39 protein-coding genes, 1 tRNA gene and 1 riboswitch (2 of these 41 cut by a window edge) are annotated in these 57,671 nt (G+C 59.0%); of the genes, 25 read left to right on the forward strand and 15 right to left on the reverse strand.

The features are described from left to right. The 3 genes from TERRO_RS05480 to TERRO_RS05490 all read left to right on the forward strand — a co-directional run. Positions 1–1,911: the 3' portion of a glycosyl hydrolase gene (locus tag TERRO_RS05480; RefSeq protein ID WP_014785007.1), read on the forward strand. 783 nt of this gene lie to the left of the window's left edge; the window shows 1,911 of its 2,694 coding nt (coding positions 784–2,694); the start codon falls outside the window, past its left edge; its stop codon occupies positions 1,909–1,911. A 79-nt stretch (positions 1,912–1,990) separates the two neighbouring features. Next, entirely contained in the window at positions 1,991–3,205 is a 1,215-nt protein-coding gene (locus TERRO_RS05485) for a hypothetical protein (protein ID WP_014785008.1), read from the forward strand. Next, positions 3,202–4,677, forward strand: coding sequence for a hypothetical protein (locus TERRO_RS05490; RefSeq protein ID WP_014785009.1), 1,476 nt, complete (start codon positions 3,202–3,204; stop codon positions 4,675–4,677). Before TERRO_RS05485 ends, TERRO_RS05490 begins: the two co-directional genes overlap by 4 nt. A gap of 13 nt (positions 4,678–4,690) precedes the next feature. On the opposite strand, the gene TERRO_RS05495 is transcribed toward TERRO_RS05490, so the two are convergent. Further along, positions 4,691–5,932 carry a nucleotidyltransferase domain-containing protein gene (locus TERRO_RS05495; protein WP_014785010.1) on the reverse strand — a complete coding sequence of 414 codons (1,242 nt, stop codon included), beginning with the start codon at positions 5,930–5,932 and terminating at the stop codon, positions 4,691–4,693. A 108-nt stretch (positions 5,933–6,040) separates the two neighbouring features. Next, a riboswitch (Fluoride riboswitch) is annotated at positions 6,041–6,111 on the forward strand. A 10-nt stretch (positions 6,112–6,121) separates the two neighbouring features. Here TERRO_RS05495 and TERRO_RS05500 point away from each other — a divergent pair. Beyond that, complete coding sequence (locus TERRO_RS05500; RefSeq protein ID WP_014785011.1) at positions 6,122–7,432, forward strand: voltage-gated chloride channel family protein; 1,311 nt, start codon at positions 6,122–6,124, stop codon at positions 7,430–7,432. A gap of 5 nt (positions 7,433–7,437) precedes the next feature. On the opposite strand, the gene TERRO_RS05505 is transcribed toward TERRO_RS05500, so the two are convergent. From TERRO_RS05505 to TERRO_RS05525, 5 genes are all read right to left on the reverse strand, one after another. Further along, a complete protein-coding gene (locus TERRO_RS05505) occupies positions 7,438–9,867 on the reverse strand; it encodes a heavy metal translocating P-type ATPase (protein WP_014785012.1) in 2,430 nt (809 codons plus the stop codon). Continuing rightward, positions 9,864–11,378 (reverse strand): TolC family protein, encoded by a 1,515-nt coding sequence (locus TERRO_RS05510; RefSeq protein ID WP_014785013.1) that lies wholly within the window; start codon positions 11,376–11,378, stop codon positions 9,864–9,866. The genes TERRO_RS05505 and TERRO_RS05510 overlap by 4 nt, the downstream gene beginning before the upstream one ends. After that, on the reverse strand, positions 11,375–12,760 hold the full coding sequence (locus TERRO_RS05515; RefSeq protein WP_014785014.1) for a multicopper oxidase family protein: 1,386 nt from the start codon (positions 12,758–12,760) through the stop codon (positions 11,375–11,377). The genes TERRO_RS05510 and TERRO_RS05515 overlap by 4 nt, the downstream gene beginning before the upstream one ends. A gap of 82 nt (positions 12,761–12,842) precedes the next feature. Beyond that, a complete protein-coding gene (locus tag TERRO_RS05520; RefSeq protein WP_157178260.1) occupies positions 12,843–13,229 on the reverse strand; it encodes a hypothetical protein in 387 nt (128 codons plus the stop codon). Between the two features lie 396 nt (positions 13,230–13,625). Next, positions 13,626–13,958: a MarR family winged helix-turn-helix transcriptional regulator gene (locus tag TERRO_RS05525; protein WP_157178261.1), complete on the reverse strand. Its 333-nt coding sequence runs from the start codon at positions 13,956–13,958 to the stop codon at positions 13,626–13,628. 333 nt (positions 13,959–14,291) lie between these two features. Here TERRO_RS05525 and TERRO_RS05530 point away from each other — a divergent pair, with 333 nt between their 5' ends. Further along, positions 14,292–14,750, forward strand: coding sequence for a flavin reductase family protein (locus TERRO_RS05530; protein WP_052313277.1), 459 nt, complete (start codon positions 14,292–14,294; stop codon positions 14,748–14,750). 436 nt (positions 14,751–15,186) lie between these two features. Here TERRO_RS05530 and TERRO_RS21860 read toward each other — a convergent pair whose 3' ends face one another. From TERRO_RS21860 to TERRO_RS21870, 4 genes are all read right to left on the reverse strand, one after another. Next, positions 15,187–16,470, reverse strand: coding sequence for a TlpA disulfide reductase family protein (locus TERRO_RS21860; protein WP_014785018.1), 1,284 nt, complete (start codon positions 16,468–16,470; stop codon positions 15,187–15,189). Positions 16,471–16,781: 311 nt separating this feature from the next. Continuing rightward, on the reverse strand, positions 16,782–17,696 hold the full coding sequence (locus TERRO_RS21865) for a DUF3106 domain-containing protein (RefSeq protein WP_014785019.1): 915 nt from the start codon (positions 17,694–17,696) through the stop codon (positions 16,782–16,784). A 65-nt stretch (positions 17,697–17,761) separates the two neighbouring features. After that, entirely contained in the window at positions 17,762–18,166 is a 405-nt protein-coding gene (locus TERRO_RS05545) for a hypothetical protein (RefSeq protein ID WP_014785020.1), read from the reverse strand. A 29-nt stretch (positions 18,167–18,195) separates the two neighbouring features. Further along, positions 18,196–19,287 carry an RNA polymerase sigma factor gene (locus TERRO_RS21870; protein WP_245536220.1) on the reverse strand — a complete coding sequence of 364 codons (1,092 nt, stop codon included), beginning with the start codon at positions 19,285–19,287 and terminating at the stop codon, positions 18,196–18,198. 44 nt (positions 19,288–19,331) lie between these two features. Between TERRO_RS21870 and TERRO_RS05555 the strand changes: the two genes are divergently transcribed. From TERRO_RS05555 to TERRO_RS22605, 11 genes are all read left to right on the forward strand, one after another. Next, positions 19,332–19,406 (forward strand) — tRNA-Val (locus TERRO_RS05555). A gap of 1,355 nt (positions 19,407–20,761) precedes the next feature. Then, on the forward strand, positions 20,762–21,067 hold the full coding sequence (locus tag TERRO_RS05570; RefSeq protein ID WP_014785023.1) for a hypothetical protein: 306 nt from the start codon (positions 20,762–20,764) through the stop codon (positions 21,065–21,067). After that, positions 21,064–21,264 carry a hypothetical protein gene (locus TERRO_RS05575; RefSeq protein ID WP_014785024.1) on the forward strand — a complete coding sequence of 67 codons (201 nt, stop codon included), beginning with the start codon at positions 21,064–21,066 and terminating at the stop codon, positions 21,262–21,264. The genes TERRO_RS05570 and TERRO_RS05575 overlap by 4 nt, the downstream gene beginning before the upstream one ends. Positions 21,265–21,439: 175 nt before the next feature. Continuing rightward, a complete protein-coding gene (locus TERRO_RS05580) occupies positions 21,440–22,441 on the forward strand; it encodes a major capsid protein (protein ID WP_014785025.1) in 1,002 nt (333 codons plus the stop codon). A gap of 73 nt (positions 22,442–22,514) precedes the next feature. Then, complete coding sequence (locus tag TERRO_RS21875) at positions 22,515–22,928, forward strand: hypothetical protein (RefSeq protein ID WP_014785026.1); 414 nt, start codon at positions 22,515–22,517, stop codon at positions 22,926–22,928. Continuing rightward, a complete protein-coding gene (locus TERRO_RS05590; RefSeq protein WP_081490595.1) occupies positions 22,912–24,294 on the forward strand; it encodes a phage terminase large subunit in 1,383 nt (460 codons plus the stop codon). Before TERRO_RS21875 ends, TERRO_RS05590 begins: the two co-directional genes overlap by 17 nt. Before the next feature lie 180 nt (positions 24,295–24,474). Beyond that, positions 24,475–24,921 carry a hypothetical protein gene (locus TERRO_RS05595; protein WP_014785028.1) on the forward strand — a complete coding sequence of 149 codons (447 nt, stop codon included), beginning with the start codon at positions 24,475–24,477 and terminating at the stop codon, positions 24,919–24,921. Continuing rightward, a complete protein-coding gene (locus TERRO_RS05600; RefSeq protein WP_014785029.1) occupies positions 24,918–25,427 on the forward strand; it encodes a nucleotide exchange factor GrpE in 510 nt (169 codons plus the stop codon). The genes TERRO_RS05595 and TERRO_RS05600 overlap by 4 nt, the downstream gene beginning before the upstream one ends. Before the next feature lie 3 nt (positions 25,428–25,430). Further along, entirely contained in the window at positions 25,431–25,640 is a 210-nt protein-coding gene (locus tag TERRO_RS23905) for a helix-turn-helix domain-containing protein (protein WP_014785030.1), read from the forward strand. Continuing rightward, on the forward strand, positions 25,637–26,068 hold the full coding sequence (locus TERRO_RS05610; RefSeq protein ID WP_014785031.1) for a hypothetical protein: 432 nt from the start codon (positions 25,637–25,639) through the stop codon (positions 26,066–26,068). Before TERRO_RS23905 ends, TERRO_RS05610 begins: the two co-directional genes overlap by 4 nt. A gap of 10 nt (positions 26,069–26,078) precedes the next feature. Next, complete coding sequence (locus tag TERRO_RS22605) at positions 26,079–28,103, forward strand: AAA family ATPase (RefSeq protein ID WP_014785032.1); 2,025 nt, start codon at positions 26,079–26,081, stop codon at positions 28,101–28,103. A gap of 259 nt (positions 28,104–28,362) precedes the next feature. Here the strand turns inward: TERRO_RS22605 and TERRO_RS05620 are convergent, their stop codons facing one another. Then, positions 28,363–29,649 (reverse strand): tyrosine-type recombinase/integrase, encoded by a 1,287-nt coding sequence (locus TERRO_RS05620; RefSeq protein WP_014785033.1) that lies wholly within the window; start codon positions 29,647–29,649, stop codon positions 28,363–28,365. 322 nt (positions 29,650–29,971) lie between these two features. After that, complete coding sequence (locus tag TERRO_RS05625; protein WP_041592465.1) at positions 29,972–30,151, reverse strand: hypothetical protein; 180 nt, start codon at positions 30,149–30,151, stop codon at positions 29,972–29,974. A 287-nt stretch (positions 30,152–30,438) separates the two neighbouring features. Here TERRO_RS05625 and TERRO_RS05630 point away from each other — a divergent pair, with 287 nt between their 5' ends. Further along, on the forward strand, positions 30,439–32,064 hold the full coding sequence (locus TERRO_RS05630; RefSeq protein ID WP_342612582.1) for an FtsX-like permease family protein: 1,626 nt from the start codon (positions 30,439–30,441) through the stop codon (positions 32,062–32,064). 279 nt (positions 32,065–32,343) lie between these two features. Further along, positions 32,344–33,132 (forward strand): hypothetical protein, encoded by a 789-nt coding sequence (locus TERRO_RS05635; RefSeq protein WP_157178262.1) that lies wholly within the window; start codon positions 32,344–32,346, stop codon positions 33,130–33,132. Positions 33,133–33,513: 381 nt separating this feature from the next. Here the strand turns inward: TERRO_RS05635 and TERRO_RS05640 are convergent, their stop codons facing one another. Continuing rightward, on the reverse strand, positions 33,514–35,904 hold the full coding sequence (locus TERRO_RS05640; RefSeq protein WP_014785035.1) for a hypothetical protein: 2,391 nt from the start codon (positions 35,902–35,904) through the stop codon (positions 33,514–33,516). Between the two features lie 193 nt (positions 35,905–36,097). On the opposite strand from TERRO_RS05640, the gene TERRO_RS05645 reads away from it, so the two are divergent. The 4 genes from TERRO_RS05645 to TERRO_RS05660 all read left to right on the forward strand — a co-directional run bounded on the left by TERRO_RS05645 (position 36,098) and on the right by TERRO_RS05660 (position 44,300). Beyond that, a complete protein-coding gene (locus tag TERRO_RS05645) occupies positions 36,098–37,045 on the forward strand; it encodes a dihydrodipicolinate synthase family protein (protein ID WP_014785036.1) in 948 nt (315 codons plus the stop codon). Positions 37,046–37,050: 5 nt separating this feature from the next. Beyond that, positions 37,051–37,845 (forward strand): GntR family transcriptional regulator, encoded by a 795-nt coding sequence (locus TERRO_RS05650; protein ID WP_014785037.1) that lies wholly within the window; start codon positions 37,051–37,053, stop codon positions 37,843–37,845. A gap of 355 nt (positions 37,846–38,200) precedes the next feature. Next, positions 38,201–41,617 (forward strand): TonB-dependent receptor, encoded by a 3,417-nt coding sequence (locus tag TERRO_RS05655; RefSeq protein ID WP_041592467.1) that lies wholly within the window; start codon positions 38,201–38,203, stop codon positions 41,615–41,617. Positions 41,618–41,690: 73 nt separating this feature from the next. Continuing rightward, complete coding sequence (locus tag TERRO_RS05660) at positions 41,691–44,300, forward strand: SUMF1/EgtB/PvdO family nonheme iron enzyme (RefSeq protein ID WP_014785039.1); 2,610 nt, start codon at positions 41,691–41,693, stop codon at positions 44,298–44,300. A 746-nt stretch (positions 44,301–45,046) separates the two neighbouring features. Here TERRO_RS05660 and TERRO_RS05665 read toward each other — a convergent pair. Both TERRO_RS05665 and TERRO_RS05670 read right to left on the reverse strand, forming a co-directional pair. Further along, a complete protein-coding gene (locus TERRO_RS05665) occupies positions 45,047–45,988 on the reverse strand; it encodes a hypothetical protein (protein WP_041593038.1) in 942 nt (313 codons plus the stop codon). Positions 45,989–46,112: 124 nt separating this feature from the next. Further along, entirely contained in the window at positions 46,113–49,349 is a 3,237-nt protein-coding gene (locus TERRO_RS05670; protein WP_014785041.1) for a TonB-dependent receptor, read from the reverse strand. Between the two features lie 310 nt (positions 49,350–49,659). On the opposite strand from TERRO_RS05670, the gene TERRO_RS05675 reads away from it, so the two are divergent. The 3 genes from TERRO_RS05675 to TERRO_RS05685 all read left to right on the forward strand — a co-directional run. Beyond that, on the forward strand, positions 49,660–51,819 hold the full coding sequence (locus TERRO_RS05675) for a PD40 domain-containing protein (protein WP_014785042.1): 2,160 nt from the start codon (positions 49,660–49,662) through the stop codon (positions 51,817–51,819). Positions 51,820–52,423: 604 nt separating this feature from the next. Continuing rightward, complete coding sequence (locus TERRO_RS21880; RefSeq protein ID WP_052313280.1) at positions 52,424–57,016, forward strand: glycerophosphodiester phosphodiesterase family protein; 4,593 nt, start codon at positions 52,424–52,426, stop codon at positions 57,014–57,016. A 293-nt stretch (positions 57,017–57,309) separates the two neighbouring features. Then, a protein-coding gene (locus tag TERRO_RS05685) for a tyrosine-type recombinase/integrase (protein WP_245536221.1) crosses the window boundary here: on the forward strand, positions 57,310–57,671 show its 5' portion. Its footprint extends 331 nt past the window's final position; only the first 362 of its 693 coding nucleotides appear in the window; the start codon lies at positions 57,310–57,312; its stop codon lies off the right edge, out of view.

The raw sequence follows: 57,671 nt of genomic DNA on the forward strand, positions 1-57,671 counted from the left end.
TCGCTGGAGGTCTACGGCAGCGACTGGACACCGACACTACCGCAGGAGTTCCAGCGCAGACGTGGCTACGATCTGCTCGACCATCTGCCGGAACTGGCGCAGGGAGGCACGCCACAGGCTGAAGCAATCCGGCACGACTGGGCCGTGACACTCTCTGACCTGGTGCGCGAGAACTACCTGCAGCCCATGACCACTTTCGCCGCCGAGCATGGCACAAAGTTCCGCTCGCAGACCTACGGCGAACCCGCAGCAACGCTGGCAGACGAACGCATCCCGCAACTCCCCGAAGGCGAAGGGCCGCAATGGAATGCCTTCTCGTACACGCGTTGGACCTCCTCTGCGAACCACATCTTCGGCAATAATGTCACCTCCGCAGAGACGTGGACGTGGCTACACTCGCCCGCCTTCCGCGCAACGCCTTTAGACATGAAGGCCGAAGCCGACCGCATGTTCCTCGAAGGCGTCAATCAGATCGTCGGACATGGTTGGCCTTACTCCGCACCCGGTGTGCAGGAACCCGGCTGGTCCCTCTATGCAGCGGCTGTCTTCAACGCGCACAACCCCTGGTGGCCCGTGATGCCCCAGGTGACGAACTACCTCCAGCGCATGAGCTGGCTGCTCCGTCAGGGCGAACCGGCAAACGACATCGCCGTGCTGCTTCCGGAGGATGATGCCCAGGCAGAGTTCCGTCCCGGCCACGTCTCGGTCACCGCCGAGATGCCGCACCACATCACGCCGCAGTTGATGAAGTCCATGCTCTCCGCGGGCTACAACGTGGACTACACCGATGCGAAGGCGATCGAACTCAAAGGCATCGCCCATCCCGTCGTCGTCATACCCGCGACCCGCCGTATGCCGCTCGCGCTGGTACAGCGGCTGCAGACCTATGCAAAGGGTGGCGGCAAGATCATCTTCGTCGGCGAGACACCGTCGACCTCACCGGGCCTGAAGGACGCCGGTGACAGTGCACGAGTCGCCGCCGCCGTTGCAGCGTTGCTACCAATGGCGCAACACGTAGCATCCGACGCCGATCTGCCTGCAGCCCTGCACCGTGCGCTGCCGCCGGACATGGACGTAAGCGCCAGTCATGGTGAGATAGGCTTTCTTCATCGCAGGCTGAAGGGCTCTGACGTCTACTTCATCGCGAACACCTCAAACACGGCCCAGGTGCTGAAGGTCTCACCCCGCACCACACGCCACACCGCGGAGTGGTGGGATACCGAGAAGGGCAGCGCAAGTGCCGCAACACTCGGCGCGCAGATCACACTGCCGCCCTACGCCTCGCGTGTCCTCGTGCTACACGACGGTACCGGCGTTAACACCAGGACGCCTTCGCTCGCGGCCGACAGCCGCACCCCCATCACGCTCACCGATTGGCACGCCGCATTCCCCGGCAGCGCGGGATCACCTGCCATGCCCGAGCGTGCAGTCAAGAGCACGGTGTGGACCGACGACGCTGCGACGAAGTTCTACTCCGGCGAAGTTCGCTACACGACGACCTTCGCAGCACATGCACTCGGCAAGGGCCAGCACCTGGTGCTGGGCTTCCCGGATGGCAAGCCATTGGAGAACACCCGGCCCGCCAACCTGCCCGGCATGCGCGCATGGTTCGATGCTCCCGTGCGTGACGCTGCGGTCGTACTCGTAAATGGCAAGCCTGCTGGAACCCTCTGGCATCCGCCGTATGAACTCGATCTCTCCTCGCTTGTAAAGGATGGCGACAACACCATCGAAGTCCGCGTCTTCAACACCGCAACGAACGAGATGGCTGGTCACCCGCCCGTCGACTACACGGCACTGAAAGCAACCTACGGCGATCGTTTCCAGATGCAGGACATGGACAAGATCGACGCCGCAACCTCGGGCATGGTCGGGCCCGTCACGCTGGACTATCGAACGGAGTCCAAGTAGGAATGCACGGTGTCTGACGTAGTCGATTTCTCGTGATTCCGGGCGCTCTTCGTCGTAGCCTGATCGCAGGAGTCTCCTCATGTCCAGCGCCGCGCATCCTGCAGGGCTCGCCTCGTTACCCTCCACTTCCTCATCCAGCCGCACCGTCTCAAGAGACGTCGCTGCGGCTGGCGTCCCTTGGTACATCTGGACCGGCGTTGCAGGCATTACGTCAGCCTCCGTCGGTGCCGCATGGGACGTCGCGTGGCATCGCTCCATCGGACGTGACACCTTCTGGACGCCCGCCCACCTCATGATCCAGCTCTGCGGTGTGCTGGCTGCGGTCGTCGGTCTGTGGCTCGTCCACCAGTGCACCTTCAACACCGATTCAAAGCTCCGCGCGGCCTCGGTCAATGTCTTCGGTCTGCGCGCACCACTCGGCGTCTTCCTCGCAGGCTGGGGCGGCATCGCCATGATCACCTCGGCGCCCTTCGACAACTGGTGGCATGACGCCTACGGCCTCGACGTCAAGATCGTCAGCCCGCCACACACGCTTCTCATCCTCGGTATCCGCGCCGTCTCGCTGGGCGTCTTCTTCCTCATCCTCGCGACCATGAACCGCGCCGCAGCCGAAGGCTCCAGGAGCTTTTCCACGCTGCAGAAACTGCTGCTCTACCTCGGCGGCCTCACCGTCGGTGGCCAGATGTTCTTCCTGCAGGAGTACACCTGGGACGTCGGCCTGCATCAGTCACGCGCTTACATCGCCATGGCCATCGCCGTGCCCGTCGTCTTCGCCATGATCTCGCAGGCCTCCCGCTTCAAATGGGCCGCAACCACCGCCGCCGCCATCTACATGGCCTTCCTCATCGGCGAGATCCTCATCTTCCCGCTGGCACACGCAGAACCGAAGCTCGGCCCCGTCTTCTTCCCCGTCACCCACCTCGTCCCGGCAAAGTTCCCCATCCTTCTCATCGCCCCGGCCTTCGCCCTCGACCTGATCTGGCAAAGGATGAAGAACTGGAAGACCTGGCAGATCGCCGCCGTCTCCGGTGTCGTCTTCCTTGCAGTCCTCACGGCAGTCGAGTGGCCCTTCGCCAACTTCCTCCTCTCCAAGGCGAGCGAGAACCGCTTCTTCGGTACGGCCTACTTCCAATACAGCGCACGCCCCGACAGTGAAGACCGCCTCCGCATCTTCTTCCACCCGCAGGGTGGTCTGACCCTCTGGCTCGATCTCTTCCGCGCCTCCCTTTACGCGGCGATCTCGACCTGGGTAGGCCTGCTCTTCGGTCGCTGGATGCGCGGAGTCCAACGGTGAGACTGAATCGATTCAAAATGTGGTTTGTAGTGCTCTTTTTGTTGCTTCCAGCGGTCGCAAACGCGCATGTTGGCAACAAAGATGTCTTCGTAGAACTGCACCCGGGACCCTACAAACTCTTCGTAACCATCCGCCCGCCACTGGTCATTCCAGGCGTAGCAACGGTCGAAGTCCGCAGCTCCGGACCCACCGTTAACTCCATTAGAATCAATCCAGTACCAATGACCGGCGAGGCCAGTAAGCACCCGCCAACACCCGACCCCATGCAACAATCCAAAGCCGATCCCGCCTTCTTCACCGGCTCGCTCTGGCTCATGGGAGCAGGCTCCTGGAAAGTCCAACTATCCATAGAAGGCACCCAAGGCAAAGCAAACGCAGGAGTTCCAGTCCCAGCCATGGCCCTGTCCGTTATGCGCATGGACCGCAGGCTGGGCCTAATGCTCGGCGCCCTTGGAGCCGCGCTGGTACTGGGGATCGTCGGCATCGTCGCCGCAGCTTCGCGCGAATCCCGCCTCCCACCCGGTGAAGCTCCGGATGCACCGCGTCGCAAACACGCAATGGCCATGGGCGCGGTAGCCCTCGTTGCTGTGGTCGCAGCCGTCTGGCTAGGCGGCTGGTGGTGGAACGTGGAGGCAGCAACCTACGCCTCGTATGTCTATCAGCCATTGGCACTTACGCCCTCACTTCAAGGGGACACGCTCGACCTGAAGATCGGCAGCTTCACGACAGACAACGTCCGCCGCAATCGCGTCGCCACCGATCTGCTGCCGGATCACGGTCACCTGATGCACCTCTACGCCATCCGCGAACCCGAGATGGATGCCGTCTACCATCTGCACCCATCACTGGTCGCCCCAGGCGAACTGCGCATGTATCTCCCCGCAATGCCGCCCGGGCGCTATCGTCTCTTTGGCGACATCGTGCACCGCAGCGGCCTGCCGGAGACCCTGACCTCAACGCTGGAAATTCCCCAAGGCTTCACTGGCGGCAAGCTTGCGCCAGAGGATGCATCGGCAGCACCGCCCGAGATTTCGGCGGGTGAGATGGGGTCGGTGGACAAGCTGCCGGACGGCTACAGCATGGTCTGGGACAAGCCGGCGACATTGGTCGCGAACCAGCCCGCAGACTTCCGCTTCCACCTGCTCAATGCACAAGGAAAGCCCGCAGCTGACGCAGTCACGTACCTCGGCATGGCGGGGCACGCAGCCTTTGTTAAGACGGATTGGACCGCGTTTGCACATACCCACCCTGAGGGCTCTGCACCCATGCAGTCCATGGCCGTCGCGAATGACGGTGCCGTGCTCGAACCCATGTCTGGCATGGCGATGGAAGGTATGGATATGGCCGCAAACGTATCACCGACGGTCGAGTTTCCGTATGGATTTCCAGCACCAGGAAAGTATCGGATCTTCGTGCAAATGAAGCACAGCTCCATCGTGGAGACAGGTGTCTTTGACGCAGAAGTGCATTAAGGTTTGATCGATCTTACTTAGTGGCTTGAGGCGCCGTGCGGCCACGGTGCTTTGCCCTTGAGGCAAGCCAGGATCCCACACGAACGATGGGGAACAAGAAAAACAGGGGGCGCGGCAGGCGCGACTCCACGATCTCGTCTGGCCGGTACGTCCATGTGCGAAGTTCCGATAGGACAGCGCGAGTTCCGCTGCCTAAGAGGAACCGGGACAGGTAGACGGACGTGCTGCCAAATGGCTGTGCATCCACCTCTCGTGTCTCGCCCCCACCCGACAGCAGCCGCAGCGCAGACTTTCGCAAGTATTGCAGTGTTGCATCCTTCTGAAGTTCCTGCTGCAGGGTACCCAGGTCGAGCGATAGCAGATCATGGCAGAGCAGCAGTGCCTGACCGACGGACCTTCCCGCGTCCAGGTCTTTCACACGATGGTAGGTCGCCATGACGGCGGCGGGATCGTTGTGTGGCAGCAGCACATACACATCCGCCAGCCATTTCAGGCGACCCCATCCATGGGACGCACCGTGCACGCAGAGGTAGGCCAGCAACGCATCACCGCCGAGCGTTGTCACACTACTGCCCGGCGCGATCTCTACCTGCTGAAGCGCCGCGGGTTGCAGTTCACCGCGCAAGAGCGGCAAGTCTGTCAGCCGCCAATGCAACTCCAGAAAGATGTTAGTTCCGGTCCGGCGCCAGTCCATGGCCTTGCCATAGCGTAGCCACACATCCTGGTGCTCCGGGGAGATCGTGTGAGGGTCTTCAGGCTCGTAGCCGGCGGTTTGTAGAATTTTCACCGCAGCGGCTACCTGCGATGGCGGAACCCACAGATCAACGTCTTTCGAATGACGCAGACTTGCGTCGTTAAATGCAAGTGCAGTTAGTGCAGCACCTTTCAAGAAGACGGCCTGAAGACCAGCATCGTAAAAAATCCTGCCGAGCCGCATGGTCTCAAGGGCCAGCATCATGGCCTGGCGGGCCTGCTTGCTTGCCGCGTTTTGCATGATGGCAGATACGTCATCCGGCGGTCGCACCTTCGCCGAGGCCAGCCCGCGAAGCAGCAGTCCAAAGACTCGATGCCGTTCGCCGATTGCCACGAGGTGGTGCCATTCCAGGACAGCCGCGGCAGCTTCCCGGATGGCTGCAATTTCCTCATCGCCGAACGGAAAGCGCAGGCAGACAAGCATCAGCCGGAACTCTGGCGAGAATGAAACCCCAACCGTGTTCTGTGCTGATAAAGCCGTGGCTGTGCCTCTCGCCTGCATGCGTATCCAGAGTAACGGTTCAGACGGTTGGCGTGCCTGCACGAGTCACGGGACGCATCCCGCGCGTCACGTGCTGCGTGCGCGGCCATGTTAGCCTTAGGAAAATCTCACCTGCGTGGCGTTGGGGTTCCGCCAGAACCGCACGCGGCCTGGCCGCTGCTGATGACTCCTACGAATCGTAGGAGGACCATGTCAGAAGCGCGTTCCGTAACATCCCACATCTCAATCCATCATCTGTTCCGGTACCTTCTGCGTTGGATTCCGCTTGCGGGTCTGACGGGCGTCATGGCTGGCTCCGCGTCGGCACTTTTGCTGTGGTCGTTGAACGTTGCTACTGCTATTCGCGAAAGCCATCGCTGGCTGATCGCCCTGCTGCCGGTCGCCGGTCTGGCCGTTGGCTTGATGTATCGCTACCTGGGAACATCGGTCGAGGCGGGCAACAATCTCATCCTGGATGAGGTGCATGATCCGCGACGGACCATCCCCGTGCGCATGACGCCGTTGATTCTCATCGGGACGTTCATCACGCACCTCTTCGGTGGATCGGCCGGACGTGAGGGCACTGCGATTCAGACGGGCGCATCGCTCGCTGACCAGCTTGCGAGGCCATTCCGGCTGAGCGCGGAAGAGCGCCGCGTGTTGTTGATGTGCGGCATCAGCGCTGGTTTCGCCTCGGTATTTGGAACGCCATTGGCCGGTGCCATATTCGGGTTGGAAGTATTGATGGTTGGGTCGGTGAGCTACGGCGCACTGGTGCCGTGCATCGTCGCAGCCTTTGCGGGAGACCTGACAACACGCGCCTGGCACGTGACTCACACGGTCTATCGTGTCAGTGCCGTGCCGCAGATCTCAGCACGCGGTGTCTTGCTTGCAGCCGTTGCAGGTGCTGCGTTCGGACTGGTCGCGATGGCTTTTGCGCATACGGTGCATGCGATCGCTGCGCGCTGCAAAGCGTGGATCGCGTATGCCCCGCTGCGACCATTTCTTGGTGGCGCATTGGTCGCTGCGGCGGTGTTTGCCTTCGGAACAACGAAGTATATCGGCCTGGGCATTCCGGGTATCCTCGCGTCGTTTGACGGTCAGCAACCTGCTTATGACTGGGCGGCTAAATTCCTCTTCACCGTTGTGACGCTTGGTGCGGGTTTCAAAGGCGGCGAAGTTACACCGTTGTTTTTCATCGGCGCAACGCTAGGCAATGCGCTTGCGTACGTATTGCCGCTGCCGCCATCCCTGTTGGCGGGCATGGGCTTTGTCGCTGTGTTCGCAGGTGCGGCGAACACGCCGGTTGCATCAACGCTTATGGCCGTGGAACTCTTCGGCGCAGAGGCAGGCGCATACGCAGGGATCGCATGTGTCTTCAGCTACCTCTTCTCCGGCAACAGCGGCATCTACCGTTCGCAACGCGCAGGGATTGCGAAGGTTGCGAACGAGGAGGCAATGGACGAAGACTCACTCGCGCTGGAAGCGAAAGATACCGTGTCACGCAAACTTCACTCTTAGCGCCATTAGAGCTTTACGGATCGCAGACGCAGCGCGTTTGCGATCACCGAGACCGAGCTGAGACTCATGGCTGCAGCCGCGATCATCGGGCTTAGTAGTAAGCCAAAGAACGGATACAACACACCCGCAGCCACTGGTACGCCGATGACGTTGTAGGCAAAGGCGAAGAAAAGGTTCTGCCGGATGTTACTAACTGTCGCCTGGCTCAAGCGTCGGGCACGCCATACAGCGCGCAAATCGCCATGCAGCAGCACGATGCCTGCTGATTCCATGGCAACATCTGTCCCTGTTGCCATCGCGATGCCGACGTCGGCGGAAGCAAGTGCAGGAGCGTCATTCACTCCATCGCCCGCCATGCCAACTGTGCGACCCATGCTCTTGTAGCGCTTGACTGCATCCGCTTTGCCTGCGGGGAGAACACCGGCGACATACTCAATGTCGAGTGTCTTTGCGACGGCCGATGCCGCGGCTTCGCTGTCCCCGGTTAGCATGACGACGTTCACCCCTGTGGCTTTCAATTCGCGGACCACTTCGGCGGCAGACGTGCGCACGGTGTCTGCGATGCAAAGCAGACCTGCTGCCTTGCCGTTGTGGGCGATGACGACAACGGTCTCCGCAGCAGATTGATGCTGGGTAATCGCAGCCTCCAAAGGCGCCGCATCGATGTTGAGCGATTGCATCATTGCCGGATTGCCAATGGCGATGTCGCTGCCCGCGACCTGTCCCTGTACGCCCATGCCGGGAAGATTCTTGAAGCTCTCGACAGACTGCAATGTGATGCCACGTCTCGTTGCCTCTGCTACCAGCGAGGCGGCCAGCGGATGTTCACTGGCTCGCTCCACACTTGCAGCAAGCCGGACGATGTCGTCTGCATTGAAGCCGGCTGCAGGAGCGACTGTTGTGACGCGTGGCTTGCCTTCGGTTAACGTGCCTGTCTTGTCGATCAAGAGTGTGTCGATGGACGCGAGCTTCTCTAACGACTCGGCGTTGCGAACGAGCACGCCAGCGCCTGCGCCGCGGCCGGTGCCAACCATGATGGCCATCGGCGTTGCCAACCCCAGCGCACATGGACACGCGACGATGAGTACGGCGATCGCATTGACGATGGCATGCGCCAGGCGTGGCGACGGGCCGAGCAAGTACCAAGCGAAGAAGGTAATCAGGCTAACGAGTAGCACAGCTGGAACGAAGTAGACAGCGACGCGGTCTGCCAGTTTCTGAATTGGTGCGCGCGTGCGCTGCGCGGCGGCAACCATGGAGACGATCTGTGCCAGCAGTGTTTCTGATCCGATGCGTTGCGCCTTCATGACGAAGCTGCCCGTGCCATTCACGGTGCCGCCGATGACTGCGTCGTTGGTGGCCTTTGCGACGGGCATGGGTTCGCCGCTGACCATGGATTCATCGACAGCGCTGAAGCCTTCAAGCACGATGCCATCGACGGGAACCTTCTCGCCAGGACGGACACGCAGGCGGTCGCCGACCTTGACTGCATCGAGCGATACTTCCTTCTCATGGCCGCAGTCAGCCAATCGCAGCGCGGTGCGCGGTGCCAATTGCAATAGCGCACGCAGTGCGGAACCGGTGCGACTACGTGCACGTAGTTCCAGCACCTGTCCTAACAGCACCAGTGTGATGATGACCACGGCGGGCTCGTAGTAGAGCGGGACCGCGCCGTTCATGCTGCGCATGGAAGCAGGGAAGAGTGATGGTGCGATGGTTGCTGCAACACTGTCGAGATAGGCGACGCCTGCACCGAGAGCGATCAGCGTGAACATGTTGCCGCTGAGGTTCTTCACCGATTGCCAGCCGCGTACGAAGAACGGCCAACCGCACCACAACACCACAGGCGTTGCGACGAGGAACTCCATCCATGCGAGTGTCTGCGCTGTCATTGCGTGCTGCAGCGGCATGGATGGCAGCATCTCCGACACCATCACGCTGAGCAGTGGAACGGCCATCGCAAGCGCGATCCAGAAGCGCCGCTGCATGTCGCGCAGTTCGGGATTGTCCTCTTCGGCGGTGACTTCGCGCGGCTCAAGTGCCATGCCGCATTTTGGACAGCTACCGGGTGCATCGCTCGCAACTTCCGGGTGCATGGGGCAGGTGTATTCGGTGCGTGTTGCTAGGGTCACAACTGCCGGCTCCAATGCCATGCCGCACTTGGGACAACTGCCCGGACCCATCTGACTTACTTCAGGGTCCATCGGACAGATGTACTCGGTGCCAGCTTCTGCGGCTGACGGCGGAGCGGTTGGCTGCGGTTCAAGATACTTCTGTGGGTATGCCTCAAACTTGGCGAGGCAGCCCTTTCCGCAGAAGTAATAACGCTCACCATTATGTTCTGCTGAGCCCGCAGCTTTCGATGGAAGAACCATCATGCCGCACACAGGATCCTTCACTTTCGCTTCGACGATCTCTTCCTGCAAAGTGCTCACTGCGTGCCCCCCATGGTTGAACGTAACATCGCATCTCCGTTGCTTGAAGGCGCATCGAGTGCGCCGCTTAGCGTGTAGTTCTGTAGAGCAATGACTCCCATCCACTCTTTCTCCAATGCATGCAGATAGGCCATGCGGAGTTGTGCGAGGGTGCGTTGCGACATGAGTACTTGTGGGTAGGGTGCGGCCATGGATTGGTACTTCATGGCATAGAGTTCATAGGCGCGTTGCGCGCGCGGGAGTAGTTGCGTGCGATAGCGTTCGGCTTCGAAGCGTGCTGCGAGATAGCTTTGAACTAAAGGTTGCGCTCGCTGTTGTGACTGTAGCTGCGTGCGGGCGACGTCGTTCTTTGCGCGCGTCAGGTCCGCTTCTGCTGCGGCTTTGTTGCCCTGGTTGCGATTCCACAAGGGCAGCTCTACGCCTATCTGCGCGAAGCCCATCCAGCCTGCTCGTTTGGTTGGGTCGCTGAGTTGATCGCCGCTGTTCCATGCGCCTGCCTGGATCTTCAGGTCGGGTACTGGTTCGCGTTTTGCGCTGGTGCGTTGTGCCTCTGCTACGGCTACTTCCTGCTGTGCTCGTTGGATATCCGGGCTGTTGTTTAGGACGTTATTTATGGTTTCGTTTGTGTCGAGGTTGGGGATTGCTTCGAGGTCGCCGGTTAGTTTTGCGACGGGGAGGTTGGGTTGGCCGCAGAGGGCTGTAAGTGACCGGAATTTCTGGAGATAGTCGCGTTGGGCTGCGACGTAGTCGATCTTGGATTGCTCGTTTTCTACCTCTGCCTGGAGGACGTCTGGGGTGTCTGTTTGTCCCAGGTTCTGCATGGTATGAGACGTCTCAGTCACATTCTGTGCCAGGGCCATTAATTGGCGTCGGATTTCGACGGCGGACTGGGCTGCGAGTGCCTGATAGAAGACACTTTGGACGTCGGCGCGGACGCGGATGGTCTGCTGTTCGATCCCGATGGCGTCGGCCTTCGCTGCCTGCTGGTAGACGTCGCGACGGAGGCCCAGCTTGCCGCCGAGGACGATGGTCTGCTGGACGAAGGCGCCCTGCTCACCACCGCCGTAGCTGCCGCCGCGGATGTGTTCGCCGCTGTAACCGATGGTCGGGTTTGGGGGGAGCGCTGCCTGACGGGCCTGGGCCTGGCTGCGTTGTTGCAGAGCGGTGGCTTGCTTCAGGGTTGGGTTGTTCGCGGTGGCGAGGTCTTCGAGTTGCTGGAGTGTCAGCGGTGCGTTGGCGTCGGCTTCTTTAAGGAGTTCGGGTGCGGGCTGGTTGTCGCCTGTGTGGGAGTCCGGTGCTTCGGATTCCTGCAGCTTGAGCGTGTCGCGGCGAATGGAAGTTGTTGCTGCGGGTTGCTGTGCTGCGGGCTTCGCGGGTGCGCTCATGTTGGGCATGCTTTGCATGGGTTTGTTGTCGTGGTGCATGCCTGGCATGTTGTCCATTTGCGCGGAGGCTGAGGCTGCCGCGAGCAGTATAGAGATGGTTAGGAAGGTGAACCGATAGGTCTTCATGCGCGGCCGCCTTCGTTGCGCAGGATGGAGGCGTAGGGATCGTTCTGGCGCTTTGCTTCGCGCATCTTTGCGATGACTTCGTCGTAACGGGCGGGCGGCAAGACGCGGAGGAAGGTCATCATGCCCTGCATGCTGCTGCTCCAGCCGGGTCGCAGGCCGAAGTTCTCCGGCTTGTCGAGCATGGCGGTGTGTTCCATGTTCATCATGGGGCCTTCCATGTAGGCGTCCTGGGGGAAGTTGGGCACGTTGCTGGCGTCGGGCGCGATGTTTTTGTCCTGCTCGCGCATGGCGGACTCGCCCATGTCCATGGACATCATGCCGGACATCTGTTCGCCGCTTGTCTTCGGTTGTCCTTCGGCCATCTGCTGCTGCATGTCGCGCATGGCGGACATGCTCTTCGCCTGGGAGAGCGGGCCGTTGGTGGTTGCTTCGCCGTTCACGCCGGTGCTCATCTGGTTCATCATGTGGTGCGGCATGTGGCAGTGGAGCATCCAGTCGCCGGGGTTGTTGGCGACGAACTCGACGTCGCGCGCCTGTCCGACGCCGACGAGCGTTGTGTTGCCGGGCCACCAGGCGCTGGGCTGAATGCGGCCGCCCTCGGTGCCGGTGACGTGGAAGGTGTGGCCGTGCAGATGGACGGGGTGGTGATCCATGCCGAGGTTGATGAAGCGCAGGCGCACGCGATCGCCGAGGCGGATGATGAGTGGCGTTGCAGCGGGGCCGGCCTTGCCGTTGATGACGAGCCAGTTGAACTCCATCTTCATGGTGTTCGGCACGGTGTTGTTGGCGAGGACGGCGTACTCCTGAAAGTGGAGGGCGAAGTCCTTGTCGCAGTGCGGCGTGTAGGGATCGCGAGGGTGCATGATGAAGGCGCCGAGCATGCCCGCCATCTCCTGCATGGCCATGTGCGAGTGGTAGAAGTAGGTGCCCGCCTGGTGGATGTCGAACTCGTAAACGAAGGTTTCGCCGGGGCGCGTGGGGGCCTGGCTGATGCCGGGCATGCCGTCGAACTGGATCTGGTCTTCAAATCCGTGCCAGTGGATGGAGCAGGGTTCGGGGAGCTGGTTCTCGAAGATGACGCGCACGCGATCGCCCTGCGTGACCTGGAAGGTGGGGCCTGGTGCGGAGCCATTGAAGCCCCAGACGTCGATGATCTTGTTAGGTGCGATCTGTTGCTTCATCACGTGCGCGATCAGTCGAAAGACCTTCACGCCACCGTCCATGGTGAAGGGCATGTCACCGACTTCCGTGGTGACGACCGGGACGTTGTGCGCGTTGGTTGCGTGATGCGGCGGAGGCGTGGTGGCGAAGAGGCGCGGCGCGGTCATTAGACCGGCGCCAAGACCGAACGCGCGCTGCAGAAAGCTGCGGCGGTTACTCATGGAAAATTCCTTCAGTTGTCCTAAAGCGTTAGGAGGTTCACGCGCGGTGTTGGGGCGTGAGTGTCGATCGGAAGGAAGGGAACTAGACGCGGAGAGGCAGCGGCATCGCCGTGGGTGGCGACGGCGGATGGAGCGCTGGCGGCGGCGTGGGGTAGCCAGTGGTCAGCGTGGGGATGCGTGACTCGACGAGGATGGGTGTTGCGGTTGCGTCGATGGAGGTGGGAGCTGCTTCTGAGACGGGTGCGTTCCGTTGTTCGGGAGCACAGACGTTGTGGGCGCAGTGGAGGGTTGCGGTGGCCTGGACGGCGGCTGCGTGATGGCAGGAGGGCATGTCTGCCATGGCATCGTCCTGCTGGACCTTTACGGCGGGTGCGGCCTGGGCGTTGCAGCAGGGCATGGCCGCCGCAGGAAGGGCGGAGCCGCCGAGGAGCAGGGCGAGCAGCATCACGAGATGGATCAGGCGTTGCACGTCTGTTGTAAAGGATGCACCGGGGTGGGGATCGGGTGCAAGGAAGGGTCTTCTTCGGCGGCAGCCCCTGGGCTTATGAGGTGGCTTTGGGGAGAGTGTCGTGCTTTGCACGATAACCCACCCGTTGCTTCGCAAAGAATGGGGCACCCGGTGGTGGAGGCCCGTTGGTCTTGTGCCGGGGAGAAGAGATTCCTCAGTGTCTGAAGCCGGTTTTGTTGGGTGGTTCTATGGCATGGCTGAAGCATGCCCCTCCGAACACGGTTCGTGCTTTGCACGATACCCCATTCTTTGGGCGCTGGGGCGCGGCAGCGTTGGGCCTGGCTTGTAGCCTGGCCCGACACTGTTGCGATTCTTTGGGTGAACGCGCTGAGAGCGCGTTGCGATCGTTGAAGAGTTTTAGACCGGTTCTGCGCTGCTTTCGAGGATGAGGCGCAGGGACTTGGCTGCGCGGTCGAGTGCGGTGCGGTCTTCGGAGCCGAGCTCGGCGAGGCGGTCGGCGAGCCAGTCTGCGCGGCGCTCGTTTACGTTGCGGAGGTACTGTGTGCCGGTGCGGGTGACGGTGAGACCGATGCGACGGCGATCTACGTCGCCCTTTGCGATCTCTCGCTGTACATAGCCGAGTGTCATCAGGCGCTTGACGTGTGCGCTCATGGCTGGACGGCTCATCTGTTCCATCTCTGCGAGTTCGCTAACGCCAAGACCGGGCTCTTCCCGGAGGGTGCCGAGCAATTGTGCATCCAAGGAGGAGCTGCCGCCCCGAATAGCTTCCCGCCGAAGATGACGGCTGAGGCGAAGGATAGAAGGACGAAGTTCCGCGGCGAGTTTCACCGTTTTCGTGATCGTAGTCGTTGTGTTACGCATTCCCTGCAATACTCCCAACAATGTCCGGGGGGCGATCGTGCCGCTCCTGCCGAAACCTGAAACACATTACATGCCTTGTCGATAGAATGGCAATCGCTAGAAAGTTACAGTTCGATGAGACAGGGATTGGCAACAGAGATGACACGAGATAACGCGGAATCCGTTGAAAGCGCGGAGCTTCGGCGTAGCTTTGTGTCGGCTATGCGACATTTGATTGCCACGATAACGATTATTACTTCCGGCGATGCGGGTGGTCGTGTGGGCATGGTGGCAACGGCTGTCATGTCTGTTTCGGCGGATCCACCGTCGCTTGCGGTGGGTGTGAATCGCGAGGCGGGTGTGTGGCAGGCGATGCAGGATACGGGGCGGTTCAGCGTGAATCTGCTGGCGACGCGGCATACCTCGCTGGTGCACCCCTTCAGCGGCCAGCTGCAGGGGGAAGAGCGCTTCAGGCTGGGCGAGTGGCACACGCATGCGACGCAGACGCCTTATCTCGCGGATGCGGTGGTGACCCTATTCTGCCGGGTGGATGGCGCGTTGGATTATGGGACGCACACGTTGTTTGTCGGGGCCGTGGATGATGTGCGTTTGAGCGCGGAGGCGAATGAGCCGCTGCTTTGGCGGAATGGTTCGTTTGCGAATGCTGTGCCGCTGGTTTGAGCGGTTCCGTCTTGTGCTGGGGGAGATAAAGATCCCTCAGTGGCTGAAGCCGGTTTCCCGGGTGGGTTTTATGGCATGGCTGAAGCCATGCCCCTCCGAATGCGGTTCGTGCTTCGCACGAATCCCCGCCTTAGCTTCGCGAAGGAGGGGCACCCGTTGGTGGCGGTCCTTGGGCTTATGAGGTGGCTTTGGGGAGAGCGGTCGTGCTTTGCACGATAACCCACCCTTTGCTTCGCAAAGAATGGGGCACCCGGCTTTGCCGGTTCTTTCAGGCCTGAACCCAACCCTTTGCTTCGCAAAGAATGGGGCACCCGGCTTTGCGGTTTCTTTTAGGTCCTTGACGCGACGAACCCCACCCTTTGCTTTGCAAAGGGTGGGGCAGCCGTGATCTTGTCAGGTCCGGGTTGCGATTTGTCCCGGCCTTATTTGTCTGCGCTTACCTGGTGAGGGATGCTTTTTCGTTTGCTGCGAGGAGCTTCTCTACGAGGGCGAAGGTTTCGTTGCGGAGTGCGGTGTAGGCTGCGCCGGTGGCCGGTCCGCTGAAGCCTGCGTGGGTCTCTTTGACGAGACCGTCGCGGCCGATGAAGAAGGACGTTGGCCAGCAGTTCAGGTTCTTGCCCTGAGGGAGCTTGTCGTTGAGTTCGTCGGGTGTACCCATGACCAGGACGGGGTAGGGGATCCGGTACTGGGTGACGAAGGCGCGGAGGCGCTCGGGGTTCTTGAGCTGGTCTTCTTCCTCGAAGGAGAGGCCTACGACTTCCAGACCGCGCTGGTGGTACTTGTTGTAGAGCTCGACGAGCAGGGGCGCTTCATCGTGGCAGTTGGGGCACCAGCTGCCGCCGATGGCGGCGATGACGACCTTGCCCTTGAAGTCGGGGTCGGTGCTGCTGACGGTGGTTCCTGCGAGGTTGGGGCCGGCGAAGCGGAGCGGCTCTGCGGGGTTGTTGACGGTGGTCTGCTCGGTCGCGAGTGTCGGCTTGCCGAGGTTCTCCTTGCGCGCGACCTCAGGCCGGTTGGCGGTCCAATGGTCACCGCCCCGAAGATCCGTTACGAGCAATGAGCCGTCGGTCTGGGGCTTGAGCGCGAGGATGGAGCCGCCCGAGTCTGCGAAGCGGCTGACGCGGTATTCGCCGGCGGCTTCGTCGTAGCGGCCGTAGAGACCGCCGGTGTCGCCGTCGATGCGGAGGATGACGGCCTTGATCTCGCCGTTGCCTTCAAAGGGCGCGACGCGCAGCGTCCAGGCGGATTCGCCTTTCTTCGACTTCTCAGGAAGCGCGATCTCCCAGTCACCGTTGATGGTGGCGCCCTTGTTGCTGCCGGCGGCCCTGGCTGCGGGGACGAAGACGCTGGCGGGCTTGCCGTCGCGGTCTGCGTGCAGTTGAAGGGCGATGGGCTGCTTCAGGCGCGCGCCGTTGTAGGTGGCGTAGAGGGTGTTGCCGCTGAGTGTGCCGTCGAGGGTGCGGGCGAAGGAGTTGAAGCGGAGCACGAGGTGTCCGTTGGTAAGGGTGCCATTGCTGGACGGACGGCGCTCGGCGCCGTTGAGGAAGGCGCCGGTGACCTGGCCAGCTTTGTTGGGGGAGGTCAGATCCAACTGCACCGGTACGGACTGGCCGCCGACATTGGCGGTGCCGATCCAGTGGCGCGCGACCTTCTGTGAGACGGCGAGGTGCGGCAGAGCTGCGAACAGGCTGAATGCTGCGGCGGTGCGAAGGATGTTCATGTTGGGTCGATCTCCTGGAGTGCGAGCGGGGCAGCAGCCGGCGGTCCGGTCAGGTGCGGGCGCACACAAAGGCGCATCAACCCGCACAAAGACGGATCGCAGCCACGGCACGGAAGGTTGTCAGAGGGGAACTAAAGCGACGCGAAAACCCGGTGCACGGCTACGAACAGCAGCAGCGGCAACAACAGGTTTTGGTGATGAGCTTCACACCAGCAGCGTAACGCGCTGTGGGGGTGCGGTCAAGATGGTTTTGACTGGAGCTCATACTGCATGGGATGCGCAGCGGGGCTTTGCGGATTCGCAATCCCTAATTAGCGGCCGGGGAGCAGGGGCTCCACGGAGAGCAGATTGCCGAGTGTGCCGCGCTCCTCGTCTGTGAACTGCTGACGGTACTCCGGAGAGTTGAGCATCTGGTTCCGCTGCTGCGCGGGCATCTGGCGGAGATCGCGGAAGGTCCTGGCAACGGCGCGTCGCCGGTCGTCGGGCAGAGAGCCGAGCTGACCCATAGCGCTGCGGACGTCGCCGCGCTGCTGCGGGTTGAGGTGCTCCATGGCTTCTCCGCGCTGGATGACGCGTTCGCGCTGCTGCTGCGGCATGGTGTTAAGCCGGTTGAGGCGGTTCATGACCTGCTGCTGGGTCTGTTGCGGCAGGCGGTTGAAGCCGGGTTCGTTCTGCAAGGCACGCTGCTGCTGCTGGGGGTTGAGGTTGCTGTGCTGCTGCATCCACTGGCCCAGGTGCTCGCCACGGACGGGCTGGCCGCCCTGCGGCGCGGGGCCGATGTAACGCTGATTGTTGTTCTGTTGCGTGGGGCCGACGTAGCGCTGGCTATTGTTTTGCTGCTGGATCGGGCCGACGCTGCGCTGTCCGTTCTGGACTTGCTGCTGTTGAGGAGCGCCGTAGTAGCGCTGACCTCCGCCCTGGTAGGACGGACCGGGATAACCCTGACCGTAGCCCTGGCCCCCGTAGGCTGGGCCGCCGTAGTTGCCCTGGCGCGGTGCGCCCATGGACGGGCCATTCATGCCGGGGCCGCCCATGCGCTGCTGTCCGCCTCCCATCCTTTGCTGCGGGTACCCCATGCGCTGTCCGCCACCCATGCCGCCCGACGGAGGCGCGTAGCCACCCTGGCGGCCTGGCTGCGCGAGGGCAGAGAGGCTGATCAGGAGGCACGCGGATGCAGCGAGCATTGCGCTCGCGGCGTTGTTCCGGGATGGTGTCAGCAGAGGCATCGGTCCAGTCAGATCAGGTAAAGCTCAACATAACAAAGCAGAACAGCGGTACATGGTGCAGCGGCTTAGCTTTCTGGTGTGTCGTCATCCAGCAGCTGGTTCATCTGCTGGATCGCTTGGTCGTTGTTGTCGAGGATCTGCAGGTCTTCGACGGTCGCCGAGATTGCTGGCGCCTTCTGATGCTGCAGATGCGAGATCTCAAGCCAGCTTCCACCGCCCGCTACGAGCAGGAGCGCCATGGCGCCCGCCAGCATCGGTTTCAGCGTAGCCGTGTTGCCATAGAGGAAGCGGTCGCGCAGGCGGGCGAAGAAGCCCTCCGGCTCGCGCTGGACCTCCTCGCGGAATCGCGCCATCATCCGGGCGTCGAACCACGGCGAAGGCTCTGGGGCCTTCCAATCGTCGAGGAGCGCCATCATCTCCTGCATGGCCTGCTCATCGGATACTTCGGTCGTCTTCTTGGCAGAAAACATAACAACCTTCCTTCTCAAGTCTAAATACGCTAGACGAACTCTTTTAGCCGCTCGCGCAAGGTTTGATAGGCGCGAAACAGTAGAGATTTTGTTGCAGATTCGCTCAGCTTCAAGACCGATCCGATCTGCTTGTAATCCATCTCCTGGTACTTGTGCATCAAAACGGCGCTACGCTGGCGCTCGGGCAAGGCCATGACGTGCGCCTTGATGGCTCTCATTCGCTCGGCGCGCACCATATCGGCTTCGATGGTGGGTGTCTCGTCGGCGACGTCGTGCATGCTGCCCGTCTCGGGATCGGGCTCGTCCAGATGGACGGTTGGCGCGGTCCGTTCGTTTTTGGTGTCGCGCGCGTGGTTGACGGCGAGGTTGGTGGCGATGCGGTAGAGCCAGGTGGTGAACCGAGCCTCAGCGCGGTAGGTTTCACGCGAACGATAGACGCGAAGGAAGACCTCCTGCGCCATCTCCTCGGCGATCGCCTGGTTGTGCACCATGCGATACATGAAGTGAACGATGGGCCGGCGGTACTTGTTCATCAGGTAGTCGAAGCACTCGAGCTCGCCCGCTTTGAGGCGGAGCATGATCTCGGCGTCGCCGGTCTCTGCCGGCTTGGCTGCGACTGCCTGAAGCTCTTCTGCGAAGCCATTTGCGCGGCCTGGAGCCAGATCGGCCTCCGAGCCCGCCATCATTCCCGGATTGAGCGCCAGACTTGCCATATCTTCTCCGACACCATCAGCGTCGGATTGTTGCGCGTCTGCCTCAGTTTCGGGGTCTTTCTCTAGGTTTTCGGAGTCCGGGTCGGCCGGGTCGAGCAGGTCTTCGTCGTGCATAGGATCGTCGCCGGGCGTGGCTCCATCGTGAGACGCAGTGCGATGCCCGCCGGAGAACCGATCTGACTTGCCCGATTGTCCCGTGCTGCCTGCTGCCATACGTCCGTGGGTCCTTCGCATTGCGTCGTCGCCGCGCGACGAACAGCACTTATTTGTACCGGCCTTCGCCTGGAAAAGCGAAACCAAACGTTCAGGTGGGATGCGCTCCATCACCCCCCGGGACGCTTGGAGGGCATGCACCGAAAGGGGTAGGGGGACGGAGACGGCTGCGCACAGGGCTGTGGGAGACGGCAAGTGGGTGCGTGATAAACTTCTTATCAGCAAGCGCAAGCCTGCGCGGGCGCATAACTCAGCGGTAGAGTGCCACCTTCACACGGTGGAAGTCGTAGGTTCGAATCCTGCTGTGCCCACCATCAAATCAACAACTTAGCGACATCTAGCTTAGGCTGTACGTCATGCGTACGTCATAGACCTGTCTGCGACCCCCCCGCACCCCCAAGTCAGCCTGCCTATCGTCCCGGACCTCAGCCCCGGAGAGCGCGAGCTACTTTGCCGTAGGTGTATGCGTGCATATCGAGCATAATGATCGCGCATGATGAAGTGGCTTGCTGCTAACGTCTATCTCGCATCTTGGCTCTCTGTTCTCATTGCGCTCGTCGCCATGCTCGTTCAATCACGACGTTCGGGCCAGCCGATCAGGTGGACTATGGCGACACTCCGAGTAGGCTTCCTTATCTGCCTATCCGCTGTACTGACTCCGGGACTGGATCAGGAGACCCGTCACGTCATGGAAGCCATGGCAGCATCTTTGATAGGTGTGCTGGTCGTTAGGTCTGGGCAGGAATAGAGGATGTGACGGCCAGACCGCTAAAGTATGGTCATGAGGCCAAAGGGAATCTGCGGACTTTGTAAGCGTGAGCGTGACTTGGCGGACAGCCATCTCCTGCCGAAGGCGCTCTATCGGCTTTTCCAGGGTCCAGACCAGGGCAGCAGGAACCCTCTCCATCTATCGACCGCAGCAAAGATGCAAACGTCTGCTCAGATGAAGGACTACTTTCTTTGCGATGAATGTGAGGACAGGCTAAACAAGCAAGGGGAGCGCTGGACGATGGCGAATTGCTATCGCGGCGGCAACCAATTCAAGTTGCGTGAGTCCTTGTACGCTACAGAACCCTATTTGAGCGTTGACGGGTCAAGCGTTTATGCCACGTCGGGAATTCAAGGGATTGACCACGCAGCATTGACGTACTTCGGTGCGAGTGTCTTCTGGAGAGCCGCCGCAAAGTCATGGTCCCAAGCTGGCATGCGCTATTCAGCACTACGACTTGGACCGTACGCTGAGATGCTTCGGCTCTATTTACATGATGAAGCACCCTTTCCTACCCAATTTGTTTCGCTGAATGTCTTCGTGTCGATGCGAGAGCCGCCGCTTCTAGGCATGCACTTTCCAGTAACAGAGCCAAAGCGCGAGAGCTTTAGATCAGTACACCGGTTCCACATCCCCGGAATCCAGTTCATGATGGTCTGCGGCAAAGATTTGAGAATAGATCAGTTTAGAGGTTCTATCGCCGCAGCCCCATACCACTACATATTTGCCTCTCCTTTCACCGAAGACGTTCCAGCGGCAAACTTTCTACACGTACTGAGAATGCACGAGTAGATATAGGCTGAGTCCGTAAGCGTCCGCTTGTGTGCTAAGCTCGCCTGACGGTGCGCGACGGGCATACCCAGTCCGCCGAATCATCCACTGATTCGAGGAGCGCCGTCGATGTCAATCAATCCCATCAAGCCAATCGCCCATCACGATCTCAAAGCCTTATCTCTGACAAGGCTCGAAGCTCTCTACGCCCACTACTCGAAGGACGAACGCAACGTGTCGCTCAAACATCGGCGGCGCAACTTCGATGCGATGCACACCATCACGGCTGCGATAAGAGATCGCTCCGCAGCCAGCAAAGACGAGCTATTCCAGCTCCGACATGCTTTCGCAATCATCCGGCTGATAAAGCGAACAATTACGTGTGTAAATCAGTACGGCCCCGCGCGTGTAACCCGATATAGGAAGGCAGCATGAGCATCGTGCAGGAAATTCGTGACGAGGTATCGAACCTCAAACTTAACGGCTACAAAGATGAGACTCATGTGGACGCAACATACGTGCAAATCATCGAGCTGTTGGAACGTCAAGCAACCATCATCGAAGTTTTGCTAGAGCAGCATCCCGAATATAGAGAGCGCTTTCACTTCGAGTCCTACAACCCATTGAGCTAAATGTCCACCGCCGTCCGCTAGCGCATTTTCCTTGCACCCCATGGGAAGGTGCGCTAGTTTCCTTGAAAGCGCAGTCGCGCTCCGCAGTACAGGTCACACCCCTAGCAGTCGCTAGGCGGGTCTCGCCAGTCGGCCAGCCCGAATCAAGCCGTTCATTTTGATTCGAGGCACAGCCATGGCAGTCACACAGCTCATCGACGTCATCATCCCTGAAGAGTTCACCGCGTATCAGGTGGAGAACTCTCTCGTGTCCACTGCTCTCTCGCAGAGTGGCGTGGTCGCAAACAACGCTCTGATTGCCGCGCAGCTTAGCGCAGGCGCAGAGAGCTTCACCGTTCCGTTTTGGAATGATCTTCCTGATGTCGAAGCGGACATCACGAACGACGATCCCGCGATTCTGAGCACGCCGCAGAAGATCAGCGCGCACAAGCAAACTGTCCGCAAGTCGTTTCTCCATGCGTCCTGGTCAGAGATGTCGCTTGCGTCGGAACTGTCAGGCGATAGCGCCCTTGCTCGGATTCAGGACCGTGTAACAGCGTATTGGGACCGTCAGGTCGAGAAGCGAGTCATCAACACGCTGCTTGGCGTGCTCGCTTCCAACGTCGCGAACAACGCAAGCGATATGGTCGTGGACATCTCCGGTCTCGCTGGCGCGGCTGCATCGTTCAACGGTTCGTCTGTCATTGACACCGCGCTCACCATGGGCGACCGCTTGGGCGACGTGAAGATGATCGCCATGCACAGCCACATCTACGGTGAGGCTTTGAAGAATGACGAGATCACGTTTTTCAAGCCGTCAGAGAATGGCGTGGAGATCGCCACGTACAAGGGCATGGCGGTTATCGTTGACGATGGCTTGACTCCCGCGTCTGGCGTTTACACCACGATTCTGATGGGACCGGGCGCTCTGGGCTATGGCATGTCTGCGCCGCGTACAGGCTATGGGACGGAACTCTTCCGCGTCCCGGCTGCGGGTAACGGCGGCGGTCAGACGGTGCTTCACAGCCGCGTGAACGTCGGCATTCATCCCTTAGGCTACGCCTGGACAGACGGCACGGGTGGAAGCGCCATCGCAGGCGATTCGCCGAGCATTGCTGACCTCGCCGTCGCTGCCCATTGGACTCGTGCGGTGTCGCAGCGCAAGTCCGTGCCGCTCGCCTTCCTCATCAGCAAGTAAAGATTCCCGTGGCGGGACAGAGGGATCATGCAGGGGTGCATGGTCCCTCGCTTTTTCATTTCGGAGACACATCATGCCAGAGAAGAAGAATGCACCGGAAGGCTGTGCAGCCGAGACGAGGGCGCTCGCTGCGACCGGCCACAGCGTACGCGGCATCGCGGCGTACTTCGGTACGTCTGTCGATACGTTCAATCGCTGGATGGATGAAGATGCAGAGCTTGCCGAGTGCTTCGCAAATGGGCGCGAAGCCGAACGCATGACCCTGCATAACTCGCTTTACGTTGCAGCCACGCAGAAGGCCAACGCGACCGCCGCGATGTTTTTGCTAAAAGCTCGCCATGGCTACAGAGAAGGCGATCAAAGCGAGCAGTCCAACCGCGTACAGATCGTCTTCAATCTTCCCGGTGCGATGACCGCAGAGCAGTACAAGACGATCGAAGCCGTCGCTACGGCTAAGCCAAAGAGGGTGGATGATGGTCGCGAATGAAGAGCTAAGCCTCAATCCGTTTCAAGAGAACCTGATGACAATTCCTGAGAGCTTCGACGTGTTCTTAGGTGGTGGTCGTGGCGGTGGCAAGTCATACGGACTTGCATATCTGGCGCTGCGCCATGCAGAGCAGTACGGAGTCAAGGCTCGCATTCTGTATTTGCGAAAGACGTACAAAGGGCTGTCAGACTTCGAGCTTGTGACGCGTGAACTGTTCGGCAAGGTCTATGGGACGGAAGCCAAGTACAACGCAGCCGAGCACGTTTGGCGCTTTCCTAATGGCGCGTACATGGAACTTGGACAGCTTGAGACAGCATCGGACTACACGAAGTATCAGGGACGTTCATTTACGCTGCTCATGATTGACGAGGCAGGACAGTTCGCTGATCCGTCGCTTCTGGACATGATGCGCAGCAACCTGCGCGGCGCAAACAAGATCCCGATTCGCACGGTGATCGCAGCCAATCCGGGCGGACCTGGGCATCACTGGATAGCGAAGCGCTATGTCTTCCAAACCGCGCCATGGACACCGTTCTATGAAGTCAAGAGCAAGCGCGAATGGGTCTACGCGCCGAGCACGTTCGACGGTAACAATCAGATTGACCGTGAGCAGTACCTAGATCAGCTTGAATCGTCATGCCCTGATGACCCTGAGTTGCTACGCGCATGGCGCGATGGCGACTGGACTGTCATCCGTGGTGCGTACTTCGCCGAGTGCCTGTCCGAAGAGCGCAACGCTGTCCCGCCGTGGAAGACGCTGCCTGCACCTGATGAGGGCTGGCATGTCTTCCTTACCCATGACTTCGGCAGTGCTGCGCCGTCTGTCACATACGTTCTGGCGAAGAGCCCCGGCGCAGAATGGGAAGGACGTTTTTACACGCGCGGCTCATTCGTCTTAGTCGATGAGCTTGCTACCCATAAGCCCAATAACCTAGCCGTTGGCATGGGATGGAACGTCGATCAAACCGCGTCGGCTATCCGCGAGCTTTGCGCTAAGTGGGACATTGACGCCGATGGAGTAGCTGATGATGCGATCTTCGCACGGACGGGCGCAAGCGCGGGAAGCATTGCAGAGGAGTTTCAACGGGCAGGCGTTCATTTCACTCGTGCGGGGAAGGCAGATCGCATCACTGGATGGCAGACCATGAAACGTTTGCTTGCCAATGCGGGTAAGCCTGACATCGCAGGCCTATTCATCAGTAGATCGTGCGCCTATTTCTGGGCAACTGTGCCCTACGTCGCAAGGGATGAGCGCCGTGCCGAAGATGTTGACACAAGCTCGCAAGACCATGGGGCAGATGCCTGTCGTTACGGCATCTTGGCTCGCGAATATGCGCACCATGTTCCGGTGAAATGGCAGAGATAAGGCCGTGTCGAATTGTCGCGCAGCTATGTCGTGCTGCGTTGCCAAGCGCGACATACCCAGGCAATTAACATTAGTAGTCTTTCTTCTTGTCGAGGTCTTGACGGTCGCAAATCCCGGGTTATTGTGGATTAACCGCACTTACTTTATTGCGGAATAAATACACCGAGAGAGTGACCGCCCATGCCCGCATTGACTAAGAAGGGACCAACATCAGCCCGCTCAGAGACGGTCGCCGTTCGCCTTGACGCGAAGGTCCGCCATCTCGTAGAGCTTGCTGCCAGAGACCAGCAACGCAGCTTGTCGAGCCTCGTGGAAACGATCATCCGCAAAGCCCTCTCCGATGGTTCATTCGCTCAGGCACCCAATTATGGCCTGGACATCACCAAGCCCGCCGCGCGTGCGCCTATGTGGGGTGAGGGCTTCTGGGATACAGACCCGGCAGATAGGCTCTACCTACTTGCAACGGGTCGCCCTGACCTGATGACCGAGCAAGAGGCAGGCTTCTGGAAGCTGTCGAGTGGAAGCCTCGTCGCTCGTGGTGAGCGTTTGACCCTGGATAGCTACCGTGCGGCATACCATCACGCTGCGTATGACAAGACGCATCTTGAGAAAGGTGATGACGCATGAGCGAGCAGATCAATCAAGAATTAGCGACGCTTCGTCAGACTGTAGCCGAATTGACGCAGAAGAATGCGACACGCAAAGCACGCATCACGGACCTAGAGGCTCAGCTTGCGGCATCGCAAGGCGCTGCACAAACTGCACAAGCAAGCCTGCACACCATGCTAGTGACGCAACCCATGCAGACCCTTGCCGCAGCGATCAGCCCGACGCCTGAACTGTTCCTGTCTGAGCTATCGCGTATCGGTTACAAGGTCACGAGCAACGATGGCAAGCTTACTCTGACGGACGCCGACGACAAGCCGGTCGAAGGCGCAGAGATGACGACTGACGGGCTACGTAAGCACTTGCTAAGCGCGGACGCCAAGCATAAGAATTTCGTTCATCTCATGACGCTTTCGAGGGCATCGGGCGGCGGTGCGTTAGGACAGTCGCAGTCCAATGGTCTTCCTCCTGCTGATCGCTCTGACAAGCCTGTAAGAACCCAACGTCCGCAGTTCGGATTGAGGTAAGCCATGGAACCCCTACTTGTGTCTGTAGTGGAAGCTGCCCAAGCCTGTGGGATATCTCGGTCCGCGATGTACGAGCTTTTAGCGGAGCGGAAGATATCCAGCATGAAGATTGGCAAATCGCGTTTGGTCGAAGTCGCTTCGATCAAAGCATTCGTAGCCAGTCTGCCAACCGATGACGTACCTAAGCTCAACAGGAAGGATGTGGTGTCATGAACATCATCGAACGAATCATGCCGCCCGTATTCGTGGGAGGACCGCTCTCCTCCGGACGGGTCGATACGCCGGATCGCAATGCGGGTATCCCGCACTTCGGCGATAGCACGTTCTTTCGCATGAATCCAAAGCGCAAGACGGCAGTGCGTGCGGCCTACCCACAAGAGTTCGATCAGCTTGTACCAGCGGAAGTTAGAGCCGAGCTGCCGAAGATGCATGTCCTTGTGACAAAGCTGAGCGAAGGTGTCCATCTTGTCCTGCCCGTCTACAGGACGAACCGCCCGTTCTGGACTGAGCCGAAGAGCGATGCCGAAGCAGCCGTCACGGTCGAAGCAATGGCTCGGATGGGCGGCTGGGACTTGGCTGAGATGCAAGCCTTCGCAGCCAAATACTGCACAGACGATCTAGTCAGCCCCACCGTTCACTAAGGATCACATCATGACGAACAAAGACGCTGCCATTGCCCTGGCAAGCGAACGCCTCACCGTGTTCGGCTGCGGTCCAGATAAGAAGCCTAAAGGCCCGTGGAAGGACGTCACTGTACGTCCCGCATGGCAGGTTGGTATGGGATGGCATGATGACGACTTGCCAGCGATCCCGGTAGGTAAGCACAACATGGTGGTCATAGACTGCGATGTCGCCAAGCCGAACAGACCGGACGGGCGAGTAGCGTTCGCAGCTTTATGCACGCGCGAGAGCATCGACCTATCGAGTGCGTTCGTGGTAACGACGCCGAGCGGTGGCTTGCACTTCTATTTCAAGACGGACGTGCCGTACGGCAATAGTCCCGGCGCTCTGCCTGCCGGTATCGACGTCCGAGGACGCGGCGGCTATGTGGTCGGTCCTGGCGCTGTAATGCCCGATGGCCGGACCTATCGGCACGATCACGGCTCATGGGAAGCAATCCCTCTGCTGCCCGAAGCCCTCGCCAAGTATCTGCGAGCGAAAGACGACGCGTCCCTCTCGATAGGCGCGTCCGCTGAGACTACAGACGCGCTCGCACCTGTCTCAGCGACAGCGAGCGATCCTGAGAGCGCTGGCGAAGTCCTGCCCATTGCTACAGACAGGGACAAGACCTACGCTGAGCGAGCGCTAGAGGCTGAGGTCGCTAAGCTCTCAGCGCTCGGTCCTGGGGGACGGCGGAACGCGGGTCTAAACGATGCCTGCTTTGTCATGGGAACGCTCGCCGCGAATGGCAGCATCGAAGCTCAGCACGTAGCGGAGCGGCTGTACGCCGCAAGTGTCGAGAATGGTCATGTCGCGAAGCATGGACATGAGCAGACAGCCGCGACGATTGAGAGCGGCATCCGGGCCGGAATGAAAAAACCGCGTCCCTTGCTTCCTGACGGTCCTGACATTCCACTGCAAGCGCTTCTAGACTCAGCCACGACTGCAAAGCAAGCCATCGCACCAAAGCCTATAGGCAAGCGAGCCGTGTCGCTTCTGCAAGGCTCACAGATTGTGGAAGAGCCTATCTCGTGGCTATGGGAAGGCTATCTGCCGAAGGGTAAGCTGACGCTACTCGCAGGCGCAGGCGGTACAGGCAAGAGTACGCTCGCATTTAATATGGCTGCGACGATCACCAACGGCACGCAATGGCCCGACGGGACGCTTTGTCCGCAGACTGGCAATGTCCTCATCTGGAGTAGCGAGGACGATCCCGCTGATACGATCAAGCCGCGCCTAATGGCCGTGAACGCAGACCAAACACGCTACGGCATCATCGCAGGCACGATTGACGAGAACGGCGAGCGTGATGCGTTTGACCCGGCGCGAGACATGGAAAGTCTGCGCGAAGCAGTCACGCAGATTGGCGGTATCAAGCTGCTGATCATTGATCCGATTGTTACGGCTGTGACAGGCGACATGCACAAGGCGAATGACGTGCGCCGTAGCTTGCAGGCCATCGTTGACTTCGCATCCGAGATGGATTGCGCAGTCCTGGGCATCACTCATTTCGCCAAAGGGACCGCAGGCAAGAACAGTGCAGAGCGCGTCATTGGCTCGCAGGCATTCGCCGCGCTCGCTCGCATGGTGCTAGTCGCAGCGCGCGAAGAGGACTCAGAACGCCGCGTCTTCACGCGTGCCAAGTCGAACAACTCTGTTGATACAGGTGGATTCAGCTACACCATCGAAGCGCTCATGCTGCACAGCAACATCGTCGCAACACGCGTGGTTTGGGGTGAAGCCTTGGAAGGATCGTCCCGTTCCATTTTGGCCGATGTCGAAGACGAGAAGAAAGACGAAGATGAGAAAAGCCAGCTGAGTAGGGCGCAGCAGTTCTTGCTTGACTCGATGCGGCACGGACCTGTCCCATCGAAGGAACTGATGGAACATGCGAGGGAACTGCACGGCATCTCAGCAAAGACATGCCGCCGCGCAAAGGACGCGCTAGGCATCACCGCGCATAAAGCAAGCATGACCGGTGGATGGCTTTGGCAACTTCCGGTCGCGCGATCTTGACCACCTTGGCCATCTTCGAAAGTGTTCAAGATTCCTGTATTACTAGTTTCTTGACCTTCTTCATGATCTAAAGGACTTACGAGATATATGACTGACCATCTTCGAAGATAGGGAATCTTCGAAGGTGGGCAAGATGGTCATCAAAAGAAGTAATACGAGAATTGGGCATCTTCCATGAGCATCTTCGTCGGTAGCCCTTCCGAGCCGATCCTCACGATCCGTAAAAAAAGATTCGACATCCATCGAAGTTTGCGACTCGTCATGCACTCGCTGTGCTGTAGCTCAGGCTTGGCTTGTTGGCTCGGACAGTGTTGCCGATGTAATCCGGCGATAGATGCGCGTAGTGTTTGATCGCCATGGCTGTACCGCTGTGGCCAAGCTGATTAGCGATGACTTCGATCTTCGTCCCGTTCTGAATCAGCAGGGAAGCAAACGTGTGCCGAAGATCGTGGAACCGTACAGGGCGCTTGATATGGGCAGCGCGAAGCACAGTCTTCATTCTCTGCTGCTGGTTCGATTTGTTCCATGCCTCACCGTCTGAGCGCCGAAGCAATAGCTCGCTAGGCGACTTGTCCTTGGAGACCGCCGCGAAGAAAGCGCCTTCAGCATCCGTTAGGAATATGTGCTTCGTCTTGCCAGTCTTGCTCTGCATAAGAGACACGACGTTCGTGCGCGGATCGAACGCGCTCGCCTTGAGGCCGCATAGCTCGCCGTAGCGACAGCCTGTGATGAGCGCAGCTTGCACTAGGTTCTTGAAGTCATCCGGGCATGACGTGATGAAGCGCTGCGCTTCATCGCTAGTCAGGTATTCATTCTTTGGCTTGTCCACGTTCTCAAACTTCGCTACGGTCTCCCATGACGCTTTGCTGCTGACGTGCTGGTTGTTGTATGCACGGGTCAGCAGAGCCTTGAGATCGTTGAACACGCGGTTAGCTGAGTCCTTACGCTTGCGGCGCGTCTCAGGATCATCATGCTTGTAGACCACCTTGCTCATCCGTGACGGCGATAGTTTCTTCGTGCTCTGCAAGCGGCGCTGTACCTTGAGCGGTGCCTTCTCTGCGAGGTCGTGCAGCCATTGCTCCACCTGTCTGCGAGTGAGCTTGGACACTTCGACAGCGCCGAGAATGGGCAGGATGTGCATGTCTACGTTCGACTGCGCCGTCTGCTTCCCGCGCTCGCTACCATCCCAACGCGAGAGCCAATCGTTCGCGGCATCCTTGACGCTGTATTTCCCCAGGTGGACGCCGCTAGCGTCGGAGCGAGTGACAGAGCCGAACCACGCCTGCGCCGCTTCTAGAGCCTGCTGGAAGCTCAGGACGTGCGTTCCGTTGGCCGGTGCCGTATCGTCCGCGCTGCCCAGTGCCTGAAAGCGCCTGCCGTGCTCGCGCGTGTAGTACCGGGCGATCCATGTCCCACCGATGTCCTGCCGACGATAGCCGAGATGCTGCCCTTCGGCGATCAGATGCCAGTACGGATCGCGGCGCTCGGTGAGCTTTACGCGGACGGTGCGATTGACGATGCGCGGGTTGTTGGCTGTGCGTGGCATAGGGACTCCGTACGTCATAGCGTACGTCATAGATCGTCCCGTACGTCATAAAATCGTCGTGGACGGAGGACTTTATTTGTTTGCGCCAAACGTCACAGAACCCGCATGGATGTTGGTCTAGGCTGCATTCCATGTGTATCCATGACCGTGTAGCAATTCATGCGTTTATCGCCTTCACACGGTGGAAGTCGTAGGTTCGAATCCTGCTGTGCCCACCATCAAATCAACAACTTGGCGACACTGGCGAAATAGATTTGATGCCACTTGATGCCAAACTACACCGTCTAGCATCAACCGCGCCGGGTGTACCGGCTACACCCTTCTACGTCGCCTGCTGCTGTGTTGCTGCTGATGTGAGCATCGCGTAGATCGAGCCGACCATCTGCTGCACACTCTCTGGCAGTTCCTGCATGTACTCGTTCGCTGTCGTGTCCGCTCGCGAGTGCCGCAGGTGAGATTGAATGTCCTTCACGGAACCAAGATTCTGGGCTCGAGTCGCCATCGTGCGGCGGAGCACCTGAATTCGCGTTCACCGAGACTGTGGGGGATGCCGATTGCTACATCCCGTGGAGCGCCTCCTAGGCTCCAGCGCTGCTGCCATGGATCAAGCTGAAACCAGGTGTCACTGCCTCAGAGGCGGATTCTGACTTCCAGGTTTATCTCAAGGACTTTCAGAGACAAAACCCGACGCACTTTCCAAAACACTTCCATGTAGATGTTCAACCCATAGCGAAACCATACCTCTCGCGGACCGGACGAACACTGTCTCTACTCTTTGTTTCGGTCGTACTGCTTCTTCTTATCGGCTGTGCGAACTGTTCCGTACTACTGCTTGCCCGCGGAGAGACGAGCGAGCGGGAGCTTTCGATCCGCTCCGCGCTAGGGGCCAGCCGCTTCCGGCTAATACGGCAACTGCTGGTTGAGTCTTTGACGATTGCACTCTCTGGCACAGTGCTGGGCGTAGCAATTGCGTTGTGGTTTTCGCGGATGCCGCTGCAACTTATGCCTGACCTATTCCCTCATGAGGCCGTTGCAACGGTGAATTGGCCTGTTCTCGGTTTTTCCGTGGCGATAGGAGTCGTCGCGGGTATCGCCTTTGGGCTTGCTCCAGCACTTCGGTTTTCCCGACCCGATATTGTCCAGATCATCCAGGCACACGGCCGCAGTCAGATGTCGCCGAGAGGGAGCTCGCTTCCACTGCTCGTTGGGGCTCAAACCATTCTGACGTGCATTCTTCTTAATGCCGCATTCATGGCTCTTGCTGGCTTCCGTCACATCACGACCATGGATCTCGGGCACGACCCTCATCACGTGGGTTTCATTGGACTCCCGCTGAAGATCGATCCAACAAAGAACCAGCAGGCCTATGCGGATCACATTGAAGCGCTGGCCGATACCGTGGCGACCGTTCCGGGAGTGGTTTCGGTCGGTGTCTCATCAACCGGGATACCACCCTCTCAACCCTTCGGGGGGCTTGGGTCGCCGGCGCCATTCGAGTTCCTCGGAGAAAAGCCGCAGGAGACAACGCGGGCACTTATCCAACTTGTTAGCCCCGGCTTCTTCGAGACGATGAAGATCCCCCTCCTGCGAGGGCGTCTCTGGTCGAACGATGAAAACCGCAAGGGAGATTTCGTGGCCGTAGTGAACGAGTCCTTCGTGAACCGGTATATGAAGGGGAAAGGTGTCTTGGGTGCGCAAGTGCGGTCCGAGGCGCTCAAGAACGATGGCGGACCTGCCAACATTACTTCTCCCTCGAGTGGAGAGTGGCGTCAGATCATCGGTGTCGTTGCCGATGCGCGCAATGACGGCCTCGAAAGGCCGGTCGCCCCTGCCATCTACGTTCCCTACAGCGCGTTCATGTGGAATGATGCCCAAATCTTCTTCCGGTCTACTGGGGCTCCAACATCCATCGATCGCTCTCTCCGGCGCGCGCTTCATGGCATGGATGCAGAACAGAGGATCGGTGGCAACAGGATCGAAACGCTGGAGCACGTCCTGAGTGTGCAGACAATCTGGGTGCAGCAGCACATGCTCTCAGTGCTCTTCACGGTGTTCGGTGTGATTGCGTTGGCGCTCTCGCTCTTCGGCATCGCAAGTAGCGCCTTGTTCCTGGCGAATGGGCAAAAGAAGGAGATCGGGATACGTCTGGCCTTGGGAGCATCACGGGGGCACGTGTTGTGGACGGTCATGAAGCCAGTTCTTCTAATCGTATCGCTCATGGTTCTCATTGGGTTATCCGTGAATCTCGCCCTGGCGCGGATATTTGGGCACTGGATGCAGATCGATCATTCTTCCTTCGGAGGCTCGCTCTCCGTAGCATTGTTGCTGCTGCTTGCTTCAGCGCTGGCTTGCCTCGGGCCGGCGCTTCGGGCGTCTCGCTTGGATCCACTTCCTATTCTTCGTGACGTTCTTTGAACGCATTCGCGCGGACATGTCGAACTGGTCTGATGTGGAACTCGCTGCTTTCAAAGCCACCCCGAGCAGGGCAAGGCGGACTGCAGCCGCATTGAGCAGACCCCACATGAGGGCGAAGAAGCGCTGGCGTTGGCCAGGCTGTGCGCTCTTGGGCGGGACTGGGAAGGCACTTATTCCGCAGCGCGCTGGTACACACGTAAGTCAGCTCCACCGGAGCAAGCGGCCCACCTGCCCGTTGGCTTTGCTCTGCTGCTAAAGGCCGACCTGAGTCTACAGGCAGTGGCACGAGCCCTTGAGGATTTAAAGAAGCTGTACGAACGAGTGCCCTTCGACGAAGACATAGATTCGGTTTTTACCTACGTGATAATTGCACTCGAGGTCATGCGACCCGACGACGGGATCGCAGCGGCTAGGATGCGGCAGGCTGGGCTCCTCGACGCCGTCTCCGGAAAGAAGCCATCATTGCCTTCCGGGAAAGCTGAGGCCGAGGCCTGGCACTTCCTGGCGCTGTTACGCGCCGCTGGGCAGACGGACGCTGAGAAGACCGAGAGAACATTGCTCCTTGGGGCCATTGCTGCTCGCACGGCCCCTCTTTCAGCAACAGACCAGTACACCGCTCAGCGTGGCCGAGCCGCGTACGAGTGGCTGGGGAGAGAAGCCCCAACGATCCAAGTGGCGCGAAGCACCTACCCGCCAGTTATCACCAGACGGGCTCCTGTCACTGCAAGAGCGACGTTGCTGGTGGTGGAGATGGTCGATGCGGCAGATGCACCTGCGCTCTCCCTCGCGATGGATTCGCTTCGCAGTCACCTGCAGCCGGGAACGGAAGCGAGGCTAGTGTTGATAGGCACACGGCCAGCCCCTGCGAAACGCACGGCGAACCCTCCCTCAATCCGTGCTGACTACACGAACGATGCACTGCTTGAGACCTTGAGCATGGAGTCGGGGCCGGCGCTCGTTTTGCTTGGTGCTGATCATCGCGTGAGGTGGGTAGGGACTGGTGCCGCTGCGTGGCTCAATCCGCAGCAGCAGGCCGAAATCCTGCTCTCCCGAACAGCTTCGCAGTAGAGCGATGCGAACTAGGAAAGCTCAAATATCGGACAATGAACAGACTTAGGGAGGTTCTTGGTTGCTGAAGATCGCTGCTGTCGTCTTAGGCTGTTGTCTTGATAATTAAGTAGCTAAGTTCTGTTCGCGCGCAGCTGCATCAGCCTCTTCATTACCGTCAATATTCCCTACCTCAACGGATACGTACAGCAATGTTCTTTACCAAATGTCGGCGATTAAGTGCGAAAGTATGCTGCTGCGGTAGTGCGAGAGCTCCTTGTCCGCCCTGTGATGGTAAGCTTCCTGCGTGCCAAGGCTGCGCTCCAAATGGCATACTAAGGCCCACCGCGAGAGGAATCCCTGTGCCTCGGGCTTTCATGCATCTATCGTGGTCAATGAAAACTACTGTTTCTGCTCCACGGGCAGCAGCCAGACCTCAGCTATTTGTCCGCCTCGGCCACCACCCCCAGCGCCGTAGGGTCGGCTCCATTCGAGCGTAAGTTCACCCTTGTGGATGAGTTCTGCGTTTACTGGCAACTCCATTTGCTCGGGATTGGAAGCTCGCACGCGCGCGGCGAGCAGGGTCACACCATTCGCTTTCAGTTGCATCGGCAGCTTGTACTCCTCACCTGCGTAGGTTATCCGAAGCGTGTAGGCAGTTGCCCCTTTTAGGCCGGTGTAGTGAAGCTGCAACGGCTGCTCGTAGAGAGTCTCTGCATAGTCAAGCCATGAGAGTCGCCATCCCTTCTCGAGCGTCTCGTCGGCGATCCCATCGATTGATGAGTGATAGAGTTCCGGATCGGATTGCCAACCGCTCCCTTTCACCAGTTGCGCCTCGCTCGCGGGATCACCCAGATCGTCATAGAGCGCGCCGGGGACGGGATGCGACCAGTTTGCGATACGGGAGAGTTTTTCCCTCTGCTCGCTATTACGCAACGTCCCTGCCTTATTCAACTCGGTCTCAAGCCAGGTGCGGTCGTTCAAAGGTGTGTCAATGCGATCGAAGTTGGCCCCGCGTTCCCAATTCGAAGCACCATAGAGCTTGACGCTGAGCTGCAGGCCACACTCCTGAAACAACGCCGATGCTAAGCTCGTGAGCGACGTGTGCAGCTTCCGTTCCTCTGCATCCGGCGCGCTGTTGCGCAGCGCTCTCATGGCCCCCTCAATGCGTGTTGAGGGGGGCGATGTATCGTCGGCGACTACCTTCAGAGCCGTTTGTTCAGAACGCAGCTCCCGCAGGCGTTTGATCTGTAAATAACGGTCGTACGAACCTCGATACAGTAGGCTGTCCCAGCGCCAGTTCTTGACCGAGTTTGCAGGATGAAGTTTTTCAAGCTTTGCGAGCACAGGTGCGATGCCGGTGTTTTGCAGCAAAGGGCCATCCCAATTCCGCTCAAGCCCTTCAACGGCCGATGCGATTCGTTCGTCATCCGCTGGAGCAGCCTGAAAGAAGTAACGAGCGTAGTCGAGCAAGGTGTTGTGAGTCGGACGTTCCAGACTCCATCCCCAGCCTCCCCAAAGAACCTTGTTGATGTCGTCGTTCACACCCTCTGAGTAGACGATGAAGCCGTTGTTGTAGGGGTAGAAGTGCTTGTAGATATGCTCAAAGCCTGCAGGCCGTGGATCAATCGGCTCTCTACCTTCGGTCAGCGCGAAGATGGGATCCCACTTGGGCACGGGAAACTGCGAATGCATGGCGTGCGCTGTATCGGGATAGAATTCGATGGGATACGCGGCAGGAATCTTTGCTCGTTGTTGTTCCATGCTTTCGCGTGACTGCGGGCCGAAAAAGATGCCGCTCAGGTAAGCCGGGTGTTGTTCCAGCAGTTCATAGAAGCGCTTGTATCGTTCCGCCGTGAATCCCTGGGCGGAGACCCACACCTCGGCCTTTGGATGGTAACGATGAAGGATCTCTGCCTCTTGTTCGATCAGCGGCAGCAGAACTTCCGGGGCCGTGTGTCCCGGGTCGCCACCAGGAACGTGGATCGAGTCAACACGCGGCAGCTTGCGGATAAGGTCTTCGAACTGCCTCAGTTCCTTTGCTGACTGATCGGGATCCGCATAGTTCTTCGCCATCTCGGGGTAGAAGAGATCGAAGCGGAGATCGTAGTCCTGGCTCATCTGCGACAGACCCAGCACGGTAGTCTCAGCGGGAGCGGGGAAGAGCGGGCTTGTCGGGTCGTCGTCAGAGATCGGCGCGACGACCTGCATGGTATTTAAACCGAAGACGGCCATGTCGAGCATCTGCTGGCGGAACTGGTCCAGCGTCCACGCGTCGTAGGTGTTGTTCTTCATGCGATACCCAATCTGGTAGCCGCGCACGTTCCGGTCGGGTTTCGTTGTGTACGAATTTGTAAACGGCAAGTGCAATGTTCGATGATCGTAAGTGGCAGAGCGCAAGAACCAACCCACGGCGAACAATTCGCCACGCTCACTCGCCGCAGAGAGGATTAGCGTCTTGTGCGTGCCACGCCCAAGACTTGTGACGCTATAGCCTTCCTGGCCTATTGGACGGCTCTCGCGCTTCTGCTGCCACATACCCAGTTCCGCGGGCGATAGAAGAGATGGCATCTGCTGCTCAGTGCCTACAATCAATCGATCCGTCGAACCAGCCTTATCCCTGCCCGACATGGATACCTGCTGGCCACGGTCGGCAAGCTGCTTCAGTAAAAAATCGAAATAGCGCATCTGGACCGGCGTCCGCGGTTGCGCTACCAACACCAATCGCTGCGCAACAGCGCCGTGTGAAAGCGATAGGAAAAAGCACGAGAAGATGGCGAGACGCAGACGCATTAGGAGACCTGTCTAGTAAGGTCGAACGGCGAAACGTTCGTTGGCACTGCAGATGCACGTGGAATTATCTGTGAGGCGGCCGGGAGGATTTCGGATTCGCAGAGCGTGAAGCGGCGAAGTTCCTTCCGACTTGAAGGTGGCCATCCCAACAAAATACACACTGTCGACAGTTTCTGTCATATGATGGCCTGAAATGAAGACCGGACTCGACGTAAAGCTGCTCAAAGGTATTGTTGTGCCAACTGTCACTCCTCTGACTCGTTCGGGGGCTTTGGATGAGGTGGCTTTGCGCTTGCTTTTGTCTCGAATCGTTGCGGGTGGGGTGTCCGGGATCTTCGCGTTGGGGACTACTGGGGAGGGGCCTGCGCTGGGTCGCGGTATTCGGCGGCGCGCTGTTGAGGTTACTTGCGAGGTGGTAGATGGGCGGATGCCGGTGGTGGTTGCGGCGATTGAGACATCGGTCGATGATGTTCTGCGGACGAGTGAGCATGCTGCGGCGGCAGGGGCGGATGCGATTGCGATTGCGCCTCCTTTTTACATGGCGCTTGGGCAGGCGGACATCGTTCGGTTTGGGCGGCAGGTGGCGGATGAGTCGAAGCTGCCGGCTTACCTTTACAACGTTCCCTTCGGGAACCTGCCGCAGTTCAACGTGCGGGTGCTAGAAGCTCTCAGTGGACTGGATCCCATCCTTGGCTTGAAGGACAGCTCCGGTGACTTTGAGCAGTTGAAGCAGGCGATTGCGATCTTTGCAGGGCGCCCTGAGTGTTCGGTGCTTGTTGGGCCGGAGCGCATGTTGCTGGCGGCGCTGCGTGAGCGTGCGGATGGTGGCGTGTGTGGTGGTGCGAACCTGCTGCCTCACTTGTATGTGCATCTCTACGAGGCTTACCTGCGGGACGATGTGGCTCTTAGTGACGCATTGCAGCAGCGGGTCGTTGCAGTGGAAGAAGACTTCTATGGCGTGGGTGCTGCCGAGTCGGGACTTGTCCGCGGCTTGAAGACGGCGCTGGAGGTGCAGGGAATCGGGACTGCTGTGATGGCGCCTCCTTATGCCTCTCCGAGCGAGGAAGAGTATGCGGAAATCCGTAAGACGTTGCTGCGCTGGAAAGATGTGGCAGTGAGCGAAAAGCAAGTTATGGTTTAAGAGCTATGGCAAGACTGAAGAAGGTGGAGACGCAGGTGCGTCGCCCGACACGGCGTTCGACTGTTCCTGCGCGTGAGCGGGTTTACCAGCACATACGGAGCCAGATCAACAGCGGCGAGCTTGCGCCGGGTAAGCCACTTTCCGAATTGTTGCTGGCGAAGGAGCTTGGCAGCAGCCGTACGCCGGTGCGTGAAGCGATCAGTCTGCTGGTGTCGGAAGGGATCCTGGAGACGACCCACAACCGTGGGGCGCAGGTTCGTAAGCTGACGCGCAGCGACATCATTGACCTCTGTGAAGTGCGCGAGGCGATGGAGCTTTTTACTGCGGAGAAGGCAGCTCGTAATGGGCTTTTGCCGCAGGAGGTGGACGCTCTGACATCGACCATCGCTGGCATTCGTGAGCTTCGGGATTCTTTGCCGGATGTGCATAGCGCCCTGAATGACCAGGGGATGGCGCAGTTTACGCAACTGGATCGCCGCTTCCATGAGCAGATTGTGCGGCTCACGTTGAACCGGGCGATGCACGAGATTCTTCGTAAGGCGGGCGTGCTGGTTCAGATCTTTTCCATGCGTCGCAGGGGACATACGCGCGCCATGCTGGACCGTGTGCTGGATGAACATATGCGGATCGCCGAGGCTCTGCAGAAGAACGATCCTGAGGCTGTGCGGAGCCTGCTGGCGGCCCACATTCAGAACAGCATGCGGGAGCGCCTCGAAGAGTTCGACTCGTGGGAGCGTAGCCAGTTGATCTCACGGAAGACGTCGGAAGAGCGGCACGCCGAGGAAGCGATTCTGTTCTGACTTCCTGCTCTAAGGTGTGCTTCGCTGCCCATTTCGGCACAGAATGAGACGTCTCAGTCACCCCCTTGGACGGCTTCTGCGCGGTGTGCCAGCGACCTGCGTGCGCTGCCGCGCGATGCGCACCCCCAACCTCTGCAGCTACCGGGTCCATCTGAAGGGTACTTTCAGGTCGATAGACGGTTGTAATGCAGTGTTAGGGGATCTGTCGGCAGAAATAATCCAAACTGTCGACAATTCACTTGCCATTCATTCTTCACTTGCATTAGCGTGGCCTCACACACTGTTACAAGGATGTTGCGAAAGCGACGTGATCGCTGCTCGCAGGTTCGTGGGGGACGAAGAGATGTTGGGATGTTTGCGGAAGAAGAGTGGCACCTCGGTTCTGTTGAGCGCGGCGGCTGTCATGGTGGTGAGCACAGGGCTGCATGCGCAGACGATCACGGGCTCCGTCTCCGGCACGGTGACGGACGCTTCCGGAGCAGTGGTGAAGGGCGCGACCGTTACGGCCGTTTCCGCTGGCACCAATGCGAAGAGCACGGCTGTGACGAATGACGACGGCATCTACGCGCTGCGTTTTCTGCAGATCGGCCAGTACAAGCTGGTGGTCTCTGCCCCCGGATTTGCGCCGTATGCGGTCGGTCCTGTCACGGTGGAGACCAATCAGCAGTTGAAGCTGGACGCTGCGATGCGGCTGGATGGCGTGGCTGCGTCGGTGGACGTGAAGGCACAGCTGGTGCCGATCCTAAATGCCGAGAACGGCACCGTGAACCAGGTGGTGGACGCGCAGACGATCGATAACATCCCGATCAACGGCCGTAACTTTACGCAGCTGACCCAGTTCATGCCGGGTATCGCGTTGACGAATCAGAATCAATGGAACGGTGCTACCGGCGACCCGAACAACTCTGGCGTGCGCCAGCAGAGCGTGGCGACCGCGCCCTCTGTGAACGGCAATCGGCTGACGTCAAACAACTACACGCTGGATGGCATTCAGTTCTTCGACACGGGCGCGAATCTCTCCTTCGCCTTTGGCCTGCCGGGTTATAACCCAGCGCCGGAGGCAATCGACCAGGTGACCGTGGTGAGCACGAACCCGGCCGCGGAGTATGGCAGCGGTTCCGGCGGCCAGATCCTGACCATTCTGAAGAGCGGCACGAACCGGTACCACGGGTCAGTGTATGACTACCTGCAGAACTGGCAGCAGGATGCCAATACGTTTGGCAACAAGCGGAAGCCGGCCGGAACGGCACCCACGGAGCGTGGACATTACACGCAGCAGACGTTCGGTGCGACGTTTGGCGGACCTATCCTTCACGACAAGCTGTTCTTCTTTGTCGACTACATGGGATACCGCAAGCCGTCGTCTTCGCAGAGCCTGGTGAGCGTGGCCCCGGCTGCGTTCCGCCAAGGCGATTTCTCGGTCCTGCTGAGCCCTGCTTATGTTGCGCGTACCGGCACCGCCAAGCAGCTTTACAACTCGCAGGCTAACTTTGCGCCGTTCGCCGGGAACAGAAACATCCCGATCAACAATCCGGTGGCGCGTTACCTGTTTGCGCACCCTGAGATCTACCCGCTGCCGAATCAGCCTTCGACCGAGGCGGATGGTGTGAAGTTCAACTACCTGCCACCTGCTGTGAAGAGCCTGGCCCGCAACGACCAGGGCGATGTGAAGATCGACTATCGCATTGGCCAGAACGACAGCATCTTTGCAAGGGTGTCGATTGGGCGCGCGAACAGTGGCCCGCGTGGCACGAGCATTGCGACGCAGTTCCCGACGGTGCAGGATTTCCCGTTCACCAGTGCGATGGCCGACTGGACGCACGTGTTCTCGTCGTCGATCGTGAATGACTTCCGCGGTGGCTTCACGCGTATCGCCTATAACTCCTACAACGCCGACCTGGGCGGTGCGTTTGGCAACAGCGGTAACTCCACCGTGGGTGTCGCGCTGCCGGGTGCACAGGTGGTGCCGGGCTTCACACAGCAGAGCATGGTGGGATCCGAGCAGACCACGAGCAACCAGGTAACAGCGCTGGGAACGAATGGTCCGGGCCGCCTGGCACTGGATAACAACATTGAGTACAACGACCAGCTCTCCATCCAGCATGGTCGCCATCTGTTCAAGATTGGCGGACAACTGGTCTGGTATCAGAACAACTTCATCCCGAACACGTACGGTGCACTGGGTAACTTCAACTACAACGGCGTGTTCACCGGCCGGCCATCGGCCGGTATCTCAGAAGGCTATGACTTCGCGGATTTCGTGATGGGCTATGCCTCGGGGGCATCGATCAGCATTGGCGCCACCGGACGTGTAGGGCAGCGCCAGTTGCGCTCCGCAGCGTACTTCCAGGATGACTTCAAGGTGACGCCGAACTTCACACTGAACCTGGGACTGCGTTATGAGTACGACCAGCCGACGTACGAGGTGAAGAACCGCATTGCGAATGTGGATCTGAACACGGGGCAGTTGCTGCTGGCGGGTGTGAATGGGAACGGCCGGTCACTGTACAGCCCAACCTATCGTCAGCTGGACCCTCGCTTTGGCTTTGCGTGGTCGTTGAAGCCACGCCTGGTGCTGCGCGGCGGGTTTGCTTCGACGACGTTCATGGATTTCAACGGACTACTGAACCACTCTGCAAATCCACCGTTCAGCGCACAGGCAAGTCTGACCGCGTCTGCGCCGACGACGACTGCCGCGGGTACGCCGCTGAATCCTGCGACGGCGCTGCAGAATGTGAACGCCGGACCTTCGACGAGTTACACGGCGTGGAGCCCACGTCTGCGTCCTGCCTTTGTGCCTTCGTTCGATCTGACGGTGGAATACCAGTTGAGCAACACGCAGTCACTGATGGTGGCGTACGTGGGCAATGTTGGATCGGCACTGCTGAACATGCGTGTGGGCAACCAGTGGACGCGCTATAACGATGCAACGTCGGCACCGTACCGCAACCTGGTGGGATCGTCGGGAACAGTCACGATCTTCGAATCGCAGGCGAACCAGAACTACAACGCGGGCGAGGTGGTGTATCGCAAGCGCGCAAGCCATGGCATCACGTTCAACGCAAACTATACCTTTGCGAAGAACCTGACGAACGCTACGGGGCTTGCGTTGCCGTCGAACATTGCGGGTTATTCGAACGTGCCGCAGAATTCGTATGATCTGCGGTCAGAGTATGGTCCTGCAGGTTATGACATCCGCCACATGTTCACGTCGAGCTTTGTTGCTGAACTGCCGTTTGGCCGCGGACGCGACTTTGCAAACCAGATGCCGCGAGTACTGGATCTGGTGATTGGCGGATGGAAGGTAAGTGGCAATGCGACGCTCTACTCCGGTTTCCCGGTAACGATCCAGGCGAGCAATGCGTTTGGCGGCAACCAGGGGACGGGCCGCGCGAACCATTACCGCAAGCTGGTGATCAAGAACCGGACGACCACGAACTGGTGGGGAACGGACCCGTCGGCACAGCAATGCTTTGGTGCAGACAACGGTGTCTGCGCGTACGGCGCGGCGCTGCCGGGAACGTTTGGCACTTCGGGTGTGGGTACGGAGCGTTCCGCCGGGTTCGTTGGTGTGGATGCGGCGGGCATGAAGGACTTCACGTTCTACAAGGAGCACAAGCTGCAGTTCCGCGCGGATGCTTACAACGTGGGCAACATCTCCTCGTATAACAATCCGGGACGTACTGTTACTGCGACCACTGGATGGGGACTCATCCAGAGCACACGGTCTCAGCAGCGCCAGATCCAGTTTGCCCTGAAGTACCTGTTCTAAGAAGATGATGCAGTTCCAGGAGCCGCAGGAGCAAATGCCTGCGGCTCTTTTCTATTGGTTGCATGGAGGCGTAATGAAGAAGTTATCGCGGCGTGAGTTTCTTTACACGACGGCTGCAGCAACACAGGTGCACGTTGCTGCGCGGGCATTTGGACAAGCACGCCGGCAGGGAAGCTTCTTCGACAGGTTTGGTACGGAGTACGTTGGCGTTCCGGCTGGGAGCTTCACCATGGGTGAAGCCTTACCGATTCCGCGTGAGATGTGTGAGCCGCTTGCTTACATGACACGCAGCGAGTTACAAGCGATGTTTCCGCACGGGGATCCTGCACGGTTTGTACTGTCCGATGATCTGTTTCTTCATGGCGATCCTGATGAGAGACCTGCGCAGGCGAAGATCGCGACACAATTTTCACTCGCTGCGACACAGGTGACCAATCGCGAGTATGAGCGCTTCGATCCGAAACACCGGGCAGTGCGCGGCAAGTTTGGTTATTCAAACGAAGATGATGACGCCGTTATCTATGTGAGCTGGCATGAGGCGGTGGCTTACTGTGCGTGGCTTTCGAAAGAGGAAGGCAAGGAATTCCGTCTGCCCACGGAAGCCGAATGGGAGTACGCGGCGCGAGCGGGTACGAGTACCCTGTTTGCCACGGGAAACAAGCTGCCTGATTACTACCTGAAGAACGCGCAAGTAATGGACTTTACCGCGGCGAAGGACAAGGTCAGCCTACGTGTGGGACAGACACCAGCCAATGCGTGGGGGCTGTATGACATGCATGGCAATGTGGAGGAGTGGGTTCATGACTGGTACGCCCCGCAGGCTTCACACGAGGGTGGGCCCGGTGATGGCATATTCAAAGTGACGCGTGGCGGAAGCCATGGGACCTTTGCGTATTATCTGCGTTCTGCGAATCGTGCCGCGGCGTTACCCGGGACGCGTGGTTTCACGATTGGATTCCGTGTGGCATGTGCTGCACCGTTGCCGCATGCGGCAGGTGCGTCTGCGCCGGTCGAGGTGGTGCGAGAGCATGTGAAGCGGCGCACGCTTAAGCAAGTGGAGCAGGGGCCGGAGGCGAGCAAGCCTTACTTCTTTGGGCCAGTGCCGTTTGTGAAGATTGCAGAGGGTTCGAGTGGGCCGCTGTACTCGTGGCATAACCATGACACCGCTTTGACGGAATGCCCTAACGGCGACCTACTCGCTGCGTGGTATACGTGCGCTCGTGAGCAGGGAAGAGAGCTGGGCGTGGCCAGCAGCCGTTTGCAATTTGGGGAACACGAGTGGAGTCAGGCCGCGCCGTTCTATGACACGCCGGATCGCAATGATCATTGTCCTGCGTTGTGGTTTGACGGTGAGGAGACGGTGTATCACGTGAATGGCACGGCGCTCTCGCATTATTGGGAGCCGTTACAGATTGTGTTGCGTGAGTCAAATGATAGCGGTATGACGTGGTCGAAGCCGCGTTATATTGCCCCAGATTTCGGGCTGCGTAACATGGTGTGTCAGCCTATCTTCCGGTTGCGAAATGGCTGGTGGGTCTTTGGTGCGGACGCGCATCCACAGGGGTCTGCACTGTGGTTGAGTAAGGACCGCGGCGCGACTTGGGAGTGTACGGAGGGAACAATCAACGGCATCCACGCGGCGATTGTTGAGCTGAAGGATGGCCGGCTGATGGCGCTGGGGCGTGGCGCGAATATTGATGGTCATCTGCCGATGAGCATCTCAGAAGACTATGGTAAGACGTGGAAGGCGCAGGCTACGGAGCTGCCGCCAGTTACTTATACACAGCGCTTTGCGATGACACGGCTGAAGGAAGGGCCGCTGGTGCTGGTTACATTTTTGCCGGATGTGTCGCAGCTGGGGCCGCAGCGCGCGACGGATCGGGAGCTGGCGAAACTGTGTATCTGCATCTCGTATGACGAGGGGATGACGTGGCCTGTGCGGCGTGTGCTTTCCAATGAGAAGACGGATTGCGGTGTGACGGGGATGAGCCATGGTCGCGTGTATCTTGGGCCGGGATATGCGGAGCCGACGGCTTACTGCTCGATCCTGCAGGCTCGTAATGGTGTGATCCATGTGCTGAGCAGCATGAATCATTACGCGTTTAATTTGAAGTGGGTGGAGTCAGGCGAGCACTGGCCGCAGGCTATGCCTTCGCGTGTGGATCTGCCGGTGAAGAAGGTGTTGGCAGTTACTTTATCCGCGCAGCAGATGCAGGAGTACCGGGTGGCGCGGACGCTTTGGACGAATGAGCGTACGGGCGCGATGGACACGATCGATCTGGTGAAGGGGTTCAGTGTCGAGGTTTCTGTCGCGCTCAGCCAGGCGGAGGACGAATACTTTGTAGTGCGTGCGTTTGCGCGGAGTGGATGCACGATGTGCAATCGCTACTGGTTACGGATTCGGCCGAAGCGCGCCGAGTACTGGTATGCGGGCGCATGGCAGCCGCTGGAAGGTGCGCGTGCGGGCGATGGGGAGCGGACCTATCGTATGTGTGTTCGCACCGATACGTGCGTCCAAATCTATGAGGGCGCGCGCGTCATTGGCACCTATCCCGCGTCTTACGAAATCGGATTTGCACCGCCCACTCGCGGGAACTGGATGGAGTGGGAGAGGCCTGCGGAGAGTATGACAAACGATGCGAAGATCAGTTTTGATACTGGAGGTCCTTTCCGAAAGGAGTAAGTGTTTGCCGACATTGCGGTGACTCGGATAGCTACTCGGTCGAAGAGGGCTGTTGGGTATTGCTGGCCTGGAGGCGCAGCCTGGACTGTGCAAAGTTTGTGCTGCAAAGCTAAAGTGTCGTTTGTCACACTAGGTGGCACACTTCTGACCACGCTATTTGGCACAGAAGCCGGTGCGGGAATCGAGCGGGAACAGCCTTCTGGGAGGCATCCTCTTTGTTTGCTTGCTCTTGCTGCACTCAGAAGATCACGGGCAAAGCCTAGGTGTGCCAAATAATTCGAACCAAAGTAGGCCAAATAATTAGAAAAACGACACCTCGAGGCGATCACGGACTTCTCTCACCGCTCCACGATGACCCTCAAGCGACCGGAGCAGCGTATCCGCAAGGTTGTTCAGCAGGTGCCAGCGATCCGCAACTTGTACCGCGTTCGGGGCTTCTTTTACGGATAGCATCCGCGAAGGCACCTGCACGATCCCGACTCACAACTTGCACGCTCGGATGCTGATGCAGTCATGCTGCGACCGTCTCTCAGTCGTGGTTGGAGGCAGATCGATGTCACGGCCCTGCTCCAGATCGCACAGCATCGCACCTGCGGCGGTTCGGCCCCGCCGGTGCAGGGAACGCTCCTCCATGTGGCGTCACCAGTGAGTACTTCTATGGGCACACCGCCATCCCGGAAGAGGTCTGATGACGGCTAGTGATTCAAAACTTGTTCGTGATAGGGCATTGTCAGGCGCTGACTGAGCTATTTCTCAGCAAACGCACTGCGAACGGTCGCTTTGGCAGTCTCGTACTGATCCGTTGCGATCCAGTCGGCATGGTATCGAGCGAGAGCTCCGATCCTTTTTGTAGCTTCCTCTGCGGAGCGGAAATTGTAAGTAAGAAACCAGCCATTAGTCTTGGCTTCTTCGGTCGACTCTCCGTCGAGGGTATAAAAGCGGATCCAAAGGTGCTGCTGATGGGCGTGTTCGATGAGGCGGCGGAGGCGCTCTTCCGCCTGCGAGCCCCAGGGGCCAGCCTTGGCCGCGCCACCCTTCTCCACGACCGTCCATCCGTTGTTCCACCAGCGGTGGAAGTTATCGGCGGGCATGGTCTCCACTGCTTCCGGCGCGGTGATGGAATCGGAGGCCAGGACCTTCACGGCACCGAAGGCCAACAGAGGTGCGCCAGTCTTGATCTCGTCGTAGAAAACCTGCTCTTCATTGGCCGTGGAACCGACGAAGACGAGGATCGGGGCCTTATGCAAGGGCTGCATGGCAGCAGTGTCGCTCGTACGGACTGCGGTTGTCAGCCACGCCTGGTGCTGCTGCAGGAGAGCCCGAATGGCACGCAGGTGTTCCACTTCCGTTGTCTTGAAGTCAAGGTTGAGCGTGACGATGGGCCAGTTCTCCGGATGCGGGTGTTTCACTTCCGCTTCGATGATCGGCTTGACTTTCGTGAAGAAGTAGGACTCCAGCGTGGGCTCGCCGCCAGTCGGGTGAGGATCGTGCGACAGAACAGAATGCCCCTTGCCCGTCTTCGGATCCAGCACCCAGGCCAGATCCTGCTCGATGCCGATGGGTGTGCCTGTAGCGAGTGCCCGCTCAATACGGTCGGCCCATTGGCCGTTGTAGGGATAACAGTTGTGCGCGTCCACCATGGTGCGTGTGCCTGGCACGAAATTGTCCTGGGCGAAAGCCGGAGTCATCGAGAACAGCAAAAGGGAGCAGAGCGATCGTGCGAAGCAGCCGGGCATACGTTGTCCTTGCGCGTGAGAATGGTGTCGGCGGAGGGCCGCTGAGGACGGCCCTCCATTCTAAGCAGGGAAGAGGTTAGAAGGTAAAGCGCAGTGCAACCTGCGAGGTGCGCATGGCTTTCGCTGTTCCATTCAATGCTCCCAGGCTGGCGCTGTTCACCGCGATCTGGCCGGGCAGCGAGAGCTGCGGATGGTTCAGTGCGTTGAAACTCTCCAGTCGAAGCTGCATGCGCGCGCTCTCGGTGATGCCGAAGGACTTCTCCAGACCAAGATCGACCTGGTTCAGATTTGGTTGGCGCACACTGCCGCGTCCACCGCGTCCATACGCACCATTGCCCGGCTGCACAAAGCACGCGGTATTGAACCACTGTGCACGACTTTGCTGGAAGCCTTGCGTTGGATCACAGACCTTCTGTGCCAGGAACGTTCCGATGCTGCTGGTATCCGCTGTGTTGGTTGCGGTGATGGTGACGGGCAGTCCGGTGGCGTAGCGATAGATACTGTTCAACTGCCATCCACCGGCAATCCAGTCGACGGGCCGCGGTACGGACCCAAGAAAGTGCTGTCCCCGGCCCACCGGCAGGTGCAGCAGCGCTCCGACGTTCAGGTGGTGCGGGCGATCCCATGCTGCGGGCGCGTAGTACTGACCTGCATCGTAGGCGTTCTGAATCGTGTTGCGGTCTCCGTCGGAGATGTTCAGGCTGCGGCCATAGGTATAGCTACTGATGATGCGTGATCCGCCAGGCAGTCGGGCGATGAACTTCGTCTGCAGCGCATTGCTGTTGGAGTAGCCGATGTTGTACTGCGCGAATACATCGCCGGCGTAGGTGTAAGGACGTACGTTGAAGACCGCGCTGGTGCCGGATTTTGCATTGGGCTGGTTCGCGTTCACGCGCACAGAGGAGTGCCGGCCGACCTGACCAGCGTAGGTCACACTCAGCATGTAGCGCCTGAGGAAGGTATGTTCCACACCCAGGTTGAACTGCTGCACGCTGACGTCCTTCATGGTCTTACCGAGCGTCTGCGGCGTGATGCCGGTGGCCGAAGGATTCGCTACAAAGACATCTGTGACGACCTTCGCTGTTGCGGGTGTGAAGCTGAGGCTCTGTGTAATGAAGTTAGGCGCATGCGCCAGCAGGAACTGCAGATAGTTATAAGGTGTACCTGCGTAGTAGATGCCAAAGCCGCCATGGATCACGGTGTTGGTCTGCGGCGAATACGCAAAGCCGATGCGTGGTGAGAAGTCGCGATAGTTCGTATTCCAGGTGCCGTCCGCGATCTGGTTTGTGGGCAGATCGTAGATGCTGGCCCTTCCCTTCCTGTCATTCGGCGGATTATCGAAGTCATACCGCAAACCGACGTTCAACGTGAGACGGGGCGTGACCTTCCAGTCGTCCTGCGCATATCCCGCCACCTGCCACTCGCGGAAGGCGCCCACTGACACACCGGTCGCACCTGCCGCTGACGATGGATAGCCCAACAGCACATCGGCCCATCCGCTGCCACTTGCTCTTCTCGTACCGCCGACGTACTGGCCTGTCAGGGTTGCATTGAAGGTGTAGTAGCCATTGTTCTGAATCGTCCAGTTGCCATCCACCTGCGTGCGGAGAAATTCGCCACCTAGGAAGATGTGATGGCGGCCGATCTGATAGTTCAACTCATCCGCGTACTGGAAGCGATTCTGTGTTGCGCCCTGCGGCGCATAGCGATTGCCCGCCGTAAAGAAGGACGTGATCGACACGGTTGGCGGCGTCCATTGTGACGGCAGAGGAGCCAGGTTCTTCAAACCAAACTCCTGAAAGTAGGGCCGCGAGCCTGCACCCAACACCGACGACAACAGGACAGATCGGTTATATCCAGCGCGGAACGTATTCACTGCACGGGGTGAGAAGACGTGTGTGTGCTCCAGAAAGCCGTTCACAGCCGACTGATCATTAAGCGCCCCATACAAGCTCGACATGAAGGACGGCGTGACCGTGGGTGTTTTGCTGTAACCGCCGGCCACATAAAGCTGATCACGCGAAGTCATGTTCCAGTCAATCCGGCCAACAAATTGGTCGGAGTCGATGGTGGAACGAATTGGCGCCTGGTAGTTGATATTGAGGACGCCATCCAGCGGAAGATTGCTGAGCGGGATGTACTTCATCAGCGTCGTGGCGAAGGGGGTTATGCGTGCCGTGGGAATCGCATTCTTTCCGGTCGTGGTCGTGAAGCTCTTATTCGTACCGCCCACATAAGTCAGCGGGTCATAAATTGCCACTTTGCCTTCGCTGAAGTCGCCCGCGCGCTCCAGGTTAGTCGGGACCCTGGTCGTGGTGTAGGCCGTGGTGCGCTGGCGCAGGCCCTGATAGCTGCCAAAGAAAAACAGGCGATTGTGCAAGACAGGGCCACCTACGCTGCCACCGAACAGGTTGTAGCGCACCGGCGTCTTAACCTGGCTGGCGCCGGTCAGGCTATAGTTCTGCGCATTCAGCGCGTCGTTCTGCAGGAAGTCGAAAAGCGAACCGTGGACGCGGTTCGTGCCACCCTTGGTCAGGATGTTGACGGTGCTGGGATTGGCATAGCGCGCATCCGCTCCGTTTACGATGACGGTCATCTGTCGGATCGCCTCAACCGATGGGAGCAGATTTGCCGACTGGGTGAAGAGGGTGACGTTCTGCACGCCATCCTGCAGATAGCCTGTCTGGGAATCCATGCCACCGCCCAGGTGGAGTTGGTTGGCCGTGGTGCCGAAAGACTGTCCGCTGGACGTGTTGACCGTGGCGTCGGACGGTGATTCAGACCCCGGTGCCAGCAGTGCCACGGACAACGGATTCCGTCCGTTGGTGGGAAGTTCCGACAGTTCGACTTCGTCGACCGTCAGCTTCAGTTCATGGCTCTCGGACTGCGGCTCCAGTGCTCCGCCCGCAACGACGGCGATCTCCACCACATCCTTCCCCACGGCGAGCGAGAAGTCCTGCGTGATCACCGCTCCCGCCTGCACCGTGACGCTGCCGGTTGACTTACCAAATCCCGGTGCCTCGACCTCAAGGGTGTAGACGCCGGGTGCCAGGGACGACAGGTCATAGAGACCGTCATGATTCGTCCGCGAACGCCGGACCGCATGCGTCTCTGTGTTCGTCGCAATAACCGTAGCGGCGGGCAGCATGGCATGGGAAGGATCGACCACGTGGCCGGTCACACCGCCCTGGTTTACCTGCGCGCTCAATGAAGTACTGAGAACCACGGCAGCAGACAGAGCGAGGAGACCGCGGTAAAGGCGCGGGTTTAACGTGCAAGCAGAGGAAGAAGAGCTCTTGCGAAATACGATCATGGAATGTCCTTTCGGGCTGGGCGAGAGCAGCGGCCGGTGTTTCCACCATCGAGGGCCGTGCGTACCGCATCAAGTGAAGGACAGGTGAGGAACAGCACTGCGAGGATGGGAGGAGTTCTTCTCACGTGGAGTTAAGTCATTCATTCACAAGCGCATTTCCGGAACTTTGCAGTCGTTGCGCGTCGAATGAACATCCGATGAAAACCGTGAGATGGGCCTTCGGCACCCACGGAACTGTAACGCAGCGCCCCTAAGATAAAAGTTGTTGGCGCCAAGTGAGCCTCCGACTCAAACCCCCTCGAAAAGCAATATGGTGACCACCACGGATCTTGCCCCGGAAGTACCGACCACCCGAGGTCACGTCACGGATCCCGTGCTGCTGGAGAATTGTCTTCAGCGAATCCAGTCCAGCGCCGAGTTTGTGCGTTCCGACCGCATGGTGCGATTCCTCCGGGTGGTTGTGCAGCATGCCTCAGAAAGCCGCGATGGCCGCCTGACCGAGCGCTCCATCGGATGCGAGGTCTTCGACCGTCCACTCGACTGGGATCCGTCGATCGATACCATCGTCCGCTCAGAAGCACGGCGGCTGCGCACCAAACTGGAACAGTATTACGAGCGCCAGGGTGGTCTCGACCCCATTCGGATCAGCATGCCGAAGGGCGGCTATACCGCTGAGTTTCAGCTCATGTCGCCGCCCGTCTCTGCGCCGGAAGATCGGACCGCTGTGTCATCGAAGCCCCAGCGATCTCTCGTCTTCATGACCGCTGCTCTGGCGTCGGTCGTGACTGCCTTGCTCATCTGGTTCTTCCATCGTCAGCAAAGCAACGACTCGGAGGCCAGGTTTGAGGTACAGTCGATCAGTTCGGAGATGGGACAGGAGTACAGTCCCGCTCTGTCGCCAGACGGCAACACAATTGCTTACGTATGGGACGACCGGCAATCCGGCCCCGACATCTTCCTTCGAGCGTGGAAGGAGAGCGCGCCGCGCCGGCTGAACGTGACGCCAGCCATACGGCTTTACCCCTCGTGGTCTCACGACGGCGCATCGCTGGCCTACCTTGTCGTTGAGGGGGAAGAGGTCTTTGTCACGATAAGGCTGCTCAACGGTGGTCCCGAGCGGCGCATCGCGCAGATGAAGCGACAGGTAGGCAGTTGGTCGGATGATCCCAGCCCACTCCTGGGTCCTGCCGGACCAGTCTGGACGCCTGATGGCTCCCTCATCTTCGCGGACTATGATCCGGCAACAGCCACCAGTTCGCTCGTAAGAACGACCGTAGACGGCCAGCGCTCGGTAACTCTAAGCAGTCATGGCGTGGAGCATTATCTTTATCCACGTGTCTCGCCCGATGGCAGGGCTTTGGCCTATGTGCGTTATACCAGCCACGGTGTGGGTGAGTTGTTCATTCTGCCGACAGGTCGCGATCCGCGGCAACTCACCTCCGATGCCAGAACAATCCAGGGGCTGAATTGGTCACCGGATGGGAAGAGCCTGCTCTTCAGTTCCAACCGCAGAAACGCCTTCCAGCTATGGACCATACCATCCTCCGGCGGTACCCCATCCCCGGTACAGACGAACAGTACATTCGCGACAGATCCAGTCTTTGATCGCAAGGGCGACATCTTGTTTGTTGACTCACGCGAAAACTGGAACATCTGGCGCCGGTCGATCACGGGCTCGCCCGGCACGGAACAACGATTGATCGCTTCCTCGGGCCGTAACTATGATCCCCGCTATTCACCCAACGGGCAGCGAATTGCCTTTGCCAGCGATCGGTCCGGCACCATGCAACTTTGGACAGCCATGGCTGATGGTAGTGCACCCCAGCAGTTGACCCATCTGGCAGGCTCATGGCTTGGCGGCATCGCATGGTCCCCCGACGGCTCGCAAATCGCGTTCGATGCGCGGCCAAACCAACGGTCTGCGATCTACATCATCTCGGCCACCGGGGGCGAGCCTAAGATCCTCGAAACCAACAGCTACGAAGAGCGCATGCCTGCCTGGTCCGTCGACGGCAAGACGCTGTACTTCAACTCCAACCGCGACAGCTCACTTGCCATCTGGAGGCGTGAGCTGTCCACGGAAACCCTGCAGCGCGTCACGGCTTCCGGTATGTTCGCCGTCACTGCCGCCGAAGACGGGATTTTCTTTAGCAGCCGCACCGGCATCCTCTGGAAGAGCGACGCGGACGGAAGTCACGCGCAGGCCTTGATGCCTGAGTTGCAAGCTGAGCCAGTGATGAGCTGGTTCGCTGATCGTGGGACGCTCTATCTGACCAATAAAGATAAGACGGGACGTCCCATCTTGCGAACCTGGTCAGCATCGCAAGGCTCTATCGACCGCGGTGCTCTCGAAGGCCATTTGGTACCCAACGCGCCTGACATCGCAGTCTCTCCGGACGGGCGCTGGCTTCTGTTCGCGGAGCGAGACCTCGCAGAAAGCGATCTGAAGTTGCGCAAACTCCAGCGCTAGTCCTCAGACCCATTGACACGAAATTCACTTGGTGCGGCGTAGCTTTGCACGCCTTGCTAAGTACCTCAAAAGAATCAACGTCTACTCAGGAGAGGTGAGTTACTCACCTGCCGTCGGCACCACTTCTCACCTGTCCCTCACTTGTTTGCTCCTCGGCGCCTCCGCATGGTGGAAGAAATCTCATGGCACTTCCAGCCAGCGCTGAACAGGACCAGAGACCTCAACGATGCGTTGCACGAGTTCTAGCCAGGCACACACTTTCGGCGTCGGCCTCTCAAGAAGACCCGAGCGAGAGCGAAGAGTACAGCCCGTGGGCAGCATATTCGCGGGCGCCCACTTTATTGCAGTAACAACGAATTGACCGAAAGAGAACGGCATGACTCCCCAGCGTTATAGACGCTCAGAGATTTCGCAGCAGCCGACAGGCCAGCCAAACCCTTTACGCCCCGACCATCTTCTGTACACGCTCTTGTCGCACGGCAGGCGCACGATCCTGACAGTCGGTGTGATGCTAGGCCTGCTAGGGCTTTGCCATTCCTCTCAAGCCCAGGACACTTTTCTCTACAATCCCAATCATTTTGATACGGCAAAAATCATCCAGGCGATGAAGACTCCGCACAGCGATCTGCGAATCCTGTCCGCTCATCGTGGCCTGCATGCCAAGTTTGGGGACAATCCCAACATCGCTGGCATACCGGAGAATTCGCTCAGTTCGGTCGAAGCCGCAGCACAGGCCGGGCTGGAGCTTCTGGAAGTGGATGTAAAGCTCACCTCGGACAGAATTCCAATCTGCAGTCATGACCTTACCTGGGGGCGTGAGACCAATCCCGCGCAGCCCGGAGGTCACGTCTTCGACCCGTTCAGCTCTCCATCGCCCTCGGCTCAAAGGCAGGCAAACGCGCGAATCGATTCGATGACCTTGGCCGTCACGCAGGCGCAATTTAACCTGCGAGATTCTGTTTCCTTCCTCCCGAACTATGGAAGTCACTTCAATGTCCCCGCCTCGCTGCAAAATGTCATCGACCGGGTCAATCTCGATCAGATTGCTGCCGTCATAGCCATCGATGTCAAGGACGTAGACACTTTCAAAGAGGCATGGAAGATCGTGCGGGTGGCCAAAGACTGGAAAGGAAATCCTTTCGCAGGGCACGTCGCATGGAAGGTCAGTGGATTCAATTACACGACGCCAGCCGCCTTCAAGGCGGACTTCCCAGACTATGCTGCGATTAATTTCTGGCCAAACTACAATACTTCCCAGGTCGCTGCGAGTGTATTTGGGAGCGAACAGGCGATGATCGACTCGTTGAACCTGTTCTGGGCAGACCCTTCGATCAGTTTGATTGCGCCGGAAATAACGCAAAAGCAACCCGGTGGTATCTTCGACAGGATGCGGCAGATGGGCATCAATACTGGACACACGGTTGCCGAATTTGCCGCCTACAAAGATTACGTCTATCCGAATGACCCAAACCAGGTCGCACAGTTCTTCTGGACAGGCGGCACGAATGGGGACGGAGCCCAGCTCGGTGGATCATGCTGCGTAAATCTCAGGCATTACTTCTTCAATCCAAGAACAAATGAAGATGGCACTCCGAACCCGAACTATGACTCAACTCGGCCGACGGATACCGCCGACGATCGTGGTGACTTTGATTTTGTAGTCAATCAGATGAGGTTCAACGTCATCACCACGGACGACGTGATCCACTGGGATAATCTGCTCGCGGCTGGCGGCCTCCGGAATCTTAGCTATATGCGACTCGATGGCTATCAAGGGGATCCTCAGTGCAGGGCAAATGGTACTTACCCCGGCTGCGACCAGAACGGACAAACCACATATACCTTGTGCTCCCCTGAGGGAGGAACGTGCAGCTTCACAGGTGATCGAAACGTAGCATTCGGCGCGAATGGGACATATAACACCCGCACGATCACCAACACTACAGCCTGTAATGTCGGGGTCTTCAATGACCCCACTCCCGGCGTTCTCAAGAGCTGCTACATCAGTCCCCCCATCGACTATTACACCGCGTATGGTGGAACGATCTACTGCGCCGATGAAGGCCAATATTGCAACTTCAAAGGCAACGGATCCGCAGTCATGGCGGCGAATCATCGTTTCTCTCGAACCTTTTTCAAAGCCACGAATGGCTTCCAATGCGATGTTTCGACGTTCAGCTATTGGGGTGATCCTGCTCCGAATATCAGGAAGGCGTGTTTTTACACGGTCGATCAGGGGTATGTCTTTCCACATTCCGGTCCACAGGGGTATCAGTTCTGCTCGGGTGAGGGCGACACAAACGGGTGCCAGTTCAAGGGCCTAGGGCGTGTTGCATACGGCGCCAGTGGCTCCTTTAAATATGGAGTCTTCGATGGAGGAGTTGCGTGCACGAACTCCGTCTTCGGTGATCCCAAACCGGGGGCCACAAAAGATTGTTACTACCAGTGGGTTGCGTCCGCAGGCGGAGCTTCGGGTGTCAGCGTCGGTGGCTCAGCCGCTCCCTATGACACAGGCGGCGGCACCGGAAGCGGTAATTCGGGACCTTCGAAGACCTTCACGGTCAGAGCAGGAGCGACCACGTTCACGGCCAGTCAGCCGAACGATTCTGTGGCTACCTATACCTGGACAGACGGAGGTCAGCCGTCCGAGGTGCTGACAAGTGCCACCGGCAGCGTGTTAGGCGCGGCCATGCAATCGGTTGCGGTGAGTAACTACGCCGGGTCTCCCACTGCCACGATTACCGTAAATGCGGGTACCACCTTCCAGACCATCGATGGATTCGGCGGTGCCATGACGGATTCGGCAGCTGCAGTGATGGGCTCCTCTCCAAATCGCAATGCCATCATGAACATCTTGTTCTCTCCAAGTGGTGGCGCCGGCTTGACGATCGTCCGATCGCCTATGGGATCAAGCGACTTGATGGCTTCCCCAAACGACATCCACACGTATGAGGACGCGCAGGGCAGTTTCTCTGTGAACGGCTATGCAAGCGACCGGAGGCAGATCGACCTGCTCACGCAGGCCAAGTCGATTGCGGGCAACAACTTCAAATTGCTTGGGACCCCTTGGAGTGCTCCGGGCTGGCTCAAGCGTGGAGGCGCATTATTGCCGGCACAGTGTGGTACGGACGACAATGAGATCAAAATCGGCTCCGTTGCGCAATATGCCAGTTATTTTGCGAAATATGTAAGCGCTTACAGCGCCTTGGGATTGAGGCCGTGGATGGTCTCCATGCAGAACGAGCCGGAAAATTGCAAGACGGCGATGCCAACCACGCTCCTATCGCCTGTTGACGAGGTCGCTCTTGCACAAGCACTCAAGGTAACTCTGCCGAGTGATGTGAAGGTGCTTGGCTGGGACCATAACTGGAATGACCCAGACTACGTCAATACTCTCGCCAGCCAAAGTGTGCGAGTCGACGGCATTGGCTACCATTGTTACGATGGCACCCACTACAGCAATCAGACGCAGTCTGTAGCAACTTACTTTACCGAGTGCTCCGGGTTCACCAGCGGCACAGGAAACGTGGCCGGCAACCTGGGCTGGGAAGTCGCAAACACATTGATTGGGCCGCTCCGTTATGGATCACGCGGATCGGTCTACTGGTCTCTTGCGCAGGACCCGAATGGTAACCCGCATCTGGCAAGTGGCGACGCCTGCCAGAACTGCCGTGGCATGATCACTGTTAACAGCGACGGCAGCTTTCAGCCGAGCCAGGACTATTACTTCTGGGCTCAATTCTCTAAATTTGTTCCGCCCGGCTCTGTGCGGATCGACTCCAACAACTCCGGAGATTTTTCGACTGTTGCCTTCCACAATGGGAGCACCACAACCCTTGTGGTGCTGAACTCGACAACGCACGCAGACGGAGGGTCCGCCGGTTCGGACGAACGGGATCTGAGAAGGCATGTAGTCCAATGGGACGGGGACACCGCAACTCAGAAGACTGCCTGGCTGGTTGGGGCAGATGGCTATCGTCGCTGGATTGGCGATGGGTCGACTTACAACTGTCTTATCTATGACGCCGGTATGCTGGGACCTGACCTCGAGGCAGGTGGTGCTCTCGATAAGTACATCAACATGCGCGATGTTTGGGCTGTGTGCGGAACAGCCGTGATGGGTACTCGGAGCGAGCTCGAAGTTGGCACCTATCTCAAATCGGCTGGCGGCGCGCGTCTCACGTTGACCAGCAGCGGGCTGAAAAGCATCGATGCGACAGGTACGTCACGTTGGGCTCCGTCGGGAGCAGGCAATCGACTCATTCTGCAGGAGGATGGAAACCTTGTCCTGTACTCTGGCACCACGGCGTCATGGGCAAGCAACACCGTGGGTTCTGGTGCAATCTGGCTGGTAATCCGGGATGACGGTTCGTTTGCATTGTTCAACAAGCAAAACCAGCAGGTCTGGGTAAGCCCGATTGATGCCAGCTCTTACCGAGGCAAGATGGTGCAATGGGACGGTGATACTGCCGCTCAGAAGACCTCATGGATGGTTGGCTATGATGGCAACCGGCGGATTGTCCATGACCTGGGCACGTTCCAGTGTCTTCATGACGCTGGTGCTGGAAACTCCCTTACCGTGAGCAGCAATGTTCTCGACAAACTCCCCGACCTCACCAACGTCTGGGCGACTTGCGGCGGGACCCAGATCGGCGCCAATGGAGCCCTTGAACAGGGAGGTAATCTCACCGCTGGCAATAACACCCTCGTTCTTCAGACAGACGGTAACCTGGTTTTGTACCATGGCGCCCAGGTTCCACTGTGGTCGAGCGACACCAGCGGCAAGGGTGGCGTCGAGCTGAAACTGCAGTCCGACGGTAACCTTGTCCTCTACAACCAGAGCGGATCCTCCATCTGGACTACCGGCACCGACGGTTCCAACCCCGGTTGGTTCATCCTCGGGACGGATGCGACCCTGCAGCTCTTCGATGCATCGGGGAACCGAATCTGGAGCCGCACGTCAACCGATGTTATTCCCGCGCCCACAGCAGGGTATAACTTCTGCGCGACTGAGGGTGGAACATGTAACTTCACGGGTGCCGGAAGGGTGCTATTCGGAGCGCGTGGGAAGGCAACGTACACCTGGAAGGATGTCACGAACGGCACTCCATGCACTACCGCTGCTTTCGGGACCGATCCGAACCCTGGCCTGGTTAAGACCTGTTGGTACAGCACACCTCCTCGGCCTCTTCAATGAGGCGAGGAGTGGTGCTGGCACGCACTGGAACGTTGATTTTGCAGTAAGGCCTTCAGGCTCGATCCCGCTCCCGGAAGGGTGAGAGCCTGCTGGTATCACATCAATGGAACGAAAGCTCTTGGTCTTGCTCAGCACGGTTGTCCCACAATGCCTGGGAAAGGCGCTTCTAGCTTTTCCCAGGCATGGTAGTCATGATCACGTTTGCCCTGGTCTGTAGCTTTTCACATTCCGTGTCGTTTTTTGATCACATTGTTTGGCGCGATGTATCACAATAAATGTCGTATACAGAGGGTGTGAGCATCCTGCTTAGCCATTCTGTGTCGACGGATCGCGACAGTTCTGCGGAGCTGACGGAGTCTCAGTTGCTGCTGAAGCAGATGGTGCTGAACTCTGTGACCGCGGTGAACACGCGTAGAAACTACTCGAAGTCGCTGGATGATCTATTCGCCTTTGCCGCCGGACGACCATTGACACGTGCTCTGTTGCAGGAGTGGAAGTCGTCGATGGACAGCCTGGCAGCCTCGACCGTGAACGTGAAGCTCGCGGCTGCCCGTCGCCTAGTCTCTGAGGCTCGTCGCAACGGGCTTATAGGCCCGGAAGAGGCCAGCAATCTGTTCGACATCCCAAACGTAGCGCAGCGCGGGAACAGGTTGGA

The organism is Terriglobus roseus DSM 18391, from assembly GCF_000265425.1.
GTDB classification, from domain to species: Bacteria; Acidobacteriota; Terriglobia; order Terriglobales; family Acidobacteriaceae; genus Terriglobus; species Terriglobus roseus.

Excerpts from the sequence above, each read along its gene's own strand:
- TERRO_RS05485 (WP_014785008.1), top strand. The coding sequence starts at position 1,991 with ATGTCCAGCGCCGCGCATCCTGCAGGGCTCGCCTCGTTACCCTCCACT.
- TERRO_RS05495 (WP_014785010.1), bottom strand. The coding sequence starts at position 5,932 with ATGCAGGCGAGAGGCACAGCCACGGCTTTATCAGCACAGAACACGGTT.
- TERRO_RS05500 (WP_014785011.1), top strand. The coding sequence starts at position 6,122 with ATGTCAGAAGCGCGTTCCGTAACATCCCACATCTCAATCCATCATCTG.
- TERRO_RS05510 (WP_014785013.1), bottom strand. The coding sequence starts at position 11,378 with ATGAAGACCTATCGGTTCACCTTCCTAACCATCTCTATACTGCTCGCG.
- TERRO_RS05515 (WP_014785014.1), bottom strand. The coding sequence starts at position 12,760 with ATGAGTAACCGCCGCAGCTTTCTGCAGCGCGCGTTCGGTCTTGGCGCC.
- TERRO_RS05530 (WP_052313277.1), top strand. The coding sequence starts at position 14,292 with ATGCGACATTTGATTGCCACGATAACGATTATTACTTCCGGCGATGCG.
- TERRO_RS21860 (WP_014785018.1), bottom strand. The coding sequence starts at position 16,470 with ATGAACATCCTTCGCACCGCCGCAGCATTCAGCCTGTTCGCAGCTCTG.
- TERRO_RS21865 (WP_014785019.1), bottom strand. The coding sequence starts at position 17,696 with ATGCCTCTGCTGACACCATCCCGGAACAACGCCGCGAGCGCAATGCTC.
- TERRO_RS05545 (WP_014785020.1), bottom strand. The coding sequence starts at position 18,166 with ATGTTTTCTGCCAAGAAGACGACCGAAGTATCCGATGAGCAGGCCATG.
- TERRO_RS05570 (WP_014785023.1), top strand. The coding sequence starts at position 20,762 with ATGTCAATCAATCCCATCAAGCCAATCGCCCATCACGATCTCAAAGCC.
- TERRO_RS05575 (WP_014785024.1), top strand. The coding sequence starts at position 21,064 with ATGAGCATCGTGCAGGAAATTCGTGACGAGGTATCGAACCTCAAACTT.
- TERRO_RS05580 (WP_014785025.1), top strand. The coding sequence starts at position 21,440 with ATGGCAGTCACACAGCTCATCGACGTCATCATCCCTGAAGAGTTCACC.
- TERRO_RS21875 (WP_014785026.1), top strand. The coding sequence starts at position 22,515 with ATGCCAGAGAAGAAGAATGCACCGGAAGGCTGTGCAGCCGAGACGAGG.
- TERRO_RS05590 (WP_081490595.1), top strand. The coding sequence starts at position 22,912 with ATGATGGTCGCGAATGAAGAGCTAAGCCTCAATCCGTTTCAAGAGAAC.
- TERRO_RS05595 (WP_014785028.1), top strand. The coding sequence starts at position 24,475 with ATGCCCGCATTGACTAAGAAGGGACCAACATCAGCCCGCTCAGAGACG.
- TERRO_RS05600 (WP_014785029.1), top strand. The coding sequence starts at position 24,918 with ATGAGCGAGCAGATCAATCAAGAATTAGCGACGCTTCGTCAGACTGTA.
- TERRO_RS23905 (WP_014785030.1), top strand. The coding sequence starts at position 25,431 with ATGGAACCCCTACTTGTGTCTGTAGTGGAAGCTGCCCAAGCCTGTGGG.
- TERRO_RS05610 (WP_014785031.1), top strand. The coding sequence starts at position 25,637 with ATGAACATCATCGAACGAATCATGCCGCCCGTATTCGTGGGAGGACCG.
- TERRO_RS22605 (WP_014785032.1), top strand. The coding sequence starts at position 26,079 with ATGACGAACAAAGACGCTGCCATTGCCCTGGCAAGCGAACGCCTCACC.
- TERRO_RS05620 (WP_014785033.1), bottom strand. The coding sequence starts at position 29,649 with ATGCCACGCACAGCCAACAACCCGCGCATCGTCAATCGCACCGTCCGC.
- TERRO_RS05625 (WP_041592465.1), bottom strand. The coding sequence starts at position 30,151 with ATGGCGACTCGAGCCCAGAATCTTGGTTCCGTGAAGGACATTCAATCT.
- TERRO_RS05640 (WP_014785035.1), bottom strand. The coding sequence starts at position 35,904 with ATGCGTCTGCGTCTCGCCATCTTCTCGTGCTTTTTCCTATCGCTTTCA.
- TERRO_RS05645 (WP_014785036.1), top strand. The coding sequence starts at position 36,098 with ATGAAGACCGGACTCGACGTAAAGCTGCTCAAAGGTATTGTTGTGCCA.
- TERRO_RS05650 (WP_014785037.1), top strand. The coding sequence starts at position 37,051 with ATGGCAAGACTGAAGAAGGTGGAGACGCAGGTGCGTCGCCCGACACGG.
- TERRO_RS05660 (WP_014785039.1), top strand. The coding sequence starts at position 41,691 with ATGAAGAAGTTATCGCGGCGTGAGTTTCTTTACACGACGGCTGCAGCA.
- TERRO_RS05665 (WP_041593038.1), bottom strand. The coding sequence starts at position 45,988 with ATGACTCCGGCTTTCGCCCAGGACAATTTCGTGCCAGGCACACGCACC.
- TERRO_RS05670 (WP_014785041.1), bottom strand. The coding sequence starts at position 49,349 with ATGATCGTATTTCGCAAGAGCTCTTCTTCCTCTGCTTGCACGTTAAAC.
- TERRO_RS05675 (WP_014785042.1), top strand. The coding sequence starts at position 49,660 with ATGGTGACCACCACGGATCTTGCCCCGGAAGTACCGACCACCCGAGGT.
- TERRO_RS21880 (WP_052313280.1), top strand. The coding sequence starts at position 52,424 with ATGAAGACTCCGCACAGCGATCTGCGAATCCTGTCCGCTCATCGTGGC.